Source organism: Roseovarius maritimus, assembly GCF_043355895.2.
In the GTDB taxonomy this organism is placed as follows: Bacteria; Pseudomonadota; Alphaproteobacteria; order Rhodobacterales; family Rhodobacteraceae; genus Roseovarius; species Roseovarius maritimus.
Genome location: NZ_JBHFPF020000003.1, coordinates 224,212 through 280,738, shown reverse-complemented (window position 1 = coordinate 280,738; position 56,527 = coordinate 224,212). Strand labels below are relative to the sequence as shown.

The window sequence follows — 56,527 nt, the reverse complement described above, 5'->3', positions numbered from 1 at the left end:
CTGCTCTTGCCGTAAATGAAGCATAAAACAAGGCCCTCGGCCCCGAGGACAATCGCCCAGAACGCAAGCTCGATGACCACGAGAGCAAGTGGTTCTCGAAACATTTTGAAGGGCGTGTGAACCTCGAAAGGAAGAGCCATCAAGGCCCAAAGGATGTCGCGAAACTCAGGCCGCGCTGGACGAGGCCACGAACCCTGTATGCCGGCTTCCGCCATGCCGCGTATCTTTTGGGCTGCCATGGTGAAAGCACGCCGAGGCACATGTTCAGAAGCATGTTGGCCAGCAAATACGCGGCATTTTCAATGACGTGCTGTGTTGCGCGACCACGGCTTGTTGATTCCTATGCGAGCGGCGCCCGACGTCGCACTTGGTCACGGGCCTGCCGCATTGGGGCAGTCTCTGAGATGCACAAGCGCGACGCGCGATCAGTAGTCTTTTTCGAAGAACACGCCGAGGCCGCTGTCACCGCCCGCACCAAAGCTGCCCTTGGCCTTGACGTTGTCGCTGATCTGCAGGTTCAAGTTGATCTGCGTCTGCCCATCACTGTCGACTTCCACCTCGGAATAGATATTCTCCGACAGATACTTGCCCGCGCGCACTTCGGTCGTGTCATCCGCGCCGGTGGTCACGTCCAGATTGTCGAGGCCGACACCCTGACGCAGACTACCGACAAGGCCGCCGCCGCCATTGCCCGTCAGGGTTGCCACGGCCGAGGCCAATTGCAACGCCTGAAAAGCGGAAATCTGGCTGAGATCACGGCCGAAGATCAGTTGCGATACGATCTGGTCCTCGGGCAGTTCCGGTTGCGACGAGAAGGTGATCTCGGGCTCGTCGGCCGGCCCTTCCACCGTGATCGACACCTGGATATCGCCGCTGGTGGTTTGGGCCACCAAGTAGAGATAGGGGACGAAACTGCCCTGCATCCGCAGATATCCTTCGGTCAGGTCCAATCGCTTGCCCAGCAGGTCCAGACGCCCGCGGATCAGATCGAACTGGCCTTCGGGAATGATGTTGGCGGTGGTGCCCCGCAAGCGCAGCGCGCCGCCCAACTCGGCATCGAGGCCGCGGCCCCTTATGAATATCTGGTTGGGCGCATTGATGCGCACATCCATGCCATAGGCCGCGCCGCCGCCGTTTGCCCCGTCCGCGCCCAGGCCGTTGCCGGTGTCCAGCAAGTTGGCAAAGGCACGCGTGCGGCGCACCGCCTGAGGCTCGTTAACATGCTGCAGCCCGGGCAGGCTGGCGCCCGACGCGATCAAGCCGCTGGGCACGCGCACATTGACTTCGCCCAGATTGATGGTGCCTGCGATATTCGCGCCACCCGTGGCCGGACCGTTGAAGGTGATCCGTCCATTCGCCGTGGTCGTATAGAGGCCCGGGTCGGTGATGCCGACATTCTGCAGATCGACGGCGATATCCGCCTGATAGGGTGCGGCAAGGCCGATGCGCCCGTTCGCCGCCAGACGGCCGCCGGTATTGACTCCCGTGCTGACATCGATCTGCGCCGCCCCGCCAGTGAGATTGACATTGGCGTTGATCCCCTCGAGCGCCATCTTGACCTTGGGCAGGGCAAGGCCGGCGCCGCTGGTGCTGATCGTGCCTGTCACGGAGGAGAGCGCTGGCGGGCCGTCAATGCGCAGATCGAACTGCGCGACGCCCGACAGGCTTCGGGGGCTGATGAAGGAATTGGCAAGCGCAAGGGGCGCGCGCCCGTTCACGTTCAGATCCAGCGTGCCGCCATTGGCGATGCGCCCCGAGACATCTGCGGCAATTCCCGCCGGGCCGGTCGCATCCAGATCGACCACATAGCCGCTGCCATCGCCGCGCACGCTGCCGTTGACCGTTGCCGGACCGGGGATGCCCGGCGCAAACAGGGCGACATTGGCCAGCCGTGCGTCGATGTTGGCCGCCGACGATCCGTCAGTGCCCAGCGTCCCCGAGGCGCTCGCGGTCAGTTGCGACGTGTCCAGATCGGCGCGGTTGATGGTAATCGTGCCCTCCGCGCTGCGGGCCACATCCGCAGTGAGGCTGGAGGTGCCGCGGAGCAGCTGATCGACCTGCGGAATGCCGATGGCAAGATCGGAGCCAGTCACGTCCACCTGCGCCTCTGCCGCGCCATCGGCGGCATAAAAGCCACTTGCCGTCGCGTCCAGCATCGGGGTCTCGACCTCGCCGCGCTTCAGCGTGATGGTGCCCTCCGCGCTGCGCACAGCCTCGATCTGCGCGCGCGAGCGCCCGGCAAGGATGCGGTCGACCTGCGGAATTCCGACGGCCAGATCGGTGCCGGTGATATCCGCCGTGCCCTGCGCCCTGCCGTCCGCTCCCAGATAGCCCTGCACGTCGGCGTCGATCTTGGGCGTGGTCAAGAGGCCCTTGCTGAGCGTCAGCGCGCCATCCGCGCTGCGCTGCGCCGAAATTTCGGCGGTCGAAGTTCCGCGCAGGATGGGGTCCAGCTGCGCGATGCCCACGGCCATGTCCTGACCGTTCAGCACCAGATCGGCCTGCCCGCTCAATTGCTCCAGATTACCCTGCGCATCGACGACCAGACTGGCCGCACCGCCCAGATCGCGCCCGGCCAGCGCCGAATAGGGCGCGAAATCACTGGCGACCGCGCTGGCGCGCATATCGAAAATACCGGGTTTCCCGCCGATCATGTTGACGGTGCCATCCGCGGTGAAGGTGGCCTCGCCGGGCCCCGAGGCGCCGGCCTTGATGGTCCAGACATTGCCGTCCTGATCGGCACGCGCGGTCAGGCGCGCAGGCCCCTGCAAGGCAGGCTCGATCAGTGAGGCATCGTCCACCGTCAACTCCAGATCTGCCATGCTGCCGTCGGATTTGTAAGCGGCGGTGGCAGTCAGGTCGGTCGATGGCGAGGTGACCTTCAGCCGGTCAAGGAACGTGCCGTCCTTGCCGCGCCGCGCCGCCACATCCAGCTGCGTGCGCCCGCGCAGTAGCGGATCAAGGCGAGGCTGACCTACAGCCAGATCCTGCGCGCTACCAGTAACAGTGGCTTCCATCGTCCCCTCCGACGGGGTGTAGCCGCCATTGACCTGCACCTGCACCGCGCCTTCCAGATCGGCACCCGCGAGGCCTGCGAACCGCGACAGATCATCGGCCTCGACGGCGACGTTGGCGGTGACACGCGGCGTCTCGTCGGTGCCCAATCCCAGCAGTGCGGCCTTGCCGGTGATGTCATAATCGCTCCCGGTCAGCGACAGCTCGCTCAGGTTGAACGGCTGGCCTTCGGTCCAGTCAAAGACGATATCTCCGCGCAGAGTCTTGCCCAGAGCGCGCGACAGGTTGCCATCGATCATGGCAAGTCCCTCGACCACCAGGTCAAGCGCGCCGTCGACCTGACCAGGGGCGCCTCCATCGCCCTTCGAGATGGTTCCGCCCCCCTCAAGCGAGGCCTGATCGAGCGTCAGGTCGATCCGTTCAAGCCCGTCTGCCTTGAGTGACAGCTGCCACTGCTCGCCCTGCGCCAGATCATAGGTCAGACTAAGATCCATATCCTTCAGCGTGGTCCGTTCACCCGCCAAGGGGAGCAACACCGGCTTGCCATCCCGCGAGGCAAGGCGGCCCGTCAGATCAAACCGCTCGGGCCAGCCATCGGCGCCCATCTGCAGACTGCCGTCCAGCGTCAGCGCGGCCGCGGTCAGCGACAGCGTCTCGATGCCCAGCCCGCCATTTGCGGGTTTCGATCCCTCGACCACCAGCGCCATCTCGGTGCCGAAGAAGTCGCGGTATTCTGGTGCAAAGACCGGCGCGATATCGCCGCGAATATCGGCAGCAAAGTTCAGCGGCGCATCCGTTTTGCCCTCTTGCGGTGCGGGCGCGGCCACGCTGACCGTACCGCCAAGGCGCCGCTCGCCATCGGTATCCAGCGCGATATCAGCAGTGAAATCCGACAGTGGCGCATCCCCCTCGACCGTCAGTGTCAGCGACGGCGCGCCCGGAATGCCCATCAGCTTGGACGCGATCCCGCCCTCGGCCTCGGTCCAGTTCAGATCGACCCCAAGGTTCCGCGTCTCGTTGGCGTAGGCCACGTTCAGCGTGATCGCATCATTCGCGCGGTCAAGCCGGCTGACCTCCAGCTTGGCGGTGCCTGCACCATCCGCCAACTCTAGCGCACCAAGGAGGGACAGCGTCACCTCTTCTCCCAGCAAAGGTGCGCCCAGAACCAGCCGCTCGACCGCGATTTCGTCGACATTCACCGAGACAGGCAGATCGGGCAACGAAAAACCCGTCGCCTCGGCATCGGGCACGTCGATCGTATCATCCGCCTGGGGCAGACGCGGCAGAAGGATCTCACCAGCGGTCAGTTGCGAGACCTGCAACTGGCCACGCAAGAGGGCAAGGCGGCTCCAGTCCAGCGTCACGTCGCGCAGGGTCAGCCAGATGCCCGCGTCATCGGCAATGGTCAACTGCTCCAGCGTCGCCTGGCTGCTCAGAGCGCCCTCGAACCCTTCGATGCGCACCTCGCGGCCCGCGCTGGAAAGGTTATCCTCGATAAAGCCCTGCAGCAGGCCGCGATCATCGTCCTGAGCTGCCGCAACCTGCGGCAGCAGCAGCGCGGCGGCCAGCGCGCAGATTTGAAAGGCCCGGATTGTGAGTGACTGTATCATATGTCTCAAAACGCCTGTCCGATGCCGATATAGATCTGCACGCCGTCTCCGGTGCTGCCCGTCACGGGCAATGCCACGTCAAAGCGGATGGGGCCGATGCCGGTATCATAGCGAATACCGAGGCCCGCGCCGCTGTGCCAGCGGCCGCTATCGTCGTAAATGCTCTCCTCGCCGACATAACCCACGTCAAAGAACGCCACCGGATCGAAATTCCCGGCAAGGTCGATCCTCGCCTCGGCAGAGGCCCCGACAAAGGTGCGCCCGCCGGTCAGGCCGTTGCCAACGTCCACGCCCAGCGATTGGTAGGGATGGCCCCGCACCGTGTTACCGCCGCCCGAATAGAACAGGAAATCCTGCGGCGTGTCCGAAAGGCTGGCCCCAAGGATGCTGCCGAATTGCAGCCGGGTGGCCAGCGTCAGGAAACCGCCATCGTCGATCTCGCGGTAAGCGCGCCCGTCCAGAAAGATCCGCCCGCCGCTATCGGCGCCGTTGAGGGATACAAAGGGCATCACCTCGGCCTGAGCGTAATAGCCGCCTGCCGGATCGAGCGGATCGTCGCGGCTGTCATAGGTGGCTCTGAACGGGATCAGCAGGTGAAAGAATTCCTGGTTTCCGAAAATGTCCGTCTCGTCCGAATAGCGCAGGCTCAGCCCGGCCTCCAGCGTCAACTCCTCGGTCACGATCCGGCTGAAGCCGAAGCCCAGCTCGGCCACGTCTGAAAGGTAGTTTGGCTCGTCCTCACGGGCAATTCTGCCGGTAACATAAAGAGTTGTATCCGCGCCGAAGGTCGCGGGCCGCTCGAACCGGCCGCTGACCTCGTAATCGACGCCGCCGTCAGTGCCGCCGGTCTCGCTGCCCAGCCCGCCAATCGACGCATCAAAACGCAGGCGCTCGGCCCCGCCCAGAAGGTTGCGGTGCAGCCAGAAGGTCGAGAGTGTGACGCCCTCATTACTCGACAGTTCGGCGCCAAAGCCGAAGCGGCGCGGCTTTTCGTCCGCGACGTTCATCTGGATGTCCATCACATCGCCGTCGCGCAGCGTGTCGGATTCGGTCAGGGCGACGGATTTGAACGCGCCGGTGCGGCGCAGGCGCTTGGCCGATTTCTCCAGCTCGTCCGGCGAGAACCGCTCGCCCGTGGGAAGGCCCGCGATCTGCTGCAACCGCTCGGGGCGCACCGAGCTGTTCGTTGTCTGAACCAGATTGCCGAAGGTAACGACCGGGCCTGGCCGCAGCGCAACCTGGGCCGACAGGGTGTTTGACCTGTGATCGGCGACAATGTCCTGCCCGGCGATCTCGGCCTTGGCGCGGCCAACCTCGCGCCAGCCCTCGATGCCCGCATCTGCGGCGGCGCCGACGATGGGCGCGCGCGCGACTTTTCCCGGGGCAAATTCCTCGGGCAGCTGGGTTTCTGGGGCGAGCGGTGCGATACGCGCGGTCGAAAAGGCAAAGAGCGGGCCGGGCTCCACCCGGACGACCACTTCGCGCACGCCCGACGGCTTGGCGAAGGGCGATAGACTTCCGGCCTCGCGGCCATCGACCTGAATGCGGATCACGCCGCTATAATAGCCGTATTTGTAAAGCACCCCGAGCAGTTGCGCATAATCGGCATTGGCGGCCGCGATGATATCCTGCGGCTCCGTGCGACCATCTTGCTTGGCGGCCAACACGAGGGACGCGTCGATCAGCGTCTGGCGCAGATCTTCGTTATCAGCGGGAATTACGAATTTGAGCGTTTCAACGGCATGGGCCGCCGATCCGGTGAGGGCAAAAGCGGCGACCGCCGCAATTTTCGGCAGAGTAAACGCATCCGTTCTGAAACCCACTGATTTATCCTTATGTCCCTGTTCGCGGCTGACATTGGGTGTCAACTCGGCTGATTCTAGGGGAACAACCTTCGTCCCGCCAGCGAGTTCCCGACAGAAAGCTGCCTCAGCGGCGGGACGGTAGGCTGCGCGGGCGCAGTTGGCAAAGGTCCGCGAGCCATTTCAGAGGGTTAAACGCCGCACAAAGGGGCCAACGCGGCGTACCTGACGCAATCGTGATTACGGATCAGCTGCTTTTGAAGCTGCTGGCCTGCCTGGCGGCGGCGCGGCGGCGGAACCAGTCCGCGAGGCCCAATAGCAGGAGCGCAGGCACGAACGTCACCGTCGCCAGTGCCGGGTAAACCGGGGAAGAGCCGACTGCGATGCCACTGAAGACAAACGTGGGCAGCGTGCGTGCGGTGCCGGCAAGGCTGTAGGTCACGTAGAAATTGCCCCAGGACAGCAGGAAGGCAAAGATCGCCGCAGACATGACGCCCGGCAGGATCAGCGGCAGCGTCACCTCGCGGAAGACCTGCCAGTTATTCGCCCCCGCATCGCGCGCCGCATCCTCGAGAGTGTCGTCAAATCCGTGCACCTGCACCGCGATGATGATCAGCGCGAAAGGCGTGATGTAGACCACATGCCCGATGATCGCCGTCCAGAGCGCGGGCGAGAAATTCAGCCAGCCGCCCAGCACCGAGAACCACAGGAGCATGGCGACGCCCAAGAGGAGCTGCGGGAAGAGGAGCGGCGCGAAGCTGACCACCTGAAAGCTGCGCTGAAAGCGGAAACGCCAGCGTATCCAGGCGATCGCGCCGCCGGTGCCGAGGATCGTGGCGATCGCCGTCGAGATGCTGGCCAGAAGCGCCGAGTTGCCCAGCGCAGGCCAGAATTCGCGCGACGCGAAAAGCTCGAAATACCAGCGGATCGAAAAACCTTCGATCGGAAAGCTGAGGAAACGGCTTTCGGAAAAGGAGAACAGGATCAGCGTGAAGATCGGGACGTAGAAAAAGACGAGCACGGCGGCAACCGCGCCGTAGAGGATCGCGCCCGCGACCATACCCTCGGTACGGTGGCTCATCATGGCGCGCCCTCCCCTGCCCCCGGCGCCGCGCGCATCGCCCGCGCGGCCAGCGCGCCCCCGATGGCCAGCGTCATTGTGCCGATGGTGATGACCACCAGCGTCAGCGCCGCGCCCAGCGGCCAGTTGACCCGCGTCTCGAAGGTCTGGCGGATCAGTTCGGCCGCCATGGGGGATGTGCCTCCGCCCATGACTTTCGGTTCCAGAAAGACACCCAGCGCCAGCACGAAGACCAAGATGGCGCCCGCGAAGATGCCGGGCCGCGCCAACGGCAGCGTCACCTCCCAGAAAGTGCGAAACCGCGAGGCGCCCGCGTCATAGGCGGCCAGCATCAGGTCTCGGTCGATCCGCGCCATCGAAAGGTAGATGCAGAAGATCGTGTAGGGCAGCAGGTTGTAGACCATACCCAGCATCGTGGCCGCGGGAGTGAACAGGATATCAGTCGCCTCCGGACCAAGGCCCAGCGCATCCAGCGCGCCGTTCATCACGCCCGTCCGATCCAGAAACAGCACCCAGCCAAAGGTCTTGAGCACCGCATCGGTGAGGAAGGCAAAGACGATGAGGATGGTGATGTGATTCGATAGCGACGCCATCCGGTGCACCATTGCATAGGCCACGGGCAGACTGATCAACACGCAGAGCGCGACGCAGATCAGCGCCATCGTCAGCGTGCGGATCAGGATCGACCAGTAGTGCCAATGGGTGAACACGTCGACCCAGGTATCGCTGCTCCATGTCCAGACAAGGCGGTAGTACTCAGTTCCCTGAAAGCTGAGGAGCGCGGTCATCACCAGCGGGACGAGAAAGAAGAACGCCATGATCGCCGCCAGCGGCAGCGTGGCGAGCCAGAGGCCCGGCTCGGACCATGCCTTGCGGGTGATGCGCATGGGCCTACCCCTCGCCCAGCAGGTAAAGATCGCGGCGTGCGAAGCTAAGCCAGACCTTCTGCGCCACATCCGCGGGCGGGATGGCCGTGCCCAGCACGTCGACAATCATCGGCTCGCGCATCCCCTCCACGGTCACGCGATACTGTATCGACGCGCCCTTGATGAAAAACTCCTCGACTGTCCCCTCCATGACGCAGCCGTCACTGCCTGCCTCGGGCACACCGGTGTGCATCGTGATCATCTCGGGGCGGATCATCAGAAGGCCGGTACTGCCCGCATGGCCGGGACTGAATTGCTCGGCGTCCAGCATCGGCTGCGCGCATGTCAACGCGGGATGCGCAAAAGCGGCGCCATCGATCTGGGCCGGGATCAGGTTCGTCTCGCCGATAAAGCCCGCGACAAAGGCATCGGCGGGTCGGTAATAGATGTCCGAGGGCGAGCCGTTCTGCAGGATGCGCCCCTTGCGCATGACGCAGATGCGATCGGCCAGCATCATCGCCTCTTCCAGATCATGGGTGACATGCACAAAGCTGGTGCCGACGGTGCGGTGCAGATGCTTGATCTCGGTCTGAAGCACTTTCTTCAGCTTGACGTCCAGCGCGCTCAACGGCTCGTCCAGTAGCAGAACGCCCGGCCGCGACACCATCGAGCGGGCCAGCGCCACGCGCTGCTGCTCGCCCCCCGAAAGCTGCGCGGGATAGCGGGCGGCGTAACTGGAGGGCAGGTGCATCAGCTCCATCATCTCGGCGACGCGCGTGTCCTGTTCGGTGCGGTCCAGCTTTGCCAGCTTTAGCGGAAAGGCGATGTTGTCGCGTACGGTCTTGTGCGGAAACAGCGCGAGTTTCTGGAACACCATGCGTGTGGGCCGCTGCGACGGCGGCAGGCCGACCACGGACTTGCCCTCGATATCAAGCGTACCCGTCGTCGGCTGCTCGAACCCGGCCAGAATCTTGAGCAGCGAGGTCTTGCCGCAGCCGGAGGGGCCGACAAGGGCCACGAATTCGCCATCCATCACCTGCAGGCTGATGCCCGAGAGCGCCTGAAAGCTCTCGTAGAACTTGTCGATGTTCCGGGCGTCGATGACGGGCGCTGCGGTGGCTAAATCTTTCACTGGCGGGTTCTCTCCGGCTCTCTTGGTCAAGGGCTGCCGACCCGGCCTGGGCCGGATGGGCAGGGCGCATCAGTTGGACGCAGCCAGCTCTTCCTGGAAGATGGCCAGCATGTCGTCGATATTGGGCGCGACCGAGTGGAAATGGCTCTTGTCCCAAGCCTCCCACATGTAGTCCATCTGCAGAGCCGATTTCTGCTCGTCCGTGAACTTGGCCTCGGCGGCCTGGCTGGGCACGAGGTTGCAGGTGGCCTCGGTCCAGGCCAGCTCGACCGCGACATCGGGCGACACCATGTGCTTGACCAGCGCCTTCGAAAGCTCGGGGTTGCCGGTATCCTTGAGGATGCCGGTGGCCTCCATCCAGATGATGCCTTGGTTAAGGCCGTCCTTCGGCTCGGGCACGATGCTGAGGATGTGATCCAGACCGTCCTTGCGCAGCGCCGAGGTGCAATAGCTGCCGCCGCCGATCAACGCGCGGAAGCTGCCGTCGATGAGCCCCTTCTGCGCGACCGAAAGATCCCCAACCAGCGCGCGGGTATTCTTGAAGAGCGCACGCAGCACCTTGCGGATCTCGGCCAGTTCGGCATCGTCCAGCTCTTTGTAGGGGTCGATGCCGGCATGCAGGGCCATCGGCATGATCGGCCAGTCGCCCCAGTCCAGAACGCAGATCTTGTCCTTGTAGGCCGGATCGAAGCAGGGATCGTAGCTGGCCCAGGTCTCGACCTTGTCGAACTTGGTGTTCACCGTGGGCCCGACCCAGCCCCAGCGCGTCGGCAGACCGGTCGTTTGGCCATCATATTGAAGCGGCGCGAAAGGGGCGCGGAACTGGGGATAGAAATCCGCGTAGACATCGGCAAACTCGGCATCGTCCAGATATTCGCAGATGCCCGCAGGCCCCATGCGCGCAATCCAAGGGCTGTCGGACGACACCACGTCGAAATCGCGATAACCACCTGCCGCCAGCTTGGCAAAGCCGCCCGCACTGTCGGTGATCAGATCGACCGCAACATTGGCATCATTGGCCGCCTCGAAAGGATCGATGATGCTGGGCTTGTCATAGCCTTCCCAGCACATGTAACGCATGTCGGTCGCCGCATGGGCGCGGCTGCCGATGCCGCCCATCGCTGCGGCGCCAAGCGCCGCAGCCCCGCCGCGCAGCACGCTGCGGCGGTCAGTCAGATGTTTCACGGTTTTCATTTTTCGGGTCTCCCTATTGGTTATCGTTGGACGTGTGGGTGTTGGGGGTCAAACCACTTCAAGATAGCGGGCCAGTTCCCACGCGCCGACCTGCCGCTCATGCGCCTCCACCTCGTATCGGCGCAGTTTGACATAGGTGGCGATGAAATCATCACCGAAAATCTCACGCGCTGGCTTGGACGCCTCCAGCCGGTCGGCGGCCTGCGACAGCGTGCGCGGAAAGCGCAATGCCTCGGGCGCGTCCACAGCATAGCAATCGCCGGTCTGGGCGGCGGGCGGCTCGATTGCGTTCTCGATCCCGTACATTCCCGCGCCAAGGCACATCGCATAGGCGGCAAAGGGATTGGTATCGGCGGCGGGCACGCGAAATTCGATGCGGGTTGCCGCGGGATCGTCATTGATGACGCGCAGCGCCGCGGTCCGGTTCTGCACCCCCCAGCTGGCCCATGTGGGCGCCCATGCGCCGGGCACCATCCGCTTGTAGGCGTTGATCGTGTGACTGCAGAGCGCCAGCATCTCGGGCATCAGCGTGACGATGCCGCCGATGAAATGGCGCGCGGTCTGGCTGAGGCCGTCCTCGCCCGCGGCATCCGCAAAGGCAGGGGCGCCGCCCTTGCGCAGGGACATGTGCAAATGGCCGGACTGGCCGGGCAAGTCGGGCGACAGCTTGGCCATAAAGGCCGCCGTCAGGCCGTTGCGCAGAAAAAACGCCTTGGCAAAATTCTTGAAGAGGGCCGCATCATCGGCGGCCCGCAACCCTTCGGCATGAAGGAGCGGCGCCTCGAAAAAACCCGGCCCCAGCTCGGTATGCATCGCATCCAGCGTGATGCCGAGGCGGGTCATCATCGCCTCGAACCCCGCCAGCAGATCGTGATGCAGCGCCTCGGTCTGCAGCGAATAGGTGCGGTTGCCTTCCGCGAAATGATTCAGCCCGCGATAGCCCTTCTGCCGCAGGCTGCGGGGCGTCTCATCCATCACGGTGAATTCGAATTCGAAGGCCGAATGCACAGTAAACCCGGCGGCACCCGCGCGCTCGACCATCGCCATCGCCTGATTGCGCGCACTTTTCGCGCCGAAGGGCTGATCAAAATCCGAAATCGCCAGCGCATCGCTGGCCGCGAAGGGATAGGCCCGCATCGAGGCGGGATCGATCCTCGTGGGCCGGTCCACGAAGGCGCCCGTCTCCTGCGGCTCCTCACCCGTGTCCCAACTGTAGAGGATGTCGCAGAACGGCCCGCCCGTCTTGGCCAGCTTGGCCGCCTTGGTGCCGCTTACCTTCTTGTGGCGAAAAACGCCATTGGCATCGAAAATGCCGATATGCACATTGTCGGGGCTGCGGGGCACGCCCGGCCCTGCCTGATCGGTCGATGCATCCTTGATCGTCACATGTGCCCCGCTTTTGTCGCGCCTGACCTGCCGCAACGCGGCATCTGGTTAATTCCTGCGACGAAGGTTAGGCTGAAGCCCGTGCCACCCCCAATAACCCCAAAGGATTAGAGGCCGGATCACCGGTTTTGCCCCGCAGATGACATGACGGCTTCGCACCCAGACACCGATCCGGTCGCCACCCTCGGCGCGGACATGGCGCGCGCCGTCGATGCAATCGGCACGCCTCAGTTCATGGATGTGCTGACCGGGGCGGCGCGCGCCCTTGTCCCTTTCGACAACGCGATGCTTTTTGCCTACAAGGCGGGGGAGCGTCCGCGCGGCCCCTATACGGATATCGCGGACAGTGCCGAGGCGCGCATCGTAATGGACCAGTACCTGCTTGGGCCTTTCCTGCTGGACCCTTTCTACAGCGAGGTGCAGCAGGGCCGGCAGGAGGGCCTGTGCTGCCTGGCCGACATCGCGCCCGATGAATTCTTTGCCTCCGAGTATTACGAGCAGCACTACCGCCGCACCCGCATCACGGATGAGGCGGGGATCTTTCTGGCGCTGCCGGACCGCGCGGTGCTGGTCTATAGCGTCACGCGCCGCCACGGCAGCCCGGTCTTTGCCCCGCCCGAGGTGGCGCGGCTGCGCGGCATTGCCCCGCTGATCGCGGCGCTGGTACGGTGTCACTGGGCGGGGATCAATCTGGGTTTTGCGTCGCAAGCAGGGCCGGGGCGCGCCCCAGATCCCATCGCCGCCGCGCTGGCCGCCTTGGGCGAGACGGTGCTGTCGCAACGCCAGAGGCAGGTCGTCGCGCTGGTCCTCAAGGGCCACTCGACCGAGGCGATCGCGCTCAAGCTGGATATCAGCGCCGATACGGTCAAGGTCCATCGCCGCCACGCCTATGCCAAGCTGGGGATCTCATCGCAGGCCGAGCTCTTTGCGATGTTCCTGGACCTTCTGGCCAGTATCGTGACACCCAAAACCCATTGAAAACCGGCGCATGCTGCCGCGCAGCATGCGCGTCTGTTTGACGCGCCTCAAAGCCGTTCGTCCACCTTGCCCCCTCCCCCCTGCCCGCTACCTCGACTGACAACGGCTATTGCGAGGTGTGCCATGCTTGGATCATTCGACGCGGTGCTGCTGGCGCGTATCCAGTTTGCCTTCACCGTCTCCTTCCACTTCCTCTTTCCTGCCTTCACCATTGGCCTCGCCAGCTACCTGGCGGTGCTGAACGGTCTGTGGCTGTGGACACGCGATCACAAATACCTCGAACTCTTCCGCTATTGGGTCAAGATTTTCGCCCTGGCCTTTGCCATGGGCGTCGTGTCGGGCATTGTCATGTCCTACCAATTTGGGACCAACTGGAGCGTTTTTTCGGACAAGGCCGGTCCCGTGATCGGCGGGCCGATGGCCTATGAGGTGCTCTCGGCCTTCTTCCTCGAAGCGGGATTTCTGGGCATCATGCTCTTTGGGCGCGATAAAGTGGGCGAGAAGCTGCACATGGTCGCCTGCGCCGCCGTCGCCTTCGGCACGTTCTTCTCGGCCTTCTGGATCTTGTCGGTGAACAGCTGGATGCACACGCCCGCGGGGTTCAGCATCGATCCCGACACAGGCCAGTTTCTGCCCGAGGATTTCTGGCAGATCGTGTTCAACCCATCCTTCCCCTATCGCCTCATGCACACGGTCACGGCGGCCTACCTGACGACGGCCTTCATCGTGGGCGGTGTCGCGGCCTTTCACCTTCTGCGCCACCGCCGCCGGGGCGAGGCGGCCACGCCCGCGACGCGCACCATGTTCTCGATGGCGATGTGGATGGCGGCCATCGTGGCGCCGGTGCAAATCTTTCTCGGCGATCTACACGGCATCAACACGCTGGAGCATCAGCCGGCCAAGGTCATGGCCATGGAGGGCCATTACGAGAGCCACCCGGACGGCGCGCCTCTCTACCTTTTCGGCCTGCCGAATGACGAAACGCAAACCTTGGACTATGCAGTGGGCATTCCCAAGCTGTCCTCATTGATCCTCAAGCATGACCTGAACGCGCCGCTGGCGGGGCTCGATACCATCCCCGATGCCGATCAGCCGCCCGTGGCCATCGTATTCTGGTCGTTCCGCATCATGGTGGCGCTTGGCTTTGCGATGCTGGGCATCGGTGTCTGGTCGCTGATCGCGCGCTGGCGCGGGCAGATCTACAACGCACCATGGCTGCACCGCGCGGCGGTGGCGATGGGGCCGTCGGGCCTGATCGCCGTTCTGGCGGGCTGGGTCACGACCGAGGTGGGCCGCCAACCCTTCACGGTCTATGGCCTTCTGCGCACCGCCGACAGTGCGGCGCCTCTGGATGCGCCGGCCGTAGGGGCATCTCTGGTGGCGTTCATCGTGGTTTATTTCGCGGTTTTCGGCGCCGGCACATTCTACATCATGCGCCTCATGTCGCGTCCGCCCAAATCCGACGAGGAGCGGCTGAAAGACAGCGTGGACGGACCGACCCGCACCGCTGGCATCACCGCCGCACCCGAAGAGGCGGCACGCCGCCCCAATGCTGTCGCAGGAGAATAGGCCATGCCCATCACAGACGGTTTCTCGCTGGACCTCACCACTATCTGGGCGTTTCTCATCGCCTTTGCGGTGCTGGTCTATGTCGTGCTCGACGGGTTCGATCTGGGACTCGGGATGCTCTTCGCGGTCGAGCGCAAGAAGGGCGATCGGGACGTCATCATGAACTCGGTCGCGCCCGTCTGGGACGGTAACGAAACATGGCTGGTGCTTGGGGGTGGCGGCCTCTTTGCCGCCTTCCCGCTGGCCTATGCACTGATCCTGCCTGCGCTATACGTCCCGATCATCGCCATGCTGCTTGCGCTGATCTTTCGCGGGGTCGCGTTCGAGTTCCGCTGGCGGACCGAGCGGGGGCGCTGGGCGTGGGATGCGGCCTTTATCGGCGGCTCGGCGGTGGCATCGCTCAGCCAGGGAATCGCGCTGGGCGCGCTGTTGCAGGGCATCCAGATCGACGAGGCGGCCCGCACCTATTCGGGCGGCTGGTGGGATTGGGCCACGCCCTTTTCGCTAACCGTCGGCATCGCCGTGATGGTCGGCTATACCCTTCTGGGCGCGACCTGGCTGGTCGCCAAGACCGAGGGCCCGCTGCAAGAGCGGATGCGCAAGCGCGCTTGGCCACTCGGGGTTGTCACCGTCGTCTTTATCGGGCTGGTCAGCCTCTGGACGCCGTTCCTGCAGGATGGCTATTACAGCCGCTGGTTCGGCGGCTGGAACATCCTGCTGGCCGTGGGCGTCGGGGCGGGGGTGCTGCTGATCGCGGCGATGATGTTCCGCTCGCTCACCATCCACAAGCATGAATACCGACCCTTCGTGCTGGCTCTAACACTCTTTGCGCTGTGCTTTATCGGCTTGGGCGTGTCGATGTTCCCCTATATCGTGCCGACCGAAGTGACGATCTACGAGGCGGCGGCGCCGGCGCGCAGCCAGATCTTCATGCTGGTCGGCGCGTCAATCCTCTTGCCCATCATTCTGGCCTACACGGCCTATGCCTACTGGGTATTCCGAGGCAAGATCGATCCCGAAGCGGGCTATCACTGATGGCAGGGCACGCACCCGGCCCGTTGTGGAAGCGGCTGGCATGGTTCGCCGCGATCTGGCTGGCGTCCATCGCCGTGCTGGGGGCGGTGGCTTACGGGATCAGGCTTCTGCTGTTCTAGGGCCCGTCAGGTCAGGGCGGTGACGCGGTCGATGGCGTACTCCGTCTGCTCATCCGTTTGCGCCGGGCACATCGGCAAGCCGAGGACCTCCTGCGCGAGACGCTCGGCCAGGGGGAGGCTACCGGGGGCATGGCCTTCATCGGCAAAGGCCTTTTGCAGATGCGGCGGGGTCGGGTAGTGAATCACCGTCCCGATCCCGGCCTCGGCGAGGCGCTGCTGGAACGCATCCCGCTGCGGGTGGCGGATGACGTAAAGATGCCAGACCGGTACATGGGGATGATCCAGGCCCGCCTTAGCAAAACCCGCGCTGTACGTTGCCGCAATCTCGCGCCGCCGCGCGGTGACAGGGTCCAGCGCCTCCAGCTTGACCGCCAGGATAGCAGCCTGAATGGGATCGATCCGGCTGTTCACGCCCTTGAAGTCATTCTGGTTCTTCACTGCCGAGCCTTAGTTGCGCAAGAGATTCACCGCGCCCGCAATATCAGCCTGATCGGTGGTTGTCTGACGTCAGCGCCTGTGGGGCAGGTTTGAGGATTTGAACAACCGAGGATTTCCGGTTCATCGTAGCCTTCATGGAGTGAAGGTGAACAAGAAATCCGGAACGTCGAAGGACGCAGCTGACAAGCTGGTCAAGAACATCCGTCGCAAGACCCGTCAAACCTATTCGGCGACGGAAAAGGTCAGTCTTGTTTTGGCGGACCTTCGCGGCGAGGAAAGCATCTCGGCACTGTGCCGCCGCGAGGGGATTTCCGAGAGCCTGTATTACAATTGGTCGAAGGAATTCTCGGAGGCGGGCAAGCGTCGATTGCCCGGCGACGCCGCGCGCCAAGCGACATCGCCCGAGGTGAAGGAACTGCGTTCAGAGGCCGTTGCCCTGAAGTAAGCTGATCTGATCACTGCGCCTGCGCATGTGGTGATCAAGGGCGAGACCATTTCCGCCAGTGGTCCGAGGACACGGACGAGCGACGAGTTCCAAGACAAGACTACCGCCATCAACCGGATGTGGCGAACGGACTTCACCTACTTCAAGATTATCGTCCTCTTATGGTTTGCGCGGCAAACCACTGCCGGGTAACAGATGGGGCTGCTATTACCTCAGCACGATCCTGGACGATTACAGCCGCTTCATCATCCCGTGGAAGCTCTGTAGCACCAGCCGTCACCTTGCACCAACGTGCCCGCAAGGACAGGCGTCGTCATTTCAAGGGACGTGAGCGCCGTCCCGATAGCGGGCATGCAGTGCATGGACATGTCCGGCGCATCATCAGGCTGTGCTGCGTTTTGGCCCGATTGGCTCGCCTGCGTCATGCAATCCGCGGGATGATCAACTGCCAGACCGCCCGCATGCTGTGCTTCCATATGGTCGCTCGGCGCGCAGATCATCTCATTTGCATCGGCGGGCAGCATCGCGATGGCCAGGAGTATGACGCCCATCAGCACGGCTTGTGCCAGTCGGGCGGCCTGCCTTCGCCTGCAATTATGGAACGAAGCTACCATGATCGCTGAATTACGATTGATCACGCGGAGGTCAAGTAAGAAACACGTGAAGCCATTCGGATCGATTCTCTGCCATGTCATCAGAGCTTAAAAAGCGCCAGATCCTGTCCAAAGAATGGGGAGCCCCTCACTGAACAGGCAAAACATCTTCGTCATCGTCTGAACGAAGCTGGAAGATGCTCTCCGTAGTCAGCGAGAAATTGGTGGGGATACCATCAGGCTGCTCTCTACGGCGGCATACCTCTCGGCGGCCTGCCGCACGATCCCAGCGCCGACAGGGAGGCTGATGACGTTGCTCATAGTGCTGAAGTCGGCGGGTGTGGTGTGATTGGTCATTTGCTGCTCTCATGGCACAGGGGAATTGTTCGGCGCGATGTATATCGCGCCGTTGGGTCAGTGCAGGCGCACCACTCACGAGGCGCGATGTAGAGATTGACTTGGACTTAGATCGCCGTGGCGGCCTGCGCCCTGAAATCGAAGCTGGTCATAAAGCCGCTTACCAGCCGACCTTCCCACTCTTCGATGTCGCTGAGACGCCAGCGCGTGGTCGTGCCGCCCAGCTTGACGGCGGCAGGGAAGTCACCGTCGCGCCTCCAGCGCCAGATGGTGTCTTTTGAGACGCCGAACCGCATAGCGACCTGTTCAGCAGACAGATAAACAGTGTTCGAGGGCTGGCTCACTTCCGCATATCTCCTGTTTGCGCACGCAAAATTGTCCTCTGCGGACGACCATTGCGCGTCCGGAGAAGAGTGATCTTGGTGCTGAATGAGTAGAACCCAGCTTATAGTATATTGTTTTGAGAATTTCCTGCGAATTCGGAGAGAATTCCTATTTTCCATAGTTGGAAGTCGCAGCGAGGACACACTGAGCCATTGGTCGACCAGTTAGATAGCAGACCTTCGAAGATCGGCTCGTCATGACGTCGCTCTGCAAAGTGCAGCAGGCCGTTGCAACGGACCGCGAGCTACTGCGAACTCTATGGTTGCATCTATGGTGGTATGGCGGAATGAAGCTAAAGAAATTATCTTTATCTCATATGCTTAAGAGGAGGTTGTGGCGGACCGAGGAGGATTCGAACCCCCGACCCCTTGATTCGTAGTCAAGTACTCTATCCAGCTGAGCTATCGGTCCACGAGGGGAGGCATTAAAGGCTGTGTTCAGGCTTTGCAATAGCCGATTGCCAGAAATCCGCGCTCAAGCCAGATCCCCCTTGGGAAGGACGATGACAAAGGACGTACCCTTGGGCCCTGTATGCTCCAACGTCAAGGTGCCGCCGTGGCCGCGCACGAGTTCGGAAGAAATTGTCAGGCCAAGGCCCGAGCCGCCTTTGGTGGCGCCGCCGGTGAAAGGGGTGAAAAGATGCTCGCGCGCCTTGGGCGGCAGTCCGGGACCGGTATCGCTGATGCGGATCGTCACGGCCTCGTCGGTCTCATCGGCCTGCACATTGATCTCACCGGGCTTGCCGCTGGTGACGATGGCCTGCCGGGCGTTGCGCACGAGGTTGGCGATCACCCGGTAGAGCTGCTCGGGATCGGCGCGCAGCTGGAAACCCGCGCGTACATCCTCGGAAAAGCTGATATCGGCGTCGCCTGCGGAGAGCCGCTCGCTGTCGATCACGTCGGTCACAATGTCCAGCAGGGCGAAGCGTGACAGGCGCGGCGCGGGCTCCTCGGCCTTGCCATAGGCCAGCGTGGATTCGCACAGGTTCACGGCGCGGGTGATGGAATTGACCAGCTTGGGCGCCATGCGCTTGACCATCGGATCCTCTGACGTCTCGAGCCGGTCGGTGAAGAGCTGCGCCGAAGTCAGTATGTTGCGCAGATCATGGCTGACCTTGGCAACGGCGCCGCCGAGGCCGGCAAGGCGCTCTTTCTGTCGCAGGGCACTGATCAGCTCAGTCTGCATCAGGGCCAATGTTTCTTCGGCCACGCGCAGTTCGGTGATTGTGGAGGACGGCGCGATGACCCCGCGCGCATCCTCGGGCGCGCTGGCATAGGCCTTCATCGAGCCGACGACACGGCTGATCGGGATCACCAGAAAGACGCGCACGGCCAGAAACAGCAACACTGCGGTAATGATCGAAATGACAGCAGATAGCACGAGGATGCGCAAGCCATAGTCGATCATCGCCATGCGCAGCGTCCTGGTTTCCATCGTGACCTCGATCAGCATCCCTGCGCTGCGTACCGGCATTCCCATGACGCGCACCACCTGATCCTCGGTACGCCAAAGCCGCAGCAAAGCGTCGCGCATGAGCTCCAGCGCGCCCGCATCCCGAAGGTCATACGTGGCGGCGATGGGCGAGGGCAGCGGTGAGGACAGTACCAGTTGCCGCGCATCGTTGCGGCGCAAGACCACATTGTAGACGCCCGCATTGGCCAAGAGCTCTTCCTCAAGGTCAGGGCTGATCTCGTCACCCGCCAGCCGGGCCAGCGACGCGATTTGCGCCCGCTCCAGCCGAGACAGCAGGTAGTCCTCACGAAATCGCGCGATGGAGGGCACGAAGATCAGGACTTCGGCCAGCATCACGAAGATCGCCGTCAGGATCAGGAACCGGCCTGAGAGTGAGTTCATCTTGCCCTCTTGCCCTGTGACCGCCTATGGCAGCCATCGCTGAACAAGGCGCACCGCCCGCTTGACCCAGACGCTGTCAAAGAGGCGCGGGCTGAAATACGCCCCGGCGGCCCGTTTGTTGACTTCGCCGAGGGTGGGATAGGGTGCAACCATAGCGGCAATCTGGCTCATCTTCATGTCATTTGCCAGTGCCAATGCCCAAAGCCCGATCAACTCGCCCGCCTGAGTGCCGACAATGGACGCCCCCACGGGGCGACCCCTGGCGACCATCACCTTGATCAGGCCGCGGGTGCTGCGCTCGGCGATGGCACGGTCGTTATGCGCGTATTCGTGGCGCACGACCTCCAGCTTGTCGCCGTATTTCTCGCGCGCCTGCGCTTCGGTAAGTCCGACTTGTGCCAGTTCCGGTGCGGTATAGGTCGCCCAAGGGAGATGGCTGGTCTTGGCCTTGGCCGGCAGGCCCAGCACGGCCGAGCGGATGACGATGCCCGCGTGGTAATTCGCCACATGCGTAAATTGCAGCCCGCCCGCCACGTCGCCGATGGCATAGACGCGGGAATTGGTGGTCTTCAGGCGCTCGTCCACCTTGATGCCGCGCTTGGTGGTCTCGATCCCCGCCTTCTCCAGATCGAGGCGATCCACGTTGCTCTTGCGCCCCACGGCCATCAGCAGGTGGCTGCCCTTGAAGACGCGCCCATCCTCCGCCTCGACCTCGATGGCGCCAGCGGTGCCGCGAATCTCGGACGCTTGCGCACCTTCCTCGATCTCGGTGCCCTCGCCGCGCAGCGTGTTCAAGACGATGGCCGCCGTCTCGGGGTCGTCATTGGCCAGCGCCTTGGCGCCCTCAATCACGGTAACCTTGCTGCCCAAGCGGCGATGCGCCTGCGCCATTTCCATCCCGATCGGGCCGCCGCCGACGATCAACAGGTGCTCGGGCTGCTCGCGCTGATCAAAGAGGGTCTCGTTCGTCAGATAGGGCACGCTGTCCAGCCCCGGAATGGGCGGCACCAGCGGTGACGATCCCGTGGCGATCACGATGCGCCGGGCGGTGATGACGGTATCACCGGCCTGCACCTCGGTTTCCGAAATGAAACGCCCATATTCCTGGATCACCTCGACACCCAGCCCCTCGAAGCGCTCGACACTGTCGACGGGCGCGATGGTGGCTATGACATCGGCGACGTGATCCTTGGCGGCGACATAATCCACATCCGGCACCACGTTGGCGACGCCGTAGCGCGCAGAATGGGCCTGTGCATGGGCCGCCTTTCCGCTCGCGATCAGCGCCTTGGAGGGCACGCAGCCGTAGTTCAGGCAATCGCCGCCCATCTTGTGGCCTTCCAGCAGCACGACGCGCGCCCCCATTTGCACCGCACCCGCCGCCACCGATAGCCCGCCCGAGCCTGCCCCGATCACGAGGATGTCCGTCTTCACGCTTTTCATTGGCTCAAAGACCCTTCTTGCCGCGCACAGCCTTGATGAGGATGGGCAGGGCGGCCAGCGCGCAGAGGCCCAGAAGTGGGCCTATCACCTGCGGCTCCCACAAAAGACTGAGGTCGGGGCTATCGCCGCGGTCGAACACCTCGCCCAGGCCCACACCGATCCAGGTAAAAACCAGCGCGCCCGGGATAATACCCAAGGCCGTGGTCCAGGCAAAATTACCGAATTTCACCCCCACTAACGCGGGCAGCAGGTTGGCCACGAAGAACGGCACGACCGGCACCAGACGCAGCAGGAAGAGCACGCTGATTTCATTCTCGTTCAGCCCCTCCTTGACCCGCTTGAGCGTACCCTCGCCCGCTTCCATCCGCGCAGCCAGGGTCCTGCCCAGCCCCATGCGCGCCGCCTGGAAAATGGCGATGGCGCCCAGTGTGGCCGCGAGCACGTTGAAGGCCGTCCCTGACCATATCCCGAAAAGGAACCCGCCCGTGACCGACGCCACGGCCGCACCGGGCAGCGAAAAGGCGACGATCAGGAAATAGATGCCGATGAACCCCGCGACCATCACCGCGAAATTCATGTCGCGAAAGGCAAGCAACGCCTCACGGTTCTCGCGCAGCGTCTCGAAGCTGAGATAGTCGCGCAATGTGAAGGCGCCAATGGCCGCGACAAGCAGGATCAGCGCGAGGGGCGCATGGCGCATCACCGGATGCCTGCGCGGGGCCGCATCCTCTTCTTCGATCGTATCGGTCATGTCAGTGATCCCTCCCGGCTATGCGGTATCCTGACATAGATGACCGGTCAGGCCCCCGCTGGATAGCCGTATCACGCCGCCTTGATCGCAAGTGACTTGCTGACCCTCCATGTTAGCCTGCGCAGGCCCTTCTGCAACATGTGCCCCGCACAGGGGCGCCGATTTGTTGCAAGAAATGCCCGCGCGGGGTTTGACTTGGCCAAACCGGCCTACTATAGACCGGGCTTCGGACATACCCGGATGTTTGCGCGATTCTTCGCAGTTGCGCGCGTGTCCGCACAAATTTGGAGACGGAGCGATGAAACGCACCTTTCAACCCTCGAACCTCGTTCGCAAGCGGCGCCACGGCTTTCGTGCGCGCATGGCCACCAAGGCCGGCCGCAAGATCCTGAATGCGCGCCGCGCCCGTGGCCGCAAATCGCTGAGCGCCTAAGCGCCAGCGCAAGGACGACGACATGACACCGCCGGAGGCCCCCGATCATCAGACCGGGACACTGCCCCCGGCGGTTTCGTCGTGTCCGGGTGTCAAATCGGCTGGCATCAACGTCCTCAAGACCCGCAAGACCTTTTTGATGGCGGCCCGCGCCGGCCGGCAGGGCACCGCGTCGATGATGGTGCAGGCCCGCAAACGCGCCGCATCCGAGGATGCGGCCGGGGTCCGCGTCGGATTCACCTGCTCCAAGAAGGTCGGCAATGCCGTTGCCCGCAACCGGGCCAAGCGGCGCCTGCGCGAGGCGGCACGAGCTGTTCTCCCGGATCACGGCAAGCCCGGCTGGGATTACGTACTGATCGGCCGCGCCGAAGCGACGGCAAGCCGCCCGTTCGATTTGCTGAAAAGTGACCTGACCTATGCCCTGCGCAAGCTGCACGGGGCAGAAAAATGACGCCGCTTGCGCGCCTTTTTGCCCTGCCGGTACGCGGCTATCGCCTGCTCTTCAGCCCGTGGGTGGGGCATGGCTGCCGGTTTCATCCCACCTGCAGCGCCTACGCGCTTGAGGCATTGGAGCGTCACGGCGGCATCAAGGGCGCGTGGCTGACCGCGCGGCGTATCGCGCGGTGCCACCCGTGGGGCGGGTCCGGCATCGATAACGTGCCGGACTAGCTCACGCTCACTTGGTCTGCGAGATCACGCCGCACGCAACGCGGTCACCCGCCTCGGCCTCGGATTCATACGTGTCGGGCTGAGCGTGGAGCATGATTGACGATCCATCCTCATCCATCAACGGCGCCTCGCCATCCAGGACACTGAGCCGGGCGCGGTAGAACTCGGCCTTGGCCTCACCATTTTCATGCACATAGATGTTAGGCAGATCGCCCGCATGGGCGCCACCCTCGGCCATCAGGCCGTGACCATTGCCGCCGGGCGCGTAGTGTCCATCGGCGGCCTGAAATCCATCCTCGCAGGTTCCGGCCTCATGCACATGAAAGCTGTGCCAACCGGGTGTTAGCCCCGACAGCTCGGCCTGGAACAGGGTGCCCTCCCCCGCTTGCCGGATCTGGACGACACCGGCATCGCTGCCATCGGCGGTTTTCAGCATCGCCATCGCAGCGGACTCGGCAGAAAGTGCAGGTGTTCCGACGCCAAGCGCGGCGGCGGCGATCATTACAATACGGGTCATTGAACTTCTCCTGTGTTTCGGGGCCATTTCACGTTCAACGCCGCAAGCCCTCCGCATGTTCCGGCCCTTGCCCGGCTGGCTCATCTGAATTAAAGCCTGCCCATGCTGGATGATGCCGACGATATTCACCCGCTCTTTCAGGGCGCGCCCCGCAGCACGGAATTCCGCAAGCTGCGCAAACGCATCGTGCGCCAGACGCGCGAGGCGGTGGATCAATATGGCATGGTGGATCGCGACGGCCCGCGCGCCAGATGGCTGGTCTGCCTCTCGGGCGGCAAGGACAGCTATACCCTGCTCGCCGTCCTGCACGAGCTGCAGTGGCGCGGGATGCTTCCTGTAGACCTGCTGGCCTGCAATCTCGATCAGGGGCAGCCGAATTTTCCGGCGACGGTCCTGCCCGAGTTCCTGAAAACCATGCAGGTCCCCCACCGGATCGAGTATCAGGACACCTATTCCATCGTCGTCGACAAGGTACCCGAGGGCCGCACGATGTGCGCGCTCTGCTCGCGTCTGCGGCGCGGCAACCTTTACCGCATCGCGCGCGAGGAAGGCTGCTCGGCCGTGGTGCTGGGCCATCACCGGGATGATATCCTCGAGACGTTTTTCATGAACCTTTTTCACGGCGGGCGCCTCGCCACGATGCCGCCCAAGCTGGTAAACGAGGAGGGCGACCTTTTCGTCTATCGTCCGCTTGCGCATGTGGCCGAGGCCGATTGCGAGAAATTCAGCAATGCGATGGGCTATCCGATCATCCCTTGCGATCTTTGCGGCAGCCAGGACGGGCTGCAACGCCAGCAGGTCAAGCAGATCCTCGACGGATGGGAGCGGAGCAGCCCCGGTCGCCGGCAGGTGATGTTCCGCGCGCTTATGAATGCGCGCCCCTCCCATTTGCTGGACCCGCAACTTTTCGATTTTGCCGGGCTTACAATCAATTCAATAAAATCCGACCCAGATTTGGATGGCGCACCCCGGTTGCGTTAAGCGCATGTTGAGACACCGCACGTAGAGTGGCTGCAGCGGGTCTCAAAGGGTTTGCCGAATGCCGTCTGATTTCAGTTTTCTCAAGACCGGGCGCACTGCGCGACTGCGCGGCGCGCTTACCGGCCCCATGCTTATCGCGCTGTTTCCGGCGCTGGTGCTGGCCGGGTTCTGGCTGGGCGGCGAACAGATGCTGGTCATGCTGGCGCTTGGCTATCCGCTCTGCCTGCTGTTTGCCGTGGCTTACAAGGGCGCGGGCAGCCCTGCGTCTGCGCCCGACGATGATGAGGAAGAGACGGCATTCGAGCATATTATGGATGCGGCCGTGCGCCGCGCGCTCCAGACATCGCGCCGCACCGGCTGCATCCTGCTGGAACTGGACGAATTTCCGGCGATGCGCGAAAGATTCGGCAGCGCCGCGGGCGATGCGATGATGACGCAAATGGCGGCGCGCGCCGCCTCGGCCCTGCGCACCCGCGATACCGTCCGCCGGATCGAGGATGATGTGCTGGCCATCTGCATCGCGCCCGTGCGCCAGCTGGATCTGGGGGTGATGCTTCAGATGGCCGCCCGGCTGCAAGGCGCGATCGAAGAGCCTGTCGTGATCGACGGCGCGACCGTCTATGTTACCGCCTCTGTCGGCCTTGCGCTGGATGCCAGCGCGCCCGAGGCCACGGGCCTTGGCGTGACCGCAGGCGCCACGACCGCCCTGGCCGAAGCACGGCGCCACGGCCCGTCGTCGATGCGCGCCTTCAGCCGGGACATGAAACCGCCCGTCACCAGTGCCGCCCCCGACCTGATCAAGGCGGCCACCGATGCGCTGGAGAATGGCCAGATCCAGCCATGGTTCCAGCCGCAAATCTGCACCGATACCGGGCAAGTCAGCGGTTTCGAGGCGCTGGCCCGCTGGATGCATCCCGACCGCGGTTCGATCGCCCCGGCCGAATTCCTGCCCCTTCTTGAGCAGGCGGGCGCGATGGAGCGGCTGGGCGAGGTCATTCTCTACAACGCGCTGTCGGCGCTCAAGCTTTGGGATGCGGCTGGCCTCGACGTGCCGCAGGTCGGCGTCAACTTCTCCCCCGAAGAGTTGCGCAATCCGCGCCTCGTGAAAAAGATCGAGTGGGAGCTTGACCGGTTCGACCTGCCCGCGCACCGGCTCAATGTCGAAATTCTCGAAACGGTGGTCGCGCTCTCGCCCGACGATACGGTCGTGCGCAACATCGCCGGGCTGTCCGATCTGGGCTGCCGCATCGATCTGGACGATTTCGGCACCGGCCACGCATCGATCTCGTCGATCCGCCGGTTCGATGTGCAGCGGCTGAAGATCGACCGCTCGATCGTGATGAAGGTCGACCGCGATCCCGAACAGCAGCGCATGGTGTCGGCCATTCTGACAATGGCCGAGCAGCTGGGCCTTGCCACTCTGGCCGAGGGTGTCGAGACCGCAGGCGAGCATGCGATGATGGCGCAACTGGGCTGCGGGCATGTGCAGGGATATGGCATCGGGCGTCCAATCCCTTTGGACCAAACTGTCGAATGGGTAACGCGCCACCTGTCCCGCCTGGCGATGCCACCGCCGATCGGCCGCCAAATCGGGTAAAAAGCCGCTTAATGCGTAGCGAGGCGGCTCATCGCACCGGGAATCCGCTTGACCTTTTGGGCCGCACTCTGTTGAACCCTCCGGTGACCCCCAAGTGGTGCATTCGGACCAGTGCCAGCTTTGCTGCGACGGCCATTTCGCACCGGGGAGCGGATAAAGTCGCGCGTGTTGCGTGCCCGGGGCCCGATGGGCCGATGCGGCGTGCGGCCCCCTAACAGATGAGTAGCAGCCCGGAATGGACGATCAGAACAAGAACCTAATTCTCGCCACGGCGCTGAGTTTCCTCGTGATCATGCTGTGGTTCGTCCTGTTCCCGGCGCCTGAGACGCCGGTCACGCCGCCTGCGGAAACCACCGCCGAGACGTCTGCCGATGGTGCCGCAGACAGCATCGCCAGCACCCCTGGCGCGATCGACAGCACCGGCGCCGCGACCGCCGAGACAGACGCCCCCCAGCCTGCCGATGCGCCGCGCGTTGCCATCGACACGCCCAGCCTCAAAGGTAGCATTTCGCTACAGGGTGGGCGCATCGACCAGTTATCGCTCAAGAATTACCACGAGACGATTGAGCCCGACTCGCCCATCGTGGATCTGCTGTCGCCCATCGGCAGCGATCAGCCCTATTATGCCCTCTTCGGATGGGCCCCCGGTGCAGGGCTGGATCCCGAGCTGGTGCCCGGCGCCAATACACTCTGGCAGGTCGAGGGGGATGGCACGCTGACGCCGGACAGCCCCATTACGCTGACTTGGGACAACGAAGCGGGGCTCACGTTTACCCGCGTGATCTCGGTGGATGACAAGTTCATGTTCAGTGTCGAGCAGTCTGTCCAAAACAACAGCGACGCCACCGTGTCCCTCGCGCCCTATGGCATTCTGGCGCGTCACGGCCTGCCGGCTGATCTCAAGAATTTCTTCATCCTGCACGAGGGCGGCATCCGCATGGCGGATGGCGAGCTGACCGAGACGGATTACGACGATTTCGACCCCATTTCAGGGGTCAAGACCATCGCAGTCGAGCAGGCTGGCTGGACCGGCCTGACCGATCAATACTGGATGACCACGCTGATCCCGCGTGACACGGGCGGCTTCAACGTCACCACGCTGCAGGACACGCGCCGCGACATCTATCAGACGACCGCGCGTATGCCGACGCAAACCGTCGCCCCCGGCGCCAACGCCACGACCCGGCTGGAGGTTTTCGCAGGCGCCAAGGAGTGGGAGACAATCCGTCAGTACCAGAACGAGGATGGCGTCGACCGCTTTCTTGATTCGATCGATTGGGGTTGGTTCTTCTTCCTGACCAAGCCGATCTTTGCCGTGCTGCACTATCTCAACCAGCTGATCGGCAACATGGGCTGGGCCATCATCGGCCTGACCCTTCTGATCAAGGCGCTGTTGCTGCCGCTGGCCTATAAATCCTACGTCTCGATGGCCAAGATGAAAGAGCTTGGCCCCCAGATGGAGAAGATCAAGGAAGAGGCCGGTGACGACAAGCAGAAGATGCAGAAATCGATCATGGAACTCTACAAGAAGGAAAAGGTGAACCCCGCCTCGGGCTGCCTGCCCATCCTTCTGCAGATCCCGATCTTTTTCTCGCTCTACAAGGTGATTTTCGTCACGCTGGAGTTGCGCCACGCGCCGTGGATCGGCTGGATCGAGGATCTTAGCGCCCCTGACCCGTCATCCATCCTGAACCTCTTTGGCCTTTTGCCCTACGCGCCGCCGAATCCCGACTCGGTGCTGGCGATCCTGTCGCTGGGCATCCTGCCGATCCTCCTCGGCATCTCGATGTGGCTGCAGCAAAAGCTGAATCCGACACCAACCGATCCGACGCAAAAGATGATCTTTGCGTGGATGCCATGGGTCTTCATGTTCATGCTGGGCCAGTTCGCCAGCGGCCTCGTGATCTACTGGATCGCGAACAACACGATCACCTTTACCCAGCAATATGCGATCATGCGCAGCCAAGGGTACAAGCCCGACGTGTTCGGCAATATTGTTCAAGGCTTCAAGCGCAAGCCAAAGGACGACACTACAGACGCCAAGAAGGCGAAGGCCAAGAGCGACAAATCGTGACACAGGTTGCCGCTCTCTGGCGCCACCCGATCAAGGCCCATGGCTTTGAGGCGCTGGAGCGCGTGCAGCTGAGCGAAGGTTGCACCCTGCCATGGGATCGCCGCTGGGCGGTGGCCCATGACGCGGCCGCGCCCGAGGCCGATGGGCGCGGCTGGGCACCCTGCAACAACTTCTCGCGCGGGGCAAAGGCGCCGCAGTTGATGGCGATCTCCGCCAGCACAGACGAGGCGGCAGGCACGGTCACGCTGCGCCACCCGCAGCGGGAGGACCTGACATTCGATCCGGATACCGAGGTGGCGGTGTTTCTGGATTGGGTCCGCCCTCTGATGCCCGAGGGCCGTGCGCAATCGGCGTGGGTCGTGCGGGCGCCCGATCAGGGCATGACGGATTCGGAATTTGCCTCGATCAGCATCGTGAACCTCGCCTCGGGCCGCGATCTGGCCGCGCACATCGGGCAGGAACTGTCACCGCTGCGCTGGCGCGCCAACATCCACCTGGACGGGCTGGCGCCGTGGGCCGAACGCGCGTGGGTGGGCCGCACCCTGCGCATCGGCGAGGCCGAGCTGGAGCTGCGCGAGGCTATCATCCGCTGCCGCGCCACCACCGCGAACCCCTCCACGGGCGAGCGGGACGCAGACACGCTGGGCGCGCTGAAAGAACTGGGCCATCAGGAATTCGGCCTTTACGGTGTGGTCACACGCGGCGGCGAGATTGCCGTCGGCGACAAGGCTGAGCTGCTATGATGGACGCCCTCCCCTTTCCCCTTGCCGAAGCACCGGACGCTGCCGCCGCCGAGCGGGGCCGCATCCTCTTTGCCGGCGAGACCGATTTTCTGAAGGGCGTCGTCGCCATGTCCGGCCTGCCGGAGGCGGATCGGATCGAGGTCTGCTTTGCCGGGCGCTCGAATGTCGGGAAATCGACGCTGATCAATGCGCTTACCGGCCGCAAGGCGCTGGCACGGGCGTCCAACACGCCGGGCCGGACGCAGGAGGTGAACTTTTTTACCCTCGCGGACAGCCACTACCTCGTTGACCTGCCCGGCTATGGCTATGCCAACGCGCCGCTGCCGGTGGTGGAAAAGTGGCAGGCGCTGCTGAAACGCTACCTCTCGGGCCGCCAGAACCTGCGCCGCGCCTTCGTGCTGGTCGATACCCGTCACGGGATCAAGCCGGTCGACCACGAGATCATGAGCCTGCTCGACAGCTCGGCCGTGACGTTCCAGGTGGTGATGACCAAGGCCGACAAGCTGCGCGGCAAGGAACTGGAGACGATTCTGAACCAGGTACGCAGTGAGCTCAAGCGCCACCCCGCCGCCTTCCCCGAGCTGATCCTGACCTCGAGCGAAAAGGGCGAGGGCATCGCGACCCTGCGCGCGACGATCGCCGATCTGGTCTGACTCTTGCAAGCCGCCGCCCCGCCTCCGATAATCGGCCGGACGAGGGATAACAGATGAAGCAACGTGACATGAACCGCGACTGGATTTCGACCGCCCGTACGCTCAGCGAGGCCCTGCCTTACCTGCAACGCTATGATGACGCCATCGTCGTCATAAAGTTCGGCGGGCATGCCATGGGCGACGACGAGACGATGGAGACCTTTGCCCGCGACGTGGTGCTGATGCGGCAGGTCGGCGTGAACCCTGTGATCGTGCATGGTGGCGGCCCCATGATCAACGAGATGCTGGACAAGCTGGCGATCAAATCCGATTTCGTGAACGGCAAGCGGGTGACCGACGAGGCGACGATGGAAGTCGTCGAGATGGTCCTCTCGGGCCGTGTGAACAAGCGGATCGTGCAGGCGATCAACGCACAGGGGGGCCGCGCCGTAGGCCTTTCAGGCAAGGACGCCAATCTGGTGACTTGCGATCCGGCAGACCCGGCGCTGGGCCTGGTGGGCACCCCCACGGATGTCGACCCGCGTATCCTGCATACGCTTTTCCGCGATGACGCGATCCCGGTGATCGCGCCCCTCGGCGCGGGCCGCTCGGGCGAGACGTACAACATCAACGGTGATACCATGGCTGGCGCCATTGCCGCCGCGCTCAAGGCGGACCGGCTGCTGCTACTGACCGATGTGGATGGCGTGCGCGATGCCGCGGGCCATGTGATCACCGACCTCAAGGCCGATCAGGTGCGCGCTATGACTGCCGACGGCACAATTTCCGGCGGCATGATCCCCAAGACCGAGACGGCGCTGGATGCCATCGCGGGCGGTGTGCGCGCGGTCGTCATCCTTGACGGGCGCGTGCCCAACGCGCCCCTGCTCGAGCTTTTCACCGAGCATGGCGCGGGGTCGATGATCCGCGCATGACACGCTACGCGGCCATCGCGCAGGCGGCGTCCGGGGCGCATCTGGACGTGATGGGCGGCGTGCATGAGGATGGCGGCACGGTGATCCTGCTGGGGCCTGCGCAAGGCTTCTGGCCCGCGCTCAAGGCCAGTCCCGAATGGCAGGACGGCGCGGCCGACCCGGTCGACCGATGGTCCTTGCGCGTCATTGGCGCGCTGACGGATGATCTGGACGCCGAAGCGCTCTTTCCCTTTGGCGGACCACCCTATCAGCCTTTCCTGCGGTGGGCGATCGCATCAGGGCGCGCATGGCAAAGCCCGTCGGGTATGCTGGTGCATGACAGCCAAGGCCTCTGGGTGTCCTACCGCGGGGCGCTGCGGTTTGGCCATGAGATCCCCCTGCCTCCGCCAAGCGCATCGCCCTGCGAGAGTTGCGCCGATCAGCCCTGCATGACCGCCTGCCCGGTCGATGCACTTAGCGCCGAGCGCGGCTATGACGTGGCGGCCTGTCATTCGTTTTTGGACACGCCCGCGGGTGCGGATTGCCTGACCCAAGGCTGCAAGGCCCGGCGCGCCTGCCCAGTCTCCCAAGCCTTCGGACGCGACCCCGAGCAATCGGCCTTTCACATGAGCTATTTCCACCGCTGAGCTGGACGGCAAAGGGCGGCCCGCATCGGACCGCCCTTTGAACGTCTCTTGATAATGACTAATGCCCCAGAATCTGGCTGAGGAACAGCTTTGTGCGATCCGAGCGGGGGTTGTTGAAGAATTCCTCCGGCTCGTTCTGCTCGACGATCTGGCCCTGATCCATGAAGATCACGCGGTTGGCGACCTGCCGGGCAAAGCCCATCTCATGGGTCACGCAAAGCATGGTCATGCCTTCCTCGGCCAGCTCGATCATGGTGTCGAGCACTTCCTTGATCATCTCGGGGTCAAGGGCCGATGTCGGCTCGTCAAAAAGCATGATCCGCGGCTTCATGCAGAGCGAGCGGGCAATCGCCACGCGCTGCTGCTGGCCGCCCGAAAGCTGGCCGGGATACTTGTTCGCCTGATCGGGGATCTTCACCTTTTCAAGGAAATGCATCGCCGTCTCTTCGGCCTCGCGTTTGGGCACCTTGCGGACCCAGATGGGGGCCAGGGTGCAGTTTTCGAGGATGGTCAGATGCGGAAAAAGGTTGAAGTGCTGAAAGCACATGCCGACCTCGCGCCGGATCTTGTCGATATTCTTGATATCCGACGACAGGGTGATGCCATCGACCTCGATCGTGCCCTTCTGGTGCTCTTCCAGCGCGTTGATGCAGCGGATCAGTGTGGATTTGCCTGACCCCGAAGGCCCGCAGATCACGATCCGCTCGCCCCGGTTCACCGTCAGGTCGATATCGCGCAGCACGTGGAAGCTGCCATACCACTTGTTCATGTTGCGGATCGAGATGGCGACCTCGTCCGAGACCTTCATTTGAGCTTCGGCCATTGGAGATCTCCCTTAACGATGACCGGTCTGAAGCTGACGCTCCAACCATTGCGAGTATTGCGAAATGCCGTAGCAGACGACGAAGAAGAGCAGCGCGGCAAAGCTGAACAGCTCCCAATAGACGCCGTTCCATTCGGTCGAGGCCAGGATCGGCCCGCGGATCATGCCCACCAGGTCGAACATCGAGATGACCGAGACCAGCGTGGTGTCCTTGAAAAGGCCGACCGCGATATTGACGATGCCGGGGATCGAGATCTTGAGCGCCTGCGGCAGGATGATCAGCCGCATCGCCTGCGGATAGTCGAGGCCCAGGCTGTCGCCCGCCTCATACTGCCCCTTGTCCAGCGCGGCCAGTCCGCCCCGGATCACCTCGGCGATATAGGCCGAGGCGAACATCGTGATCATGATGATCACCCGCAGGATCAGATCGAAGGTCGTGCCGGGCGGCAGGAAATAGGCCAGCACCACGTTGGCGACAAAGAGCAGCGTGATCAGGGGCACGCCGCGGATAAACTCGATGAAGACAACGCAGATGCCCTTGATCAGCGGCAGGTTCGACTGACGCCCGAGGGCCAGAACGATGCCCAGCGGGATCGACAGCGACACGCAGGTCACGCCCAGGATCAGGTTCAGCATGAAGCCGCCCATATCGCGCGATGGCACAACTTCAAGCCAGGGGGTCGAGGGCGCAATGGCTTCGGTGATCATGCCACCGATCCACCAGACGATGGCCGCCGCGGCGATGGCCGCGAAGAAACCGGCTGCAAAGTTGCGTTTGACCAGCCGCGCATAGGCCACGTAGCCCGCGATGAAGCCCAACAGCGCAAAAATGGGGATCAGCGTCGTGCCGCCCCAGATCAGCCAGTAGGCGACAAAGGGATAGAGCGCCGTGATGATGAGCAGCTTGCGCGGCAACTTGTAGAACATGACCGGCGCGATGGCGGCAAAGAGCAGCAGGAACGCGATGCCCGGTCGCCAGTACTGGTCATTTGGATATTTGAAACCGAAGAGCAGCTGGTTCCACCGCTCGGTCAGAACGGCGAAACATGCGCCGACCTCGCCCTGCAACACCTCTCGGCAGGCTGTCAGGCTGGGGGCGTCCCAGATCCCGTTCATCAGCCAAGGCATGATAGCCTGGAGGATCAGGAAAATCACGTAAAGCGACGCGATGGTCAGCAGCGCATTGGCCCAGGTACTGAAGAGGTTGTCACGCACCCATCTGACCGCACCGGCCTCGGCGGTGGGGGGCGGCGATGCGGGAATGGCGGTTTCGCGGACGAAGGCGACGGATTCTGCGTGTGTATCAGACATATTACCGCTCCTTCAGCTTAACCGAGTTGTTGTAGACGTTCATGATCGCGGAAATCGCCAGCGAGATCGCGAGATAGAACAGCATCAACAGCAGCACGCATTCGATGGCGCGGCCGGTCTGGTTCAGGGTGATCCCGCCCAGCGTCGCGGTGACATCGGCATAGCCGACGGCAATGGCCAGCGACGAGTTCTTGGTCAGGTTCAGATATTGCGAGATCAGCGGCGGGATGATGACCCTGAGGGCCTGCGGCAGCACCACCAGATTCATGATCCGGCGGGGGCGCAAGCCAAGGGCGGCGGCGGCCTCGGTCTGGCCGTGGCTGACGGCCTGAATGCCCGCGCGCACGTTCTCGGCGATAAAAGCGCCCGTATAGATCGACAGGGCGAACCACAGCGCGATCAGCGGCGCGCCGATCTTGATCCCGCCGCCAAAGTTGAAGCCCTTGAGCACCGGAATATCCAGACCGACCGGGCGGCCGAGGATGAAGAACATCAGGATCGTCGGCACCAGCAGGATCGCCAGCGATGGCCAGCCCATCGGCAGCAGCTTGCCGGTGTCGAAAAGCAGCCTCTTAGCATAGGCGCGGTAGGCCAAGACGCCAACGACCGACGCAATGAACGTAAACAGCAGCAGCATCGAGCCGGCGCCCCAAACAGGTGCCGGAATATAGATGCCGCGATTGGTGAAGGCGAACAGGCCCAACAGCATCGTACTGGCCGGATCCTCGCCACGGAAGGCGTTGGGCGCGGGCAGCGAGATGGTCATGATCGCGTAGATGATCAGGATCCAGATCAGCACCGGCACGTTTCGGAACGCCTCGACATAGGCGGCCATCAGGCGCGATACGATCCAGTTGTTACTGAGGCGCAGCACGCCCGCGATAACGCCGAAGATCGTGGCCGTGAAACAGCCCAGAACCGCGACCAGAAGCGTGTTGAGGATACCGACCTTGGCCGCCTGCCAGTTCGAGGACTGGCTGGTATAGGGGATCAGTGTCTGTCCGACATCATATCCAGCGGTTTCTTCGAGGAAGCCGAACGAGATGTTCAGACCGGCGTCGTTCAGGTTGTTGATCAGGTTGCGACCCAGATAGAAAAAGACCGCAAACAGAGCAATCGCAGCAATGACCTGGAACGTGATGGCACGATAGCGTGTGTCGCTCAGGAGTTGCGATACACGAAACCCGCCCTTGTCGGGGTCGGTAATGGAGCTCATGTGACTTCCCTGGTTTTCCGGATGATTGATGTCGGGGATGGTTTATCCGTCCCTCGCCTCACGCGGATTTTTTCTTGGATGGTCGTTAAAAAATCGAAGGGCGCGGCGAATGCCGCGCCCTTCAAGAGATCTTAGCGGAAGGGGGGCGAGTACATCAGGCCACCGTCGGTCCACTGCGCGTTCAGACCGCGCGCGAGGCCGATAGGGCTGTTCTCGCCAATGTTCTTCTCGAAGATTTCGCCATAGTTGCCGCTTGCCATGATGGCGCGCTTGGCCCACTCGTTGTCGAGACCCAGCATTTCGCCCAGGTTACCTTCGGTGCCAAGGATGCGGTTGACCTCGGGCGCGTCGCCGGCCTGCGCCGACAGCTCGCCGATATTGGCACTGGTGATGCCGGCTTCTTCGGCGGCGATCAGGGCGTTCAGCGTCCAGCGGACGACGTCGCCCCATTCGCTGTCGCCGTGGCGGACCAGCGGTGCCAGCGGCTCTTTCGAGATGATCTCGGGCAGCAGAACGTGCTCACCAGGGTTCTCGAAGGTCGCGCGGGTGGACGCCAGGCCCGACATGTCGGTGGTGTAAGCGTCACATGCGCCCGCCAGATACTGCTGCTGGCCTTCGGCATTGGTTTCGATCGGAACGGGCTCGTATTCCATGTTGTTCTTGCGGAAATAGTCGGCAAGGTTGAGTTCGGTCGTAGTACCTGTCTGCACGCAGACGGTGGCGCCATTCAGATCCTTGGCCGAGCTGACGCCCAGCGCCTTGGGCACCATGAAGCCCTGACCGTCATAATAATTGGTGCCGACGAATTCGAACTTCAGGTCCACGTCGCGGCTGAAGGTCCAGGTGGTGTTACGAGGCAGCACGTCGATCTCGCCCGAGGCCAGCGCGGTAAAACGGGTCTTACCGGTCGTGGGCACAAACTCGACTGCGTTCTTGTCGCCCAGAACGGCGGCAGCGACGGCGCGGCAGATGGCCACGTCAAAGCCTTGCCACTCGCCGTTTGCATCCGGCGCGGCGAAGCCGACGAGGCCGGTGGTCACGCCGCAGTTCAGCTTGCCGCGCGCCTTGACGTCGTCAAGGGTCGCGGCGGCAGCGGCCCCGGCGGAGAGTCCGGCAACTGTCAGCGCACCAAGAATAACGGATTTTTTCATGTTTACCTCTTCCTGATTTTCCACCCTTTCAGCCAGGGTGGTTCATTCGGCCCGTCGTGGGCCAAAGCAAGACGCAGAGGGCTTTTCCCCCCGAGTGGAGCAGAGTTTGGCGGGATTCATTCCGAAAGGTCAAGGCCCGCATTCCGAAAAATGATGGGATGCGCCGGCCGGTGACCTAGCGTCATACCCTCAAGTTTCGTCGAAATCTTCACTCACAAGACAATAGAATTCCTGTGCGTGGAGAAAGGCTGTCCGCTTGATCGCGGCCATTTTCTCGGCGTCGTCATCGGCGCCCCATAGCTCGGCCTGCCATGCCTCGTCGAGGCGCGAAACCTCCCAAAGCGCCTCCGGAGCATATGCGCCTCGCTGAGCCGCAAGCCCGATTATCAGCGAGCCGGAGAGGGCCACCAGATCGTGCAGCGCGGTCAGTTGAAAACTCTTTTGCGCGTGAACGGCATCGCGCAGGGCCTTCACGGCGGCTGCATCCTGCGCTTCAGGCATGATGCCGGTTACAGGGCGCAGCCGCGCATTCAGGGCCGAGTCCGCCCAATCGAGCAGCGGATCCCATTCCTCGGACTGGCGCAGCACCAATTCCTGCGGCGCGCTCGCACGGTAGCACAAAAGGTCCGTCTCGCCATAGGCGGCGATCATCTCGGCCACCTCGCCATGCTGATGCGCCACCTTGTCGATGGCGGCATTGGCCGAGCGGGTCATCGGCATGACGCCTGGATTGATATGCTCGCCAACCGCATTCCATTCAGCAGAAATGGCGGCGGCCAGTGCTCGGGTCGGAACGGTCAGCGCCACCTTGGCCGGTGTCTTGACCGGGCGGCCATCCAGCGCAATGCCATAGCCGTTTTCGCCTTCGGTAACGGTGGCCTCGGTCCAGAAACGCTTCGCGGCCCATTCGCTCATGCGGGCATCCCCCATACGCGATCGAGGCACGCGGGCAGATCGCTCCAGTCGGTCAGCAGATGATCGGACAAAAGGTCAGCCGCCGGGTGATAGCCCCAGCTGACGCCGATCGTGCCGATGCCTGCGGCGCGCGCCATCTCCATGTCATAGGTCGTGTCTCCGATCATCACGGCATCCGCTGCCGAAACGCCGGTCTCATTCAGGGCCGTCTGCAGCATCGCAGGATGCGGCTTGGACGGGTGATGATCGGCCACCTGCCGGGTCAGGAACAGGCCCTGCAGCCCGTGCCCGTCGATCAGCTTGTCGAGGCCGCGCCGCGATTTGCCCGTGGCGATGCCCAGCAGCAGATCGTCGCGCGCGGCCAGCGTCTCCAGCATCTTTCGCGTCCCGGGAAAGAGGGGCGAGGATTCGGCAGCCCCCGCCTGCGCACGCAGGCTCATGTAGCTGCGCTTGTAGGCCTCGACCAGCGCATCATGGTCGCGCGCCGCCAGATCGGGAGCCAGCCGCGCCATCGCCACGTCGAGCGAGAGGCCGATGATGCCCTTGATCGCCGCCCGCTCGGGAGTGGGCGCGCCGATCTCGGCAAAGGCGTGGTGCATCGAGGCGACGATATCGCCTTGAGAGTCGACCAGCGTGCCATCGACGTCGAAGATCACAAGGCGCAGGGGCGTGTTCATTCCAGCTCCTCGAACGGGTCGGCAGGTACGTCGGCGGGCGACCATTGGAACGTGTCCCATGTATGCTGCATGTGCGGCGGCAGCGGAGCGGTGATATGCAGCATTGCGCGCGTCACCGGATGCTCGATCTTGAGTGAGCGGGCATGCAGGTGCAATTTCTTGCTGATCTCGCCGCCCAGCTGCGCGCCCCAGCCATCACCGAGATTCTCCTGCCCCGAGCCACCGTATTTGCCGTCGCCCACGATGGGATGCCCCAGCTCGGCCATATGCGCGCGCAGTTGGTGAGTGCGGCCCGTCACCGGGACCAGCGCACACCATGCCGTGCGGCCGCCCGCTGCCTCGAGCACAGCGTAATCCGTGGTCGCGTGTTTGGCGCCGGGGGTGCTGTCCACGTCGCGCGGATGGACGGCGTGCATCTTCTCGCCCTCGCCCTTCGCGCCGTGGCCGGGCGCCTTGACGAGGCCGAATTTGATCGTGCCCATGCGCGGGGTCGGCACACCGGCGACGGCGGCCCAGTAAAGCTTGCGCGTGTTGCGATGGCGGAAGGCGGCGGTCAGCCCCTTGGCCGCCTCGCGCGTGCGGGCCAGCAGCAGAACGCCCGATGTATCCTTGTCGAGCCGGTGCACGAGGCGCGGCTTTTCCTCGAGGCCAAAGCGCAGCGCCTCGGCCAGCCCGTCCACGTGGCGCGTCTGCTTGGATCCGCCCTGCACAGGCAATCCCGGTGGCTTGTTCAGCGCGATGACATGATCGTCACGGTAGATCACGCAGTCACGGATCATCGCGGCATCGGCATCGGTGACATGGGCGCGCGCGCGCGCTACGGCCTCGGCGGGGTCCGGCAGCGGCGGGATGCGCACGGCCTGCCCCGGCTCCAGCCGCGTTGCCGCCTTCACCCGGCCGCCATCGACGCGCAGATCGCCCTTGCGGCACATCTTTTCGATGCGGCCCTGCTGCAGATGCGGAAACTGGCGGCGCAGCCAGCGGTCCAGCCGCTGATCGGCATCGTCCTTGGCCACGTAGATCGTCTGAACGCCGCTCATGCGAGCATCCCCCTCATCATCCAGATTCCCAGGGCCAGCGCTCCGATCGACAGCCCAACCGAGAGCGCCACATAGGCTAGCATCGTACCCATCTGCCCCCGCTCGATCAGCGTCCACGCCTCCAGCGAGAAGGCCGAGAAGGTGGTGAAACCGCCCAGTATGCCCGTCATCACGAAGGGGTTCAGCGCCACATGCCCCCGCTCCAGCGACCACATCGCGAACGCGCCCATCAGAAACGAGCCGATCACATTGACCCCGAGGACGGCGATCGGAAAGCTGGGCGTGGCCAAGCGCGCCACGCACAGCCCCGCGCCGTAGCGCAGGCTGGCGCCGATTGCGCCGCCAAGGGCGACCGAGAGATAGGTCATGGCCATCCGCGCTCTGTCGCGCGCCGGTGCCTAGTTGTCAAGCGGCTGAGCAAGGGCGCGGCGCGCGCGAAACAGCTTGTTTCGCGGCATCGGGCGGCTAGGATCGGCAGGCCGCACTCATCCGAAAGGCCCCCGTTTTGACCGACACGCCCGAGGCGCTTCTGTGCCGCCTTTTTGACCGCGCCGTCGCCGTGGCTGACCCGATGCAAAGCCTTGCGGCCGTGCTGCCGCCCCGGCCGACAGGCCGCGTGGTGGTGGTCGGCGCGGGCAAGGCCTCGGCCCGCATGGCCGAGGCGGTCGAGGCGGAATGGGGGCCATGCGAGGGGCTGGTCATCACGCGCTACGGCTATGGTCGCCCCTGCCAGGGAATCGAGATTGCGCTGGCCGCGCATCCGGTGCCGGATCAGGCTGGGGTTCGGGCGACCGCGCGGATGCTGGACCTTCTGGAGAGCTTGGGCGAAGAGGATTTCGTTTTAGCCCTGATCTCGGGTGGGGCTTCATCGCTGCTGATCGCGCCTGCGGGCGACATCATGCTGGCCGAAAAGCAGGCGATCAACCAAGCGCTTCTGGCCTCGGGCGCGCCCATCGGGCGGATGAACGCGGTGCGCAAGCATCTGAGCCGCGTCAAGGGCGGCGGTCTGGCCGCCGCCGCCTATCCTGCGCGGATGCTGGCGCTGATGATCTCGGACGTGCCGGGCGACGATCCTGGCACCATCGGCTCCGGCCCCACCGTGGGCGAGGCCAGCACCCCCGAGGCGGCCCGCGCGATCCTCGATGAATATGGCATCGCCATGCCCGCCTCGGTCGAGGCTGTGCTGGCGGGGGCCGGCCGCGCCATCCCCCCGGACGATGCGCGCCTTGCCCGCGTTGAAAACGTCGTCTTCGCCGCGCCCTCGCAATCGCTGAGTGCCGCCGCCGCGGTCGCCCGAGAGGCAGGGTGCACCGCCCGCATCCTCGGCGACGCCATCGAGGGCGAGGCGCGCGATATCGCCGCCGCCCATGCGCACATGGCCATCAAGGCGCAGTCGGCGATGCAGCCAGGGGATGCACCGCTGATCCTGCTCTCAGGCGGCGAATTGACGGTGACCCGGCGCGGCGACGGCATCGGCGGGCCCAACGCCGAATATGCTCTCGCGCTCGCTCTCGCCCTCAACAGCGCGCCGGGCATCCATGCCATCGCCTGCGATACCGACGGCGTCGACGGCGCTGCCGAGGTGGCAGGGGCGGTGATCGACCCAGCCACTCTGGCTCGGGCAGCAGAGGGCGGGCTCGCTCCGGCCGAGGCGCTCGCCCGAAATGATGCGCACAGCTTCTTCGAAGCGCTAGGCGCGCAAGTCATCACAGGCCCCACCCTTACGAACGTTAACGATTTCCGTGCCGTAATGATATTCCCCGTCGCAAAGCCGCAAAGTTGAAAGGTGGCGAGTCCGCGCTATTCTTTTTAACTGGCTGCGGCGCTACGCCGCGCCACGCTGTATGCACGAGGTAACACTGCCATGAACCGCCGCCATTTCATCCCAGCTGCTGTTTTGGCCCTGTCTATGGGCGCTTACACGCCCCTATTCGCTGAGGACGTGCACTTGGAGGCGTCCGAGGTGAAGCAGCTCTTGTCCGGCAATACGGCTGAAGGCGTATGGGATGGTGTGGCCTACAAATCCTATTTCGGGCCGGATGGGGTAACTATTTATGATCCGCAGAACGGCGACGCGTTGGTTGGAAAATGGCGCATCAATTCCGAAACCGGCGAATACGAGAGCTTCTGGGACGCCATCGGCTGGACCTCCTACACGGTGCTGCAAACCCAAACAGGCTATGCGTGGCGCCGCAATGGCGAGATTTACCCCTTCACGCTGGTCGAAGGGCGCCTTGTCAGCCAATAGGCGGTTCAGCGCCCGTCAGCCGTGCCAGTCGAGCAGAGTGATCCGCGTGTCCCCGTAACGCCGTTGATCCCGCTGGATCATGCCGGGCGGCGGGACAATAACCGCGCTTTCCTCCCAGACGATCAATGCGCCGGGTGCAATCCAGCCGCCTGCCAACGCCGAGAGCAGCGCCGCTTCTCCAAGTTGGCGGCCATAGGGCGGGTCCAGAAATATCAACGAGGCCGGGTCGCCCTCGACCGGGCCCAGTTTGCTTGCATCGCGGCGCAGCACCTTGGCGCGCGGCCCCGCCCCAACCAGGCCGATGTTCTGGTCCAGCAGGCCCAGCGCCACGCGCCCCTTCTCGACGAAGCGCGCCTGCTTCGCCCCCCGCGACAGCGCCTCAAGGCCCAGCGCGCCCGTACCGGCGAAGAGATCCAACACCTCGGCGCCTTCGATCACGTCCAGGCTGCTGAGCATGCTGAAGAGGCTCTCGCGCACCCGGTCCGAGGTCGGGCGCAACTGCGCGCCCGCATCCCCCTTGCCCAAGGCGGCCAGTCTGCGGCCACGCGCCTCTCCGGCGATAATCCTCATGCCAATAGCGTCTTCAGCTCGACCTCAGGATCGGCCACGGTCATCGGATCAGGCGATTTCCCGGCGTCGATCAGCCGCTTGCCCACCATATAGGCGCGCGGATCGTTCATCGCGTCGACCGCCAGCAACGTGTCGCCGCGGTAGTACCAGAAAGACACCGAATGAGCCGCCCCCGAGGGCCGCGTCACGATCCGGTCATAGCCGGTATTCAGCCCCGCGATCTGCAGCTTGACATCATACTGATCCGACCAGAACCATGGCTGCGGGACATAAGCACGGCCTGCACCGAGGATGTTGTCCGCCACGCATTCGGCCATGTCGATGGCGTTGGGCACACTCTCCAGCCTCAGCCGCCCGCCGCGATACGGGAAAGAAGCGCAATCACCCGCGGCCCAGATCGCCGGATCGCTGGTCCGCCCCTCGGCATCGACGGCGATGCCGTTGTCGATCTCCAGCCCAGCCGCCTCAGCCAGCGCCGTGCCCGGCGCAATGCCGACGCCGACGATGACGAAATCAACATCCAACACCGTGCCGTCCGAAAGGCGCGCGCTGCTGACACACCCGTCACCGCTCAGCGCCGCGAGGCCCACACCCTCGCGGATATCGACACCATTCCCCGTATGGAGCGCACGAAAGAAATCAGATGTCTCCGGCGCGGCGACCCGGCTGAGAATGCGCTCGGACATCTCGATCAGCGTAACCTCCAGCCCCTTCTTGGCGGCCACCGCTGCCGCTTCAAGGCCGATATAGCCGCCACCGACGATCAGCACCCGCGCGCCTTGCGTAAACCGTGCCGCCATTGCATCGACATCCGCGAGCCCCCGCACCACATGCACGCCCTCCAGATCGCCGCCGGTGACCGCCGGCAGACGCCGCGGCGCCGATCCGGTCGTCAGGACCAGCGTGTCGTAATGCACATCCTCGCCGCCCACGCGCACCGTCTGCGCCGTGCGGTCGATCGCCTCCACCGGCGCTCCCAGACGCAGGTCGATACCGGCCTCTTCATAGAAATGACGCGGCCTCAGATAGAGCCGTTCCAGCTCCATATCCCCCAGCAGATAGGCCTTTGACAAAGGTGGGCGCTGATAGGGCGGCGCGGTTTCTTCGCCGATCAAAACGATGCGCCCCTCGAACCCGTCCTTGCGCAAACGCGCAACCAGCGATGCGCCCGCCTGCCCTGCTCCGACCACCACGATATCCGGCATGTCCAGCGTTCCGATCTTTTTTTACATGGCTTCACCGCCGCGCAGCCTATATCGGTTTGGTATCGCGGCGCAAACAACAGACAAGGATTTTACCATGAGCATTTCCACCGGCGACAAGCTGCCTTCCGCAACCCTGACCCGCATGGGCGAAAACGGCCCCGAGGCGGTCGACCTGTCCTCGCTGACCTCAGGACGCAAGGTCGTCATCTTCGCCGTACCGGGCGCCTTCACCGGCGTGTGCCACAACGCGCATGTGCCCAGCTTTATCCGCACCAAGGACCAGTTCGACGCCAAGGGCGTGGACGAGATCATCTGCATCACCGTCAACGATCCCTTCGTGACCGGCGCCTGGGGCGAAGTCACCGGCGCGACGGCCGCAGGCATCACCATGCTGGGCGATCCGATGTCGCAATTTACCAAGGCGATGGGCATGGATTTCACCAATGAAGATGCCGGCCTCATCGCGCGCTCCAAACGCTATGCGATGGTGGTCGAGGACGGCACCGTCACCCTGCTGAACGAAGAGGACAATCCTGGTCTCTGCGATGTCTCCGCAGGCGAGGGCCTTCTGGAGGCGATGTAGACCGGCCCCCCGTTCTTATTGCGAAAAATATCCTTGGGTAAGGGCCTCAAATCCAGCGGATTTGAGGCATGAGGGGCGAGGCACCTCTGTCCACCCACGAAAAAGCGGCGCGATCCGCCATCGGGCCGCTTCACGCTCACAGATAAAGACCCTTCCTACTGCGCCAGGATATCCATCTTGCGCGCCAGCTTGGCATCCAGCGTGCTCAGGCCATCGACGTCATGCGTCGTCAGTGTCACGGTCACCTTGTTATAGACGTTGCTCCACTCGGGATGGTGGTTCCACTTTTCCGCCCAGACGCCCGCGCGTACCATCCAAGACAGCGCATCGGGGAAATCGGCGAACTTGAACTCCTTCGTGATCGCGTCGCGCTCTTCGCTCATTTCCCAGCCCTCGGCCAGCAGCGGGTCGATCATCGCGGTACGGGCGGTGTCGCTGAGTTTCTCGGTCATTCCTGATCCTCCTTCGGTGTCTTCCTGAACGGCCCGTAGGACGTCAGAACCTCTATGTCTTCCTCGATCGCTGCGCCCTCTGCGCGCAAATACTGCGCCACCGCCTCGGCAAAGCCGGGGTCGCGCACCCAGTGCAGCGAATGCGTTGCCACCGGCAGATAGCCGCGCGCCAACTTGTGCTCGCCCTGCGCCCCGGCCTCGACACGTGTGAGCCCGTGGGCCAGCGCGTAGTCGATCGCCTGATAGTAGCACAGCTCGAAATGCAGGCACGGATGATCCCGCGTACAGCCCCAGTAGCGGCCATATAACGCCGAAGCTCCGATAAGGTTCACGGCGCCGGCGACGGCGCGCTCATCCTCCATGGCAAGGATCAGCAGGATATCCTCTCGCAACGTGTCATGCGCGATCTCGAAGAACTGGCGCGTGAGGTAGGGCGTGCCCCATTTGCGCGCGCCGGTATCCTGGTAGAACTGCCAGACGGCATCCCAATGCTCAGAGCGGATATCATCGCCGGTCAGGTGCACGATTCTGCCGCCGAAGGCCTGTGCGGTGCGCCGCTCCTTGCGGATATTCTTGCGCTTGCGCGCACTCAGCGCGGCGAGGAAGCCGTCGAAATCACCATAGCCCTCATCCACCCAGTGAAACTGTTGTCCGGTGCGGCGCAACAGGCCCATCTCGGCGCCCGTTTCGGCCTCGGCCCCGGTGCAGAAGGTGACATGCAGCGAAGAAAGCCCGTTCTGCTCGCCGATCTGCAATGCGCCCTGCACCAGCGCGGCGCGGCCCAGATCCTCGAAGCCGGGCCGGGTCAGGAAACGGCGGCCCGTGACGGGCGTAAACGGCACGGAGATCTGCAGCTTCGGATAGTATCGCCCGCCCGCACGTTGGTATGCATCGGCCCAGCCGTGATCAAAGACATACTCCCCCTGGCTATGAGATTTGGCGTAAAGCGGCGTGCAGGCGATGATCTGGCCGTCCTGCTCGGCAGTCATGTATTGCGCCTGCCAGCCGGTGCCCGGACCGACCGAGCCGCTGTCTTCTAGCGCCTTGAGAAACCGATAAGTGGTGAAGGGGTCATTCGGGCGCGCGCCATCCGCCGCCTCGGGGCAGGCGCAGGCATCCCACGCGGAGGCCGGGATGCCGCCCAGATCGCCATGCGCGCGGATGGTGATTTCACTGGTCTCGTTCATGCCGGAATTGCCCTGCTGCCCCTCGCCCTAACCTGTGGCCGGCGGGCGCGAATTCAAGCGGGCAGGTCCGGCAGATATCCCTCGAAGGTGATATTCTGTGCGACCCGGCGCGCAGTCTTCTCTGCCTCCGCGCCCCGGATCGTCCAGCAGAGCACGTCCAGCCCCGCCGCCTTCAGCTCGGCCACGCGGGGCCGGTCCAGATCGCTCCATTGGTGGCTGATGAAGCTCGCACGGGCGGCCTCGATGTCGGGAATGGCGCGCAGACGATCACACACGTCTTCTGGCAGTTCGGGGCAATCCTCGGGCGCATAATCGCAGGTGACGATGCCGCGCGGAGTGTCCGGGGTCAGATTGGCCAGCCGTATGACACTATGCGGATTGAATGACATCAGCGCGACCGGGCCGTCATAGCCCGCCAGATCGCGCGCGACAGCCGCCTCCAGCGTTCCGTCCGTCTCGCCCATCTGGCCATGCTGGTCCTTGACCTCGATCAGCAGCGGCACGCGCCCGGCGACAAGCGCCAGAACCTCGGCCAACGTCGGGATGCCCTCTTCGGTGCCCTTCAGCGGAATACCGGCCAGCCCAGCCGCGCTGCGCGCGCGAATGGGGCCGGTAGCCTCCGTCAAACGGTCCAGATCGTCGTCATGGAACACCATCGGGGCGCCATCCGAGGACATCTGCACGTCGACCTCGATACCATACCCATGCCGGATCGCGGCATTGATCGCGGCGCGCGAATTCTCGACCCGCTCCGAGCCGGGGCGATGGAGCGCACGATGCGCCAGCGGCACGGTCAGAAATACCGTATCGAGGCGGATCATTTGATCTGGAACACGCCTTCGATTTCCACTGCCACGCCCAGCGGCAAAGACGCCGCCGAGACCGCCGCGCGGGCATGTTTGCCCGCATCGCCCAGCGCCTCGCCGATGAGGTCGGACGCGCCGTTGATGACCTGAGGCTGCTCGGTGAAGTCCGGGGTCGAATTGACGAACCCGCCCAGCTTGATCACCCGCACCAGCCGGTCCAGATCGCCGCCGCAAGCCGCCTTTACCTGCGCCAGCAAAGCGATGGCACAGCTGCGCGCGGCATGCGCGCCAGCGGCCACGTCCAGATCATGGCCCAGCTTGCCGGTCAGAAGGCCGCTATCGTCGCGCGAGATCTGGCCCGAGACGTAGACGATATCGCCCACCTGGACATAGGGCACGTAATTGGCCGCAGGGGCCGGGGCCTCGGGCAGGGTGATGCCCATCTCGGCCAGCTTTGTCTCGTATTTGCCCATGGGCGCTCATCCTTGTTCAGTTGCGTCGTGCCAGACGCTAACGCTTGCCGCGCAGGATGAAAACGGCAAATGCACAGGGAGCGCGCGCAGGCTGCGACACTTGCATCAGAGGCGCGAAAACTGTACTCGGCTTGTCTGGGGGTGGCAGCGCGCGTCGCGTGCCCGGCAGTGCAATCGTGCAACGCTCCCCGCGCTTTTGAATGGCGCCATCTGCACAAGACCTCGCTTTGCCCTAAGACCCGATCTATAGAACCGTCCGCAACCTAGCCCGAAAGTGATCTGGTGACCCGCATTTCCCTTTTTTTCGCCCCGCGTGCCGGGATTGCCATCGCCGCGTTGGCCATTGTGGCTGCCTGCGGCCACCAGCCCGATTCCGCCGTCACGCCCGGCGCGCCTTACGACCCTTACGAGCAGTCGAATCGTATCACCCACAACCAAAACAAGGCGATCGACCGCGCCGTCGTCCGGCCCCTCGCCAAGGGCTATCGCGCATTCATGCCGGATGACGTGGAAATCGCCGTGAGCAACTTTTCGACCAACCTTTCGCTGCCCGGTGCGATGGTGAACAGCGCCTTGCAAGGCAATGGCGTGGGCCTGACGTCAGATTTCTACCGGTTTCTCGTCAACACGACGCTGGGCCTTGGCGGTCTGATCGACGTAGCCACCGATCTGAACATGCCCGCTCGAACGGATGCCGATTTCGGGCAGACGCTTTATGCATGGGGCGTGCATGAAGGTCCTTATGTCGAGCTGCCCTTGTTTGGCCCCTCGACCAGCCGTGCTGCGGCGGGCCGCGTTGTCGACGTGTTCACCAATCCGCTCGGCTACTGGGTAGAGGACCCCGAGAGTTACTACGTCGCTGGCGTCCGCACCGCACGAGGTCTGACAGGTCGCGGTCGCTATGCCGAATCGATCGACTCGGTGCTGTATGAAAGCGCTGACAGTTACGCGGCGTCGCAATCGCTCTATCTGCAAAATCGCCGGTTCAAACTGGGCAGCGGGGGAACCAGCGACTATCTGGATCCTTATGATACTACGGGCGGCGCCGCACCCGGCACCGCCGTCAGCGCAGATTTCGAGGACCCTTATGACCAATAACCTGACCCGTCGCGGCCTTCTTGCAACCGGCATGGGTGCGGCCCTTGCCACAGCCCTGCCGCATGGCGCATTCGCCCTGACCGATGCCGGAGCGCGCGCGCTGGTGGACAAGCTGGTGGCCGAGATCAACCGCGTCATTGCCTCCGGCAAGTCGCTGGGCGGCATGATCGGCGATTTCGAGGGCATCTTCAGCCGCTATGCGGATGTCGACCTGATTGCGCGCAGCACTCTGGGCGCGGATGCCAACCGCGTCAGCCCGGCGCAGATGGCCGCCTATACGCAGGCGTTCCGCGGCTACATCGCGCGCAAATATGGCAAGCGCTTCAACGAATTTGTCGGCGGACAGATCGACGTGATCGGCGTCAGCCAAGTCAAGTCCTGGCACGAGGTGCAGGCCCGCGTGAACCTGCGCGGCGAGGCGCCTTTCGATGTGCGTTTCCTGGTATCGGGACGCTCGGGGCGGGATCTCTTCTTTGATATGGTCATGGAGGGGATCAGCCTGCGCCTGAGCGAGCGGACCGAGATCGGCTCAATGCTGGACCGTCGGCGGGGCGATATCGACGCGCTGATCGCGGATCTGCGGCGCGCGGGATAAGCTCTGCCTCACAGTCAAATGCATAACGCGCGGCGCCTTTCGGGAGCCGCGCGTTTTTTATTGGCCGGCGCCCCTCAGCCGCCCAGCAGTTTGCGCAAGATGTTGGCAATCGGGCCTTCGCGGTTGTCCTGTGGGGCGGTCGGATTGCCCTGCCACCCGCGGCCAGTTTGCGTGCCCTGATTGCCCTGATTGCCCTGATCGCCCTGGTAGCCTTGGCCGCTCTGCCCCGTCTGCGCGCCAGAGAGCTGGGGCGCGGGCTGGGGCGCCGGGCGCTTGGGGGCGGTCATCGGCAGGGGCGTGGCGTCCATGCCCTCATGCACGCGCAGCATCACCTCGTGCCAGATCTCGGCCGGAAGGCCGCCGCCGGTGACGCCGGTCAGCGGCGTGTTGTCGTCATAGCCCATCCAGACGCCCGCCACGTAATCGGCGGTAAAACCCAGGAACCACGCATCCCGCGCCGCTTGGGTCGTGCCGGTCTTGCCTGCCGCCTCGCGGCCCGGCAGCCTGGCGCGCGCGCCGGTCCCTGTCTCGACCACGCGGCTCATCATCCAGGTCAGTTCGCGCGCGGCATCCTCGCGGATCACCCGCTCGCCAATGCCGCCGCCCGCGCCCATGACAGCCTCGTCCTGGCCCAGCAGCTTGAGCTCGACAAGACCGTAGGGCGTGACCGACGAGCCGCCATTCAGGATACCCGCAAAGGCACCGGTCATTTCCAAAAGCGTGCTTTCGGATGCGCCCAGCGCCAGCGCGGGGCCGGCGGCCAGATCGCTTTCGATGCCGAAATCACTGGCCACCTTGCGCACCAGATCAAGACCGACGCTCTCGGCCACTTTGACGGCGGGAATATTGTAGGACTTCTCCAGCGCATCAGCCAGCGTCACCCGCCCGTGAAACCGGTTGTCATAATTGCTGGGGCACCACTGGCCTGAACCCGCAATGTTGAGACAGTAAGACTCGTCCACCACGGTATCGAGGCTGGAATAGCCCAGCTCAAGCGCGGTCGCGTAAACAAAGGGTTTGAAGCTGCTGCCGGTCTGCCGGTTGGCCTGCGTCGCGCGGTTGAACGCGCCGGTGACCTTGGTCTGGCGCCCGCCCACCATGGCGCGCACTGCGCCGTCGGCGCTCATCACCACCACGGCGGCCTGCGCCTTGGAGCCATCGCGCAGCTTGTCATCCAGAACGGCGTGCAGCCCTTCCTCGGCGGCGCGTTGAATGCGCTGGTCCAGCGTCGTGCGGATGATCACGTCTTCGGTCGTGTCGCGGGTAAAGAACTCGGGCCCCGAGGACATCACCCAATCGGCGAAATATCCACCCGCCTGCCGCTCGGCGGCTTCGGACAGCTCGGCCGGGGTGGCAAGGGCCAACGCGGCCTCGGACTCGGTCAGGTAATCCTGATCGCGCATCAGGCGGATCACGGTCGCCGCCCGGTTCTGGCTACGCTCGATGTTGCTGGTGGGGGCCAGCGTCGAGGGCGCGGTCAGAAGGCCGGCCAGCATGGCGCTCTCGGCGGGATTCACCTGGGCCGCGCTCTTGCCGAAATAGCGCTGCGCGGCGGCCTCGGCGCCATAGGCACCGCCGCCCATGTAAGCGCGGTTGAGATAGATCGAGAGGATCTCCTCCTTGGTATACTTGGCTTCCATCGCCAGCGCATAGATCGCCTCCTTGCCCTTGCGAGCCAGTGATCCGCGCCGGCAATCGGCCTCGTAGGCAGCCTGGCTTTCCCACTCGGCCTCGACATACTCATTGCCAAGGCAGAGCAGCTTGGCCGTCTGCTGGGTCAGGGTCGAGCCGCCATGGCCCGAAAGCGGCCCGCGCCCCTCGCTCAGGTTGATGCGAATGGCGCTGGCGATGCCAATCGGGTCGACGCCGGGATGCAGGTAGAACCGGCGGTCCTCGGTCGCGATGACCGCGTTGCGCAGATGCGACGAGACTGTGCCCGCCTTGACCGCCCCGCCAAACTGATCGCCGCGCCAGGCAAAGACATCGCTGTCACGGTCCAGCAGCGTGACCGAGCCGCGCGCGCGCCCATCCAGCAGCGCCGACGCCTCCGGCAGCGTGGTATAGACATAGCCCACAGCAAGCCCGACGATCAGCAGCGTGATGGCTGTCAACCGCCAGCCGATGCCCCAGACGATCCGCCAGACCCAGTGCAAAAAGCCAAAGATCCCGCGCGTCACGAAATTGCCGCCGCGCCGCTTGGCCGGGGTGCGCGCACGGTGTTTGCGCGGCTTGGCCGCCGGTTTCGGCTTGGTCTTGGGTTTGCGCCTGTCGGCCACCAAAGGTGGCTTGCGCCGTCCTGAATTGCTCATGCTTGCCCTGCCCGGCCCGATTGTCGGGGCTTTTACCCCTTGGATTTGGGGTAGGCTAGCCCAGATTGCCACCATTGTAGAGAGGGCTGTAGAGAGGACGCGCGATTTTAGGCCAATTTGCTGACCGCAGAATGGTGGTCGAATCAAACCCCGCCATGCTAAGTCTTGTGGCATGATGCAGCACGCCCCCCATATCGGCCATAAATCGCCAGACTCGGCCGGCCCCGTGATCCGCCAGCTGGACGAGGCCGCGATCAACCGCATCGCCGCGGGCGAGGTCGTCGAGCGGCCCGCCTCGGCGGTCAAGGAGTTGGTCGAGAACGCCATCGACGCGGGCGCCACGCGCATCGCGGTCGAGATTGCGGATGGCGGCAAGACCCTGATCCGCGTGACGGATGACGGCTGCGGCATGGCGCCGGGCGATCTGCCGCTGGCGCTGGCCCGGCATGCCACCTCCAAGATCGACGGCAGCGACCTCCTGAACATCCACAGTTTCGGCTTTCGCGGCGAGGCGCTGGCGTCCCTCGGCGCGGTCGGGCGCCTTACCGTCACGTCGCGCGCGGCGGGGCAGGACGGCGCCGAGATCAGCGTCACGGGCGGCAAGATGGGCACGCCGCGCCCCGCCGCGCTGAATGGCGGCACCGTCATCACGCTGCGTGATCTTTTCTTTGCCACGCCTGCGCGGCTCAAATTCATGCGCACCGACCGGGCCGAGGCGCAGGCGATCGGCGATGTGATCAAGCGGCTGGCCATGGCCGAGCCGCAGGTCAGCTTTACCCTGCGCGACGTCTCGGGCGGCGGCGAGGGACGGCTGACCTTCCGCGCCGATGCGGAAACCGGCGATCTCTTCGATGCGCTCCATGCCCGCCTCGCGCGGATCATCGGCAGCGATTTCGCCGATAACTCCATGCGCATCGACGCCGAGCGTGAGGGCTTTCGCCTGACCGGCTGCGCGGGCCTGCCGACCTATTCGCGGGGCGCCGCCGTTGCCCAGTATCTCTTCATCAATGGCCGCCCGGTGCGCGACCGGATGCTGATCGGCGCCCTGCGCGCGGGCTATATGGACGTCCTCAGCCGTGACCGACATCCCGTCGCCGCGCTTTTCGTCGATTGCGAGGGCGCGCTGGTGGATGTCAATGTGCATCCCGCAAAATCCGAGGTGCGGTTTCGCGATCCGGGCATCGTGCGCGGCCTCATCGTCTCGGGCCTGCGCCATGCGCTGGCGGGCGCCGGGCACCGGGCCTCCTCGACCGTGGCGGCGGGCACGCTGGGCGCGTTCCGGCCCGAGGAGACGGGCGAGCGCTCGCAGCAGACAGGCGCGCGCGTCTACCAGATGGAGCGGCCTTCCTCTCAGGCGCGCGCGGCCAGTTATGCGGGCCAGGCCCCGGCCTTTGCCGAGATGCAGAACGCATACAGCGCCCGCGCCGAGCCGGTGATCGAGGACAGCGCCCCTGCAGATACCCCGCTCGGCGCCGCCCGCGCGCAGGTCCACGAGAATTACATCATCGCCCAGACCAAGGACGGCATCGTCATCGTAGATCAGCACGCGGCGCATGAGCGGCTGGTCTACGAGCGCCTCAAGCGCCAGCAGGAGGGACATGGCATCGCCGCGCAGGCCCTTCTGATCCCCGAGATCGTCGAGCTAAGCGAAGCGGAGTGCGCCGTCCTGATGGAGGCAGCCGACGACCTGGCCACTTTGGGCCTTTGCATAGAGCCCTTCGGCGGCGGCGCCATCGCCGTGCGCGAAACCCCCGCCCTTCTGGGCACTGTGGACGCGGCCGCGCTGATCCGCGACGTGCTGGACGAGCTGACCGATCAAGGCCGCAGCGACACTTTGCGCGCGCGCATCGACGCGATCCTCAGCCGCATGTCCTGCCATGGCTCGATCCGCTCGGGGCGCAGGATGCAGGCGGACGAGATGAACGCCCTCCTGCGCGAGATGGAGGCGACGCCGATGTCGGGGCAATGCAACCATGGCCGCCCCACCTATGTCGCGCTGAAACTCAGCGATATCGAGCGGCTCTTCGGGCGCAGCTGAGGCCCGAAATTGCGGCTTGCGGTGCCGGGTATGTTTCTGCCACTCTAGAACAAATGCCGAACGCACAAAGAAAAGCATCGGGAAAAGAGCATGGAGCAGGGTCTGCAGATCATCGCGGCGTGGGACATCGCCGTCTGGCAGGGAATCGCGGCAGGTGCCGCCGCGCTGGCATTGGTTCTGGCGCTGATCGCCCGCAATGCGGCACGCCGCGCGAGGGGGCATAAGGAAGAGATGTATCGCCTGCGGTCCGAGATTGCCCGGCTGGAGCCAATGGCCGCGCGTGTGCCTGAATTGGAGGAGCGCGCCGAGGGCCTTCTGACCGAAGTTTACCAGGAACAGGTGAGGGCCGCCGAGCTGCGCCAGAAGCTGGCCAGCCAGCAGGAGACGCATGACGCGCGCATTGCCGACATGCAGGCCATGCGCAAGGAGATTGAGGACCGATTCCAATCGCTGGCCTCGGGCGCGCTGACGCAGAATTCCGAGAAATTCCTGTCGCTGGTCTCCGAGCGGTTCCAGAAGCATAAGGAAACTGCCGAGCACGATCTGACACAGCGCCATGCCGCCATCCGTGATCTGGTGAAACCTTTGGACGAGCGGCTGGGCAAGTTCGACGCGCGCATGACCGAGATCGAGCAGGCGCGCAACGAGGCTTATGGCACGATCAAGCAGCAGGTGCTGAACCTCGCCGAGGGGCAAGCCAGCCTCGGCAATGAGACGCGGCGCCTGGTCCAAGCCCTGCGCGCACCCAAGACGCGCGGACGCTGGGGCGAGATGCAGTTGCGTCAGGTCTTCGAGATGGCGGGCATGACGGAGCGGGTGGACTTCCACCTCGAGAAAAGCTTCGACACGGACGAGGGGCGGCGACGCCCCGATGCGATTGTCCATATCCCCGGCGGCAAGAGCATCGTGATCGACGCCAAGACGCCACTCTCGGCCTATCTCGACGCGCTTGAAGCCGAAACGCCCGAGCAGCAGAGCCAGTTCATCCGCCAGCACGCGGTCCAAGTGCGCAAGCACGTCAATGACCTGTCGTCCAAGGCCTATTACGACACGCTGGGAGGGGCGCCCGATTTCGTGGTGATGTTCATCCCCGGCGAGACCTTCGTCTCGGCCGCCGCCGAGGCCGATCCGGGCCTCATCGAATACGCGTTCGAGCGCAAGGTGTTGATCGCGACGCCCACGACGCTGATGGCGCTGGTCAAATCCATCGCCTATGGCTGGCAGCAGGACAAGATGGCCGAGAATGCCGAAGAGGTGCAGAAATCGGCCAAGGAAATCTACGACCGGCTGCGCGTCTTTGCCGAGCATCTGGCCCGCGTCGGGCGGTCATTGGGCCAGTCGGTCGACCACTACAACAAGGCGCTGGGATCGCTGGAAGGCCGCGTTCTGCCGTCTGCCCGCAAGTTCGAAGAGCTGGGCGTCGTCGCCGCCACATCTGACAAGATCGAGCGCCCCGCCAGTGTCGAGCAGGAGCCGCGCCGCCTGACAGCGCATGAGTTTACCGAAGAAGGCTAGGCCCTAGCTGGTTTCCAGGCAATGGCGACGGAACGCGCGCTTCAGCATATCCAGTTCTTCGCGCAGCAACGTCATTTCAACCCGGATATCATAGCCCAGCGCATCGCCCGACATCAGCGCAAAACTGTCCAGCACCACATCTGCGCGCTTGTCGCGGATAAGGAAGGTCTGCACGCCATCGGTAATGACCTCCGCAGGGATCGGGACGCGCACCGTCCAGAAGCCACCCTCCTCGTTCTCGATCACCTGCACGCCGGGCAACGCCCGTTCAAGATGCGTGACCTCGATACTGGGCTGGATATTACCCTCGCCCTCATGGGTCAGCTCACCCTCCCAGACGCCCTCGAAAAGCCGGGTCTTGGTCAGTTTGAGGTTGCTCATATCGGTCCCTTCATCTGATCAGAACTCAGCGCGCGGCCGGCGGCTGAACGTCAAATCGCGCAGCGTTACCTGGCTCATCTCCGGGTTCTCGAAGATGAGATCCACCCAGGCCCGCTCGATCCGCTTTTCATTGAGGCCGGTATAGGCCAGGTCGAACTCGACGACGATCTCGTCCTCGTGCAGGGGCAATTCCCGCACGATCTGCTCGGTGTTCGGCCCATGCTTGATGTTGAGCCGGGCAAATATCTCGAGCGGCTTTTCCAGCTCGACAATGGTGCTCATGCGTATCAAGTGACGTTTCTTCAGCCCGTCCACCGCGCCATGGGGCAGGTCCAGCACCACCGACAGGAACGAGCCGTCAAAGGCAAAGACATCCATGCGCAATCCATAGGGGGCCAGATCCGCCTCGCGGGTGTTGCGAACCTGCCGCAATGTCAGCTCGGACCGTGCGCAATCGTGAAACAATGTGAGCTCATCACCCAGCTTGGACTTGCTGGGGGCCGAGGACATGCCGGGGCTGGCGAGCGGCAGGTTCCAGAGCGCGGGACGCCACGACCAATCGGTGCCATGCGGTTTTGGAAACGCGTTCGAGCCGATCATCGGAAGGGCCAACCGATTATCCGCAATGGCGGTCATCTCATGGAGGGAAAACAGAAGCTTGCGGGCCATGCTGCGCTCGCGCCGCAGCTCGGCCAAGGGCATCTCGGGGGCGCGCCGGGCCGCGCGCGTCCAGCGACGCACACCGCGCCGATGCACGATCCAATCGACCAAAGCACTCCGCACCCGCATTCGTTACCGCCCTCGCCTGCATTCGACCGTTTTGTAACCTGCTCTCGCAATCCCTTCTATAGGATTAAGCGGGATTGCGAAACAATCCTGCCAGCATGGATTTGAAACCGCCAAGCGCTGCCTGCTCGCTCTGGGCTAGCATTGCCCGGGCGGTCTCCGAATCTTCGGGATTGTCCGAGACGGCGGCCTCGACCGGCTGGGGTAGCGCGGCCGGTTTGGGCGCGGCGCGGCGTATGGGGCTTGCCTTCAGCATCGCCTCGGCGATGTCGATCAGCAGATCGCGCCCAGCCCCTGCGCGCAGGCCGCTGCCGACATCGCCGTAGGCGGCAAGGCCGATGACATGGCCATTGATTAGCATCGCACCGCGCCAATGGCGCGGATCGCCGCCGGGCAAAAAGGTATCGCCGCCCCGTTCAAGCTGGATCAGGGAAATGCCGTCGCCGTCGATCTGGTCGATCACGCCCGCATTGGCCCAAGGTTTGGCCAGGCGGCTGGCTGATGGTTGCTCTGCGCCGGGATCGCGCGCGAGGACCGAGATTGTGATAACCGCGGGCGGCACATTACCCGATGCGAGACGGCCCAGGTGGGCGCAACTGGCCAGCAGCGCGAAAGCCGCATTTCGGCCCGTCTGGACGCTGCCCGGATCAATGCAATAGCCACTCGGCCCGGCAACCACCACGTCACCCCCAAAGAAGGCGGCACTGCGCGGCGCCTCGGCGCGCTTCTCGCTGTCGGAGTTCGTCTTTGTAGCGCCCTCGCCGCCCAAGCAGGCGGCGAGAGGCACGATCAGCGCGCAGGTCAGCGCCCCGCGCGCTAGTCTGATTGGCCAGCGCAAGGACCTCAGATGTCCATGTAGATGTGACGCTCGGCCTCGGCGCCCGGATGCGTCACCGCGCCCTTGTAGGTCGGCCCCACCAGCTGCGCGAATTTCCAGATCGCGCCCGAGGCGTACATCGTCTCGCGCGGGCCGGCCCAGCCGTCCTTGCGCTTGGCCAGCTCCTCATCGCTCAGGTCCACGGTCAGCGCGCCCTTGACTGCGTCGATGGTGACGACATCGCCATTCTTGAGCAGCGCGATGGGTCCGCCATAGGCACTCTCGGGGCCGACATGACCCACGCAGAAGCCCCGCGTCGCGCCCGAGAAGCGGCCATCGGTGATCAGCGCCACCTTCTTGCCCATGCCCTGACCCGAAAGGGCGGCGGTGGTCGCCAGCATCTCGCGCATGCCTGGGCCGCCTGCGGGGCCCTCATTGCGGATGACGATGACCTCGCCCTCCTCGTAGCCACGATTCTGCACGGCCTCGAACGCCTCTTCCTCGCTCTCGAAAACGCGGGCAGGGCCGGTAAAGACCTGGTTCTCGGCCGCGATGCCCGCGACCTTCACGATCGCGCCTTCGGGGGCAAGATTACCCTTGAGACCCACAACGCCGCCCGTCTTCGTGATGGGTGTCTCGATGGGATAGATCACCTTGCCATCGGCCTCGCGATCAATCAGGTCCAGCTCTTCGCCGATGCTGCGGCCGCTGGCGGTGATGCAATCCTCGTGGATGAGGCCCGCCTTGCGCAGCTCCTTCATCACGACGGGAATGCCACCGACGTCATAAAGATCCTTGGCCACATAGGCCCCGCCCGGTTTCAGATCGACGAAATAGGGCGTGTCGCGGAAGATGTCGCAGACGTCCTCGAGGAAGAAGTCGATACCCGCCTCATGCGCGATGGCCGGCAGGTGCAGGCCCGCATTGGTCGATCCGCCGGTGCAGGCAACCACGCGTGCGGCGTTCTGCAAAGATTTGAGCGTGACGACATCGCGCGCGCGGATGTTCTTTTCCAGCAGGTTCATCACGGCGCGGCCAGACGCCTCACCATACTGGTCGCGGCTTTCGTAGG

Annotated in this window: 55 protein-coding genes, 1 tRNA gene and 1 pseudogene (2 of these 57 running past the window's edge); 22 read left to right on the top strand and 35 right to left on the bottom strand. The window is 64.0% G+C overall.

The genetic code is table 11. From position 1 onward, the window contains the following. The 8 genes from ACEWPM_RS08700 to ACEWPM_RS08665 all read right to left on the bottom strand — a co-directional run. Positions 1-215 carry the 5' portion of a hypothetical protein gene (locus ACEWPM_RS08700; protein WP_393961275.1) on the bottom strand. It extends 19 nt beyond the left edge of the window, so the window shows 215 of its 234 coding nt (coding positions 1-215); its start codon is at positions 213-215; the stop codon falls past the left edge of the window. A 210-nt stretch (positions 216-425) separates the two neighbouring features. Further along, positions 426-4,625, bottom strand: coding sequence for a translocation/assembly module TamB domain-containing protein (locus tag ACEWPM_RS08695; RefSeq protein ID WP_393961274.1), 4,200 nt, complete (start codon positions 4,623-4,625; stop codon positions 426-428). A 5-nt stretch (positions 4,626-4,630) separates the two neighbouring features. Beyond that, positions 4,631-6,448 (bottom strand): autotransporter assembly complex protein TamA, encoded by a 1,818-nt coding sequence (locus ACEWPM_RS08690; RefSeq protein ID WP_393961272.1) that lies wholly within the window; start codon positions 6,446-6,448, stop codon positions 4,631-4,633. Between the two features lie 226 nt (positions 6,449-6,674). Beyond that, positions 6,675-7,508 carry an ABC transporter permease gene (locus ACEWPM_RS08685; protein ID WP_420768012.1) on the bottom strand — a complete coding sequence of 278 codons (834 nt, stop codon included), beginning with the start codon at positions 7,506-7,508 and terminating at the stop codon, positions 6,675-6,677. Continuing rightward, entirely contained in the window at positions 7,508-8,395 is an 888-nt protein-coding gene (locus tag ACEWPM_RS08680; protein ID WP_393961270.1) for an ABC transporter permease, read from the bottom strand. Before ACEWPM_RS08680 ends, ACEWPM_RS08685 begins: the two co-directional genes overlap by 1 nt. A 4-nt stretch (positions 8,396-8,399) precedes the next feature. Continuing rightward, complete coding sequence (locus ACEWPM_RS08675; protein WP_393961269.1) at positions 8,400-9,506, bottom strand: ABC transporter ATP-binding protein; 1,107 nt, start codon at positions 9,504-9,506, stop codon at positions 8,400-8,402. 69 nt (positions 9,507-9,575) lie between these two features. Beyond that, entirely contained in the window at positions 9,576-10,700 is a 1,125-nt protein-coding gene (locus ACEWPM_RS08670) for an ABC transporter substrate-binding protein (protein WP_393961268.1), read from the bottom strand. A 48-nt stretch (positions 10,701-10,748) separates the two neighbouring features. Continuing rightward, the gene (locus ACEWPM_RS08665; RefSeq protein ID WP_393961267.1) at positions 10,749-12,086 is read right to left on the bottom strand and encodes a glutamine synthetase family protein; all 1,338 of its coding nucleotides are present in this window, start codon (positions 12,084-12,086) and stop codon (positions 10,749-10,751) included. A gap of 144 nt (positions 12,087-12,230) precedes the next feature. Here ACEWPM_RS08665 and ACEWPM_RS08660 point away from each other — a divergent pair, with 144 nt between their 5' ends. From ACEWPM_RS08660 to ACEWPM_RS08645, 4 genes are all read left to right on the top strand, one after another. Continuing rightward, entirely contained in the window at positions 12,231-13,064 is an 834-nt protein-coding gene (locus ACEWPM_RS08660; RefSeq protein WP_393961266.1) for a helix-turn-helix transcriptional regulator, read from the top strand. 123 nt (positions 13,065-13,187) lie between these two features. Continuing rightward, positions 13,188-14,633 (top strand): cytochrome ubiquinol oxidase subunit I, encoded by a 1,446-nt coding sequence (locus ACEWPM_RS08655; protein ID WP_393961265.1) that lies wholly within the window; start codon positions 13,188-13,190, stop codon positions 14,631-14,633. A 3-nt stretch (positions 14,634-14,636) separates the two neighbouring features. Further along, positions 14,637-15,668, top strand: a complete 1,032-nt coding sequence (gene cydB, locus ACEWPM_RS08650) for a cytochrome d ubiquinol oxidase subunit II (protein ID WP_393961264.1) — start codon at positions 14,637-14,639, stop codon at positions 15,666-15,668. After that, positions 15,668-15,787, top strand: a complete 120-nt coding sequence (locus ACEWPM_RS08645; RefSeq protein WP_393961263.1) for a DUF2474 family protein — start codon at positions 15,668-15,670, stop codon at positions 15,785-15,787. The genes cydB and ACEWPM_RS08645 overlap by 1 nt, the downstream gene beginning before the upstream one ends. Before the next feature lie 6 nt (positions 15,788-15,793). On the opposite strand, the gene ACEWPM_RS08640 is transcribed toward ACEWPM_RS08645, so the two are convergent. Further along, positions 15,794-16,225 carry a DegT/DnrJ/EryC1/StrS family aminotransferase gene (locus ACEWPM_RS08640; RefSeq protein ID WP_393961262.1) on the bottom strand — a complete coding sequence of 144 codons (432 nt, stop codon included), beginning with the start codon at positions 16,223-16,225 and terminating at the stop codon, positions 15,794-15,796. Between the two features lie 145 nt (positions 16,226-16,370). Between ACEWPM_RS08640 and ACEWPM_RS08635 the strand changes: the two are divergent. Continuing rightward, positions 16,371-16,667, top strand: a pseudogene (locus ACEWPM_RS08635) (transposase); the annotation flags it as partial. 248 nt (positions 16,668-16,915) lie between these two features. Here ACEWPM_RS08635 and ACEWPM_RS08630 read toward each other — a convergent pair. From ACEWPM_RS08630 to ACEWPM_RS08605, 6 genes are all read right to left on the bottom strand, one after another. Further along, entirely contained in the window at positions 16,916-17,365 is a 450-nt protein-coding gene (locus tag ACEWPM_RS08630; RefSeq protein ID WP_393961460.1) for a hypothetical protein, read from the bottom strand. A gap of 362 nt (positions 17,366-17,727) precedes the next feature. Then, positions 17,728-17,964, bottom strand: a complete 237-nt coding sequence (locus tag ACEWPM_RS08625; protein WP_393961261.1) for a helix-turn-helix transcriptional regulator — start codon at positions 17,962-17,964, stop codon at positions 17,728-17,730. A 374-nt stretch (positions 17,965-18,338) separates the two neighbouring features. Then, positions 18,339-18,415 (bottom strand) — tRNA-Arg (locus ACEWPM_RS08620). A 63-nt stretch (positions 18,416-18,478) separates the two neighbouring features. Further along, positions 18,479-19,858 (bottom strand): sensor histidine kinase, encoded by a 1,380-nt coding sequence (locus ACEWPM_RS08615; RefSeq protein WP_393961260.1) that lies wholly within the window; start codon positions 19,856-19,858, stop codon positions 18,479-18,481. A gap of 24 nt (positions 19,859-19,882) precedes the next feature. After that, entirely contained in the window at positions 19,883-21,301 is a 1,419-nt protein-coding gene (locus ACEWPM_RS08610) for a dihydrolipoyl dehydrogenase family protein (protein ID WP_393961259.1), read from the bottom strand. Between the two features lie 4 nt (positions 21,302-21,305). Beyond that, positions 21,306-22,052, bottom strand: coding sequence for a TVP38/TMEM64 family protein (locus tag ACEWPM_RS08605; RefSeq protein ID WP_393961258.1), 747 nt, complete (start codon positions 22,050-22,052; stop codon positions 21,306-21,308). Between the two features lie 298 nt (positions 22,053-22,350). On the opposite strand from ACEWPM_RS08605, the gene rpmH reads away from it, so the two are divergent. The 3 genes from rpmH to yidD are packed head-to-tail and all read left to right on the top strand — an operon-like array spanning position 22,351 to position 23,154. After that, complete coding sequence (gene rpmH, locus ACEWPM_RS08600; protein ID WP_012177012.1) at positions 22,351-22,485, top strand: 50S ribosomal protein L34; 135 nt, start codon at positions 22,351-22,353, stop codon at positions 22,483-22,485. A 22-nt stretch (positions 22,486-22,507) separates the two neighbouring features. Further along, a complete protein-coding gene (gene rnpA, locus ACEWPM_RS08595) occupies positions 22,508-22,936 on the top strand; it encodes a ribonuclease P protein component (RefSeq protein ID WP_393961257.1) in 429 nt (142 codons plus the stop codon). Next, positions 22,933-23,154, top strand: a complete 222-nt coding sequence (yidD, locus tag ACEWPM_RS08590; RefSeq protein ID WP_393932576.1) for a membrane protein insertion efficiency factor YidD — start codon at positions 22,933-22,935, stop codon at positions 23,152-23,154. The genes rnpA and yidD overlap by 4 nt, the downstream gene beginning before the upstream one ends. A 7-nt stretch (positions 23,155-23,161) precedes the next feature. On the opposite strand, the gene ACEWPM_RS08585 is transcribed toward yidD, so the two are convergent. Next, on the bottom strand, positions 23,162-23,671 hold the full coding sequence (locus ACEWPM_RS08585) for a superoxide dismutase family protein (protein ID WP_393961256.1): 510 nt from the start codon (positions 23,669-23,671) through the stop codon (positions 23,162-23,164). Positions 23,672-23,773: 102 nt separating this feature from the next. Here ACEWPM_RS08585 and ttcA point away from each other — a divergent pair, with 102 nt between their 5' ends. From ttcA to ACEWPM_RS08550, 7 genes are all read left to right on the top strand, one after another. Continuing rightward, complete coding sequence (gene ttcA, locus ACEWPM_RS08580) at positions 23,774-24,652, top strand: tRNA 2-thiocytidine(32) synthetase TtcA (protein ID WP_393961255.1); 879 nt, start codon at positions 23,774-23,776, stop codon at positions 24,650-24,652. A gap of 58 nt (positions 24,653-24,710) precedes the next feature. Beyond that, positions 24,711-26,249 (top strand): putative bifunctional diguanylate cyclase/phosphodiesterase, encoded by a 1,539-nt coding sequence (locus tag ACEWPM_RS08575; RefSeq protein WP_393961254.1) that lies wholly within the window; start codon positions 24,711-24,713, stop codon positions 26,247-26,249. A 235-nt stretch (positions 26,250-26,484) separates the two neighbouring features. After that, positions 26,485-28,323, top strand: coding sequence for a membrane protein insertase YidC (gene yidC / locus ACEWPM_RS08570; RefSeq protein WP_393961253.1), 1,839 nt, complete (start codon positions 26,485-26,487; stop codon positions 28,321-28,323). Beyond that, entirely contained in the window at positions 28,317-29,066 is a 750-nt protein-coding gene (locus tag ACEWPM_RS08565) for an MOSC domain-containing protein (protein WP_393961452.1), read from the top strand. Before yidC ends, ACEWPM_RS08565 begins: the two co-directional genes overlap by 7 nt. Then, positions 29,066-29,719: a ribosome biogenesis GTP-binding protein YihA/YsxC gene (yihA, locus tag ACEWPM_RS08560; protein ID WP_393961451.1), complete on the top strand. Its 654-nt coding sequence runs from the start codon at positions 29,066-29,068 to the stop codon at positions 29,717-29,719. The genes ACEWPM_RS08565 and yihA overlap by 1 nt, the downstream gene beginning before the upstream one ends. Before the next feature lie 53 nt (positions 29,720-29,772). After that, positions 29,773-30,633, top strand: a complete 861-nt coding sequence (argB, locus tag ACEWPM_RS08555) for an acetylglutamate kinase (protein ID WP_393961252.1) — start codon at positions 29,773-29,775, stop codon at positions 30,631-30,633. After that, positions 30,630-31,259, top strand: coding sequence for a ferredoxin (locus ACEWPM_RS08550; protein WP_393961251.1), 630 nt, complete (start codon positions 30,630-30,632; stop codon positions 31,257-31,259). Before argB ends, ACEWPM_RS08550 begins: the two co-directional genes overlap by 4 nt. Before the next feature lie 58 nt (positions 31,260-31,317). On the opposite strand, the gene ACEWPM_RS08545 is transcribed toward ACEWPM_RS08550, so the two are convergent. From ACEWPM_RS08545 to ACEWPM_RS08510, 8 genes are all read right to left on the bottom strand, one after another. Continuing rightward, positions 31,318-32,082, bottom strand: coding sequence for an amino acid ABC transporter ATP-binding protein (locus ACEWPM_RS08545; protein WP_393961250.1), 765 nt, complete (start codon positions 32,080-32,082; stop codon positions 31,318-31,320). 12 nt (positions 32,083-32,094) lie between these two features. Further along, positions 32,095-33,393 carry an amino acid ABC transporter permease gene (locus ACEWPM_RS08540; RefSeq protein ID WP_393961249.1) on the bottom strand — a complete coding sequence of 433 codons (1,299 nt, stop codon included), beginning with the start codon at positions 33,391-33,393 and terminating at the stop codon, positions 32,095-32,097. 1 nt (position 33,394) lies between these two features. Beyond that, a complete protein-coding gene (locus ACEWPM_RS08535) occupies positions 33,395-34,609 on the bottom strand; it encodes an amino acid ABC transporter permease (protein ID WP_393961248.1) in 1,215 nt (404 codons plus the stop codon). A 131-nt stretch (positions 34,610-34,740) separates the two neighbouring features. After that, positions 34,741-35,760: an amino acid ABC transporter substrate-binding protein gene (locus ACEWPM_RS08530; RefSeq protein WP_393961247.1), complete on the bottom strand. Its 1,020-nt coding sequence runs from the start codon at positions 35,758-35,760 to the stop codon at positions 34,741-34,743. 189 nt (positions 35,761-35,949) lie between these two features. Continuing rightward, the gene (locus tag ACEWPM_RS08525) at positions 35,950-36,675 is read right to left on the bottom strand and encodes an ATP12 family chaperone protein (RefSeq protein WP_393961246.1); all 726 of its coding nucleotides are present in this window, start codon (positions 36,673-36,675) and stop codon (positions 35,950-35,952) included. After that, positions 36,672-37,352, bottom strand: coding sequence for an HAD-IA family hydrolase (locus ACEWPM_RS08520; RefSeq protein WP_393961245.1), 681 nt, complete (start codon positions 37,350-37,352; stop codon positions 36,672-36,674). The genes ACEWPM_RS08525 and ACEWPM_RS08520 overlap by 4 nt, the downstream gene beginning before the upstream one ends. After that, on the bottom strand, positions 37,349-38,392 hold the full coding sequence (locus ACEWPM_RS08515; RefSeq protein ID WP_393961244.1) for an RluA family pseudouridine synthase: 1,044 nt from the start codon (positions 38,390-38,392) through the stop codon (positions 37,349-37,351). Before ACEWPM_RS08515 ends, ACEWPM_RS08520 begins: the two co-directional genes overlap by 4 nt. Beyond that, positions 38,389-38,766 (bottom strand): fluoride efflux transporter FluC, encoded by a 378-nt coding sequence (locus ACEWPM_RS08510; RefSeq protein WP_393961243.1) that lies wholly within the window; start codon positions 38,764-38,766, stop codon positions 38,389-38,391. The genes ACEWPM_RS08515 and ACEWPM_RS08510 overlap by 4 nt, the downstream gene beginning before the upstream one ends. Positions 38,767-38,897: 131 nt before the next feature. Between ACEWPM_RS08510 and ACEWPM_RS08505 the strand changes: the two genes are divergently transcribed. Together ACEWPM_RS08505 and ACEWPM_RS08500 are read left to right on the top strand one after the other, a co-directional pair. Then, entirely contained in the window at positions 38,898-40,175 is a 1,278-nt protein-coding gene (locus tag ACEWPM_RS08505) for a glycerate kinase type-2 family protein (RefSeq protein ID WP_393961242.1), read from the top strand. 81 nt (positions 40,176-40,256) lie between these two features. Continuing rightward, entirely contained in the window at positions 40,257-40,640 is a 384-nt protein-coding gene (locus ACEWPM_RS08500; protein ID WP_393961241.1) for a hypothetical protein, read from the top strand. A 15-nt stretch (positions 40,641-40,655) separates the two neighbouring features. Here the strand turns inward: ACEWPM_RS08500 and rsmD are convergent, their stop codons facing one another. Together rsmD and ACEWPM_RS08490 are read right to left on the bottom strand one after the other, a co-directional pair. After that, complete coding sequence (gene rsmD / locus ACEWPM_RS08495; RefSeq protein ID WP_393961240.1) at positions 40,656-41,210, bottom strand: 16S rRNA (guanine(966)-N(2))-methyltransferase RsmD; 555 nt, start codon at positions 41,208-41,210, stop codon at positions 40,656-40,658. Continuing rightward, complete coding sequence (locus ACEWPM_RS08490; protein WP_393961239.1) at positions 41,207-42,415, bottom strand: NAD(P)/FAD-dependent oxidoreductase; 1,209 nt, start codon at positions 42,413-42,415, stop codon at positions 41,207-41,209. The genes rsmD and ACEWPM_RS08490 overlap by 4 nt, the downstream gene beginning before the upstream one ends. A 94-nt stretch (positions 42,416-42,509) precedes the next feature. Between ACEWPM_RS08490 and ACEWPM_RS08485 the strand changes: the two genes are divergently transcribed. Next, positions 42,510-42,998, top strand: coding sequence for a peroxiredoxin (locus ACEWPM_RS08485; protein ID WP_393961238.1), 489 nt, complete (start codon positions 42,510-42,512; stop codon positions 42,996-42,998). A 155-nt stretch (positions 42,999-43,153) separates the two neighbouring features. Here ACEWPM_RS08485 and ACEWPM_RS08480 read toward each other — a convergent pair whose 3' ends face one another. Genes ACEWPM_RS08480 through ACEWPM_RS08465 form a run of 4 tightly spaced genes read right to left on the bottom strand, consistent with a single transcriptional unit; the run spans position 43,154 to position 45,916 of the window. Further along, complete coding sequence (locus tag ACEWPM_RS08480) at positions 43,154-43,450, bottom strand: 4a-hydroxytetrahydrobiopterin dehydratase (protein ID WP_393961237.1); 297 nt, start codon at positions 43,448-43,450, stop codon at positions 43,154-43,156. Then, entirely contained in the window at positions 43,447-44,637 is a 1,191-nt protein-coding gene (locus ACEWPM_RS08475; RefSeq protein WP_393961236.1) for a GNAT family N-acetyltransferase, read from the bottom strand. The genes ACEWPM_RS08480 and ACEWPM_RS08475 overlap by 4 nt, the downstream gene beginning before the upstream one ends. 53 nt (positions 44,638-44,690) lie before the next feature. Further along, positions 44,691-45,458, bottom strand: coding sequence for a glycerophosphodiester phosphodiesterase family protein (locus tag ACEWPM_RS08470; RefSeq protein ID WP_393961235.1), 768 nt, complete (start codon positions 45,456-45,458; stop codon positions 44,691-44,693). Then, a complete protein-coding gene (locus ACEWPM_RS08465) occupies positions 45,455-45,916 on the bottom strand; it encodes a RidA family protein (protein ID WP_393961234.1) in 462 nt (153 codons plus the stop codon). Before ACEWPM_RS08465 ends, ACEWPM_RS08470 begins: the two co-directional genes overlap by 4 nt. Before the next feature lie 282 nt (positions 45,917-46,198). Between ACEWPM_RS08465 and ACEWPM_RS08460 the strand changes: the two genes are divergently transcribed. After that, positions 46,199-47,014, top strand: a complete 816-nt coding sequence (locus ACEWPM_RS08460; RefSeq protein WP_393961233.1) for an MlaA family lipoprotein — start codon at positions 46,199-46,201, stop codon at positions 47,012-47,014. Next, complete coding sequence (locus ACEWPM_RS08455) at positions 47,004-47,609, top strand: MlaC/ttg2D family ABC transporter substrate-binding protein (protein ID WP_393961232.1); 606 nt, start codon at positions 47,004-47,006, stop codon at positions 47,607-47,609. Before ACEWPM_RS08460 ends, ACEWPM_RS08455 begins: the two co-directional genes overlap by 11 nt. Positions 47,610-47,683: 74 nt before the next feature. On the opposite strand, the gene ACEWPM_RS08450 is transcribed toward ACEWPM_RS08455, so the two are convergent. Beyond that, entirely contained in the window at positions 47,684-49,918 is a 2,235-nt protein-coding gene (locus ACEWPM_RS08450; RefSeq protein ID WP_393961231.1) for a transglycosylase domain-containing protein, read from the bottom strand. A gap of 172 nt (positions 49,919-50,090) precedes the next feature. Here ACEWPM_RS08450 and mutL point away from each other — a divergent pair, with 172 nt between their 5' ends. Next, a complete protein-coding gene (mutL, locus tag ACEWPM_RS08445; RefSeq protein ID WP_393961230.1) occupies positions 50,091-51,956 on the top strand; it encodes a DNA mismatch repair endonuclease MutL in 1,866 nt (621 codons plus the stop codon). Positions 51,957-52,046: 90 nt separating this feature from the next. Then, positions 52,047-53,471 carry a DNA recombination protein RmuC gene (locus ACEWPM_RS08440; RefSeq protein WP_393961229.1) on the top strand — a complete coding sequence of 475 codons (1,425 nt, stop codon included), beginning with the start codon at positions 52,047-52,049 and terminating at the stop codon, positions 53,469-53,471. 3 nt (positions 53,472-53,474) lie between these two features. On the opposite strand, the gene ACEWPM_RS08435 is transcribed toward ACEWPM_RS08440, so the two are convergent. The 4 genes from ACEWPM_RS08435 to ilvD all read right to left on the bottom strand — a co-directional run. Continuing rightward, a complete protein-coding gene (locus ACEWPM_RS08435) occupies positions 53,475-53,852 on the bottom strand; it encodes a hypothetical protein (protein ID WP_393961228.1) in 378 nt (125 codons plus the stop codon). Positions 53,853-53,870: 18 nt separating this feature from the next. Continuing rightward, entirely contained in the window at positions 53,871-54,641 is a 771-nt protein-coding gene (locus ACEWPM_RS08430; RefSeq protein ID WP_393961227.1) for a DUF6478 family protein, read from the bottom strand. 64 nt (positions 54,642-54,705) lie between these two features. Then, a complete protein-coding gene (locus ACEWPM_RS08425) occupies positions 54,706-55,476 on the bottom strand; it encodes a hypothetical protein (RefSeq protein ID WP_393961226.1) in 771 nt (256 codons plus the stop codon). A 5-nt stretch (positions 55,477-55,481) separates the two neighbouring features. Next, positions 55,482-56,527, bottom strand: the 3' portion of a protein-coding gene (gene ilvD / locus ACEWPM_RS08420; RefSeq protein ID WP_393961225.1) for a dihydroxy-acid dehydratase. Its footprint extends 712 nt past the window's final position; the window shows 1,046 of its 1,758 coding nt (coding positions 713-1,758); its start codon lies beyond the right edge, outside the window; it ends in the stop codon at positions 55,482-55,484.

Bases quoted from the DNA above. Each gene is read 5' to 3' on its own strand.
- yidC (WP_393961253.1), top strand. From the start codon at position 26,485: ATGGACGATCAGAACAAGAACCTAATTCTCGCCACGGCGCTGAGTTTC.
- ACEWPM_RS08535 (WP_393961248.1), bottom strand. From the start codon at position 34,609: ATGAGCTCCATTACCGACCCCGACAAGGGCGGGTTTCGTGTATCGCAA.
- rsmD (WP_393961240.1), bottom strand. From the start codon at position 41,210: ATGAGGATTATCGCCGGAGAGGCGCGTGGCCGCAGACTGGCCGCCTTG.
- ACEWPM_RS08515 (WP_393961244.1), bottom strand. From the start codon at position 38,392: ATGAGCGGCGTTCAGACGATCTACGTGGCCAAGGACGATGCCGATCAG.
- ACEWPM_RS08475 (WP_393961236.1), bottom strand. From the start codon at position 44,637: ATGAACGAGACCAGTGAAATCACCATCCGCGCGCATGGCGATCTGGGC.
- ttcA (WP_393961255.1), top strand. From the start codon at position 23,774: ATGCTGGATGATGCCGACGATATTCACCCGCTCTTTCAGGGCGCGCCC.
- yidD (WP_393932576.1), top strand. From the start codon at position 22,933: ATGACGCCGCTTGCGCGCCTTTTTGCCCTGCCGGTACGCGGCTATCGC.
- ACEWPM_RS08585 (WP_393961256.1), bottom strand. From the start codon at position 23,671: ATGACCCGTATTGTAATGATCGCCGCCGCCGCGCTTGGCGTCGGAACA.
- ACEWPM_RS08470 (WP_393961235.1), bottom strand. From the start codon at position 45,458: ATGATCCGCCTCGATACGGTATTTCTGACCGTGCCGCTGGCGCATCGT.
- ACEWPM_RS08670 (WP_393961268.1), bottom strand. From the start codon at position 10,700: ATGAAAACCGTGAAACATCTGACTGACCGCCGCAGCGTGCTGCGCGGC.
- ACEWPM_RS08550 (WP_393961251.1), top strand. From the start codon at position 30,630: ATGACACGCTACGCGGCCATCGCGCAGGCGGCGTCCGGGGCGCATCTG.
- ACEWPM_RS08545 (WP_393961250.1), bottom strand. From the start codon at position 32,082: ATGGCCGAAGCTCAAATGAAGGTCTCGGACGAGGTCGCCATCTCGATC.
- ACEWPM_RS08455 (WP_393961232.1), top strand. From the start codon at position 47,004: ATGACCAATAACCTGACCCGTCGCGGCCTTCTTGCAACCGGCATGGGT.
- ACEWPM_RS08490 (WP_393961239.1), bottom strand. From the start codon at position 42,415: ATGCCGGATATCGTGGTGGTCGGAGCAGGGCAGGCGGGCGCATCGCTG.
- ACEWPM_RS08605 (WP_393961258.1), bottom strand. From the start codon at position 22,052: ATGACCGATACGATCGAAGAAGAGGATGCGGCCCCGCGCAGGCATCCG.
- ACEWPM_RS08520 (WP_393961245.1), bottom strand. From the start codon at position 37,352: ATGAACACGCCCCTGCGCCTTGTGATCTTCGACGTCGATGGCACGCTG.
- ACEWPM_RS08685 (WP_420768012.1), bottom strand. From the start codon at position 7,508: ATGAGCCACCGTACCGAGGGTATGGTCGCGGGCGCGATCCTCTACGGC.
- ACEWPM_RS08655 (WP_393961265.1), top strand. From the start codon at position 13,188: ATGCTTGGATCATTCGACGCGGTGCTGCTGGCGCGTATCCAGTTTGCC.
- ACEWPM_RS08695 (WP_393961274.1), bottom strand. From the start codon at position 4,625: ATGATACAGTCACTCACAATCCGGGCCTTTCAAATCTGCGCGCTGGCC.
- ACEWPM_RS08540 (WP_393961249.1), bottom strand. From the start codon at position 33,393: ATGTCTGATACACACGCAGAATCCGTCGCCTTCGTCCGCGAAACCGCC.
- ACEWPM_RS08450 (WP_393961231.1), bottom strand. From the start codon at position 49,918: ATGAGCAATTCAGGACGGCGCAAGCCACCTTTGGTGGCCGACAGGCGC.
- ACEWPM_RS08525 (WP_393961246.1), bottom strand. From the start codon at position 36,675: ATGAGCGAATGGGCCGCGAAGCGTTTCTGGACCGAGGCCACCGTTACC.
- rnpA (WP_393961257.1), top strand. From the start codon at position 22,508: ATGACACCGCCGGAGGCCCCCGATCATCAGACCGGGACACTGCCCCCG.
- ACEWPM_RS08530 (WP_393961247.1), bottom strand. From the start codon at position 35,760: ATGAAAAAATCCGTTATTCTTGGTGCGCTGACAGTTGCCGGACTCTCC.
- ACEWPM_RS08610 (WP_393961259.1), bottom strand. From the start codon at position 21,301: ATGAAAAGCGTGAAGACGGACATCCTCGTGATCGGGGCAGGCTCGGGC.
- ACEWPM_RS08575 (WP_393961254.1), top strand. From the start codon at position 24,711: ATGCCGTCTGATTTCAGTTTTCTCAAGACCGGGCGCACTGCGCGACTG.
- ACEWPM_RS08615 (WP_393961260.1), bottom strand. From the start codon at position 19,858: ATGAACTCACTCTCAGGCCGGTTCCTGATCCTGACGGCGATCTTCGTG.
- ACEWPM_RS08430 (WP_393961227.1), bottom strand. From the start codon at position 54,641: ATGCGGGTGCGGAGTGCTTTGGTCGATTGGATCGTGCATCGGCGCGGT.
- ACEWPM_RS08440 (WP_393961229.1), top strand. From the start codon at position 52,047: ATGGAGCAGGGTCTGCAGATCATCGCGGCGTGGGACATCGCCGTCTGG.
- yihA (WP_393961451.1), top strand. From the start codon at position 29,066: ATGGACGCCCTCCCCTTTCCCCTTGCCGAAGCACCGGACGCTGCCGCC.
- ACEWPM_RS08645 (WP_393961263.1), top strand. From the start codon at position 15,668: ATGGCAGGGCACGCACCCGGCCCGTTGTGGAAGCGGCTGGCATGGTTC.
- ACEWPM_RS08435 (WP_393961228.1), bottom strand. From the start codon at position 53,852: ATGAGCAACCTCAAACTGACCAAGACCCGGCTTTTCGAGGGCGTCTGG.
- ACEWPM_RS08680 (WP_393961270.1), bottom strand. From the start codon at position 8,395: ATGCGCATCACCCGCAAGGCATGGTCCGAGCCGGGCCTCTGGCTCGCC.
- argB (WP_393961252.1), top strand. From the start codon at position 29,773: ATGAAGCAACGTGACATGAACCGCGACTGGATTTCGACCGCCCGTACG.
- ACEWPM_RS08630 (WP_393961460.1), bottom strand. From the start codon at position 17,365: ATGACATGGCAGAGAATCGATCCGAATGGCTTCACGTGTTTCTTACTT.
- rpmH (WP_012177012.1), top strand. From the start codon at position 22,351: ATGAAACGCACCTTTCAACCCTCGAACCTCGTTCGCAAGCGGCGCCAC.
- ACEWPM_RS08500 (WP_393961241.1), top strand. From the start codon at position 40,257: ATGAACCGCCGCCATTTCATCCCAGCTGCTGTTTTGGCCCTGTCTATG.
- ACEWPM_RS08510 (WP_393961243.1), bottom strand. From the start codon at position 38,766: ATGGCCATGACCTATCTCTCGGTCGCCCTTGGCGGCGCAATCGGCGCC.
- cydB (WP_393961264.1), top strand. From the start codon at position 14,637: ATGCCCATCACAGACGGTTTCTCGCTGGACCTCACCACTATCTGGGCG.
- ACEWPM_RS08485 (WP_393961238.1), top strand. From the start codon at position 42,510: ATGAGCATTTCCACCGGCGACAAGCTGCCTTCCGCAACCCTGACCCGC.
- mutL (WP_393961230.1), top strand. From the start codon at position 50,091: ATGATGCAGCACGCCCCCCATATCGGCCATAAATCGCCAGACTCGGCC.
- ACEWPM_RS08480 (WP_393961237.1), bottom strand. From the start codon at position 43,450: ATGACCGAGAAACTCAGCGACACCGCCCGTACCGCGATGATCGACCCG.
- ACEWPM_RS08660 (WP_393961266.1), top strand. From the start codon at position 12,231: ATGACGGCTTCGCACCCAGACACCGATCCGGTCGCCACCCTCGGCGCG.
- ACEWPM_RS08465 (WP_393961234.1), bottom strand. From the start codon at position 45,916: ATGGGCAAATACGAGACAAAGCTGGCCGAGATGGGCATCACCCTGCCC.